The sequence below is a fragment of the Halovulum marinum genome, assembly GCF_009697225.1.
Lineage (GTDB): Bacteria > Pseudomonadota > Alphaproteobacteria > Rhodobacterales > Rhodobacteraceae > Halovulum > Halovulum marinum.
Map to the genome: position 1 here is coordinate 1 of NZ_WIND01000020.1, position 56430 is coordinate 56430.

The following is a 56430-nucleotide window of genomic DNA, read 5'->3' on the forward strand; positions in this document are numbered from 1 at the left end:
ATGCGCCGGATCCTGCGCAAGGTCGCCGAGAACGACCTCGGCGCCCTCGGCGACACCTCGACCCTCGCCGACCCCTCGGTCGTCGACGAGCTGATCGCGAACCGCCCCGCCTGACCGGCAACGACCGAGGGACGCGCGATGACCGCGACACGGGACGAAAGCGGCGTGACAAGGGGGGCGGCGGGCACCGGGCCCGCCGCCCCCGGGACTCCGACCAAGAAACCCAAACCAAGATAGGGGAGTAAAATGTCCGAAGAGCAAAGCAACGACTACTGGAAGGCCAACCTGCGCCTGATCCAGTGGAGTCTGGTGATCTGGGCCCTCGTGTCCTTCGGGTTCGGCATCCTGCTGCGCCCGCTGCTGTCCGGCATCAAGGTCGGCGGCACCGACCTCGGCTTCTGGTTCGCGCAGCAGGGCTCGATCCTGGTCTTCCTGGCGCTGATCTTCTTCTACGCCTGGCGGATGAACAAGCTCGACCGCCAGCACGGCGTCGACGAGCAATAAGGGACGGGAATGATGGATCAGTTCACGATCAACCTGCTGTTCGTGGGCGCGAGCTTCGCGCTCTACATCGGCATCGCAATCTGGGCCCGCGCCGGGACCACCTCGGAGTTCTACGCCGCCGGGCGCGGCATACACCCGGTCACCAACGGCATGGCGACCGCGGCCGACTGGATGTCGGCGGCCTCGTTCATCTCGATGGCGGGGCTGATCGCCTTCGTCGGCTATGACAACTCCACCTACCTGATGGGCTGGACCGGCGGCTACGTGCTGCTGGCGCTGCTGCTGGCGCCCTACCTGCGCAAGTTCGGCAAGTACACCGTGTCCGAGTTCATCGGCGACCGGTTCTACAGCCCGACCGCCCGTCTGGTGGCGGTGATCTGCCTGATCGTTGCCTCGGTGACCTATGTGATCGGCCAGATGACCGGCGTCGGCGTGGCCTTCGGCCGCTTCCTCGAGGTCTCCAACACCACCGGCCTGCTGATCGGCGCCGCGGTGGTGTTCGCCTATGCGGTGTTCGGCGGCATGAAGGGCGTGACCTATACCCAGGTGGCGCAGTACGTGGTGCTGATCCTGGCCTACACGATCCCGGCGGTGTTCATCTCGCTGCAGCTGACCGGCAACCCGATCCCGGGCCTGGGCCTGTTCGGCGACCACACCGCCAGCGGCGAGCCGCTGCTGGCCAAGCTGGACCAGATCGTCCGCGACCTGGGCTTCGCCGAATACACCGTGCACCACGGCGACACCTTCAACATGGTGCTGTTCACGCTGTCGCTGATGATCGGCACCGCCGGTCTGCCGCACGTGATCATGCGGTTCTTCACCGTGCCCAAGGTGTCCGACGCGCGCTGGTCCGCGGGCTGGGCGCTGGTGTTCATCGCGCTGCTCTACCTGACGGCCCCGGCCGTGGGCGCGATGGCGCGGCTGAACATCACCGACCTGATGTGGCCGAACGGCACCGACGGCCAGGCGGTCTCGCTCGAGCAGATCGAGAACGAGCCGCAGTACGACTGGATGGCGACCTGGCAGAAGACCGGTCTGCTCGGCTGGGAGGACAAGAACGGCGACGGCCGCATCCAGTACTACAACGACGCCAGCCCCGCGATGGAGGAGAAGGCGGCGGCCAACGGCTGGGCCGGGAACGAGCTGACCAACTTCAACCGCGACATCCTGGTGCTGGCCAACCCCGAGATCGCCAACCTGCCGGGCTGGGTCGTCGGCCTGGTGGCGGCGGGCGGCCTGGCCGCGGCGCTGTCGACGGCGGCGGGCCTGCTGCTGGCGATCTCGTCGGCGGTGTCCCACGACCTGATCAAGGGGGCGATCAACCCCAGCATCAGCGAACGGGGCGAGCTGCTGTCGGCGCGCATCGCGATGGCGGTGGCGATCGCGGTGGCGACCTACCTGGGCCTGAACCCGCCGGGGTTCGCGGCGCAGACCGTGGCGCTGGCCTTCGGCCTGGCCGCGGCCTCGATCTTCCCGGCGCTGATGATGGGGATCTTCTCGACCAAGATCAACAATCACGGCGCCGTGGCGGGCATGGTCGCGGGCCTGCTGGTGACGGTGGTCTACATCTTCCTGCACAAGGGGTGGTTCTTCATCCCCGGCACCGCCAGCTTCGACGACGCCGATCCGCTGCTGTTCACGGTCAAGTCGACCTCGTTCGGCGCGATCGGGGCGGCGATCAACTTCGCCGTGGCCTACCTGGTGGCGGGCATGACCAAGGAGACCCCGCAGGAGATCAAGGAACTGGTCCGCAGCGTCCGCATCCCGCGCGGCGCGGCGGCGGCCCAGAGCCACTGACGCGAACGCGGAGGGGGCCGTGCGGCCCCCTCCCACCCCCGGCCGGAGATTTTGCCGGCGACCGGGCCTGCCTTTTAGGATGATTGCGCCATGCACCCCGCCAGTGGAGCCGCCGACGTGCCCAGGGCTACAAGCGACGCCGAAGGACTGATGCGCCACGCGCCGTTCGACCTGCTGCCCGCCGAGGCCCGGGCCGAGGTCGCCGCCACCGCGCGGGTCGTCCGCCACGCCGCCGGCGACGTGCTGTTCGAGCGCGGCGATAAGCTGCCGGGGCTCTATGTGATCGAGACCGGCGCGGTGCAGTCCGAGGCGCCGGGCGGGGTCGTGGTCTCGCGCCGCAACGCCGGCGACCTGCTGGGCGAGCGCGGGCTGATGCGCGACGGGCGCGCGCAGCTGACCTCGCGCGTGGTCGAGGCGGCGCGCCTGTACCTGGTTCCCGCCGCCACCTTCGCGCGCCTCGCCGACAGCGTGCCGGCGTTCCGCGACTGGTTCGCCCGCACCGTCCCGGCCGAGCCCGACGACGGCGGCCCCTACGCCACCGGCCTGACCGCGCTGCGGGTCGAGGACCTGATGGCCGACCAGCCGGTGACCTGCGCCCCCGACGCCAGCATCACCGAGGTGGCGCGGCTGATGCGCGACCGCAACATCAACTCGGTGATCGTGATGGACGGCGCGCGGCTGGTCGGCATCGTCACCGCGCGCGACCTGACCGGCAAGGTGCTGGCCGAGGGGCTGGGCGGCGACGTGCGCGTCGACCGGATCATGACCCCCGGCCCGATCACCATCGCGCCGGACGCGCTGGGCATCGACGCGCTGGTGACGCTGGCCGACCACGGCATCAGCCACCTGCCGGTGCAGCGCGACGGGCGCATCGTCGGGATGATCGGCAAGACCGACCTGTTCCGCCGCCAGGCCGCCACCGCCAGCCACATGATCGCCGAGATCGTCGAGGCCGACAGCGTCGAGACCATGGCCGCGGTGGTCGCGCGCACCCCTTCGCTGCTGGCGCAGCTGGTCGCCGCCGGGGTCGGCCACCAGGCGATCAGCCGCCGGATCACCGACATCACCGATGCCGTCACCCGCCGCCTGCTGACGCTGGCGCAGGCAAGGCTGGGCCCGCCGCCGGTGCCGTACCTGTGGCTGGCCTGCGGCAGCCAGGGCCGGCGCGAGCAGACCGGCGTCTCGGACCAGGACAACTGCCTGATCCTGGACGACGCGGCGACGCCCGCCGACGACGCCTATTTCGCGGCGCTGGCGGGGTTCGTCTCGGACGGGCTGAACACCTGCGGCTTCGTCTACTGCCCGGGCGAGATGATGGCCAGCAACCCGCGCTGGCGGCAGCCGCGCCGGGTCTGGCGCGAGTATTTCGCCGGCTGGATCGCGCAGCCCGACACGCAGGCGCAGATGCTGGCCTCGGTGATGTTCGACCTGCGCCCGATCGCCGGCACGGCGGCGCTGTACGGCGCGCTGCACGCCGAGACGCTGCAGATGGCGCGGCGCAACTCGATCTTCGTGGCGCACATGATCTCGAACGCGCTCAAGCACACGCCGCCGCTCAGCCTGTTCCGCGGCTTCGCGCTGATCCGCTCGGGCGAGCACAAGAACACCGTCGATCTGAAGCACTCCGGCGTGGTTCCGGTGGTCGACCTGGGCCGGGTCTACGCGCTGCAGGGCTCCATCACCGAGGTCGGCACGCGCGAGCGGATCGCCGCCGCCGGGGCGGCGGGGCTGATCTCGTCCGCCGGCGCGGCCGACCTGCTCGACGCGTACGACCTGATCGCCGAGACCCGGCTGCGGCACCAGGCGGCGCAGGTCCGGCGGCACCGGGCACCGGACAATTTCATGTCGCCCGCCGATCTGTCAGACTTGGAACGCAACCATCTGCGCGACGCCTTCATGGTGATCAGGACGATGCAGTCCGCCCTGGGTCAGGGCCGGCACATGTTGGGATAGGGCGATGTTTCTGGAGCTGATAGCCACCTTCGTCGCCGGCATCGCCGCCGCCGGGCTGGTGATGGCGCTGCGTCGGCTGACCGGCAACCGGCTGGCGCGCTGGCTGCCGCCGGTCGCCGCCGGCGCGGCGATGATCGCGTTCTCGATCTGGTCGGAATACAGCTGGGCCGGGCGCACCGCCGGCGGCCTGCCCGACGGCGTCGCGGTGGTCGACCGGGTGTCCGAGACGATCGCCTGGAAGCCGTGGACCTTTCTGGCGCCGCAGACCACGCGCCTGGTCGCGCTGGACCGCGCCGGCGCGCAGCGCAACCCGGACGCGCCCGGCGTCGCGCTGTTCGACGTCTACCTGTTCGAGCGCTGGCGGCCGACCGCGCGCCGGCCGCAGCTGATCGACTGCGCCGGCGCCGCGCGCGCCGACGTGACCGAGGCGGCGCTGGCCGACCCGGTGGCCGCCGACTGGCGGGTGCTGGGCGCCGGCGATCCGCTGATCCGCGCGGCCTGCGACTCCTGATGGGCGAGGACGAGGGGCGATGACACTGGCGATGACGGGGGCGAGGCGATGACCGCGAAGAACATCCTGCTGGTCGAGGACGAGGACAACATCGCCTTCGCGCTGGAATTCCTGATCGGCCGCATGGGGCACAACCTGCGGCGGGTCGAGGACGGCGAGGCGGCGCTGCGGGCGCTCGACGAGCAGCCGGTGGACATGGTCCTGCTGGACGTGATGCTGCCCAAGCGTTCCGGGTTCGAGGTGTGCCAGTACATCCGGGGCAATGCCGCGCTGAAGAACGTCAAGGTGCTGATGATGACCGCGGGCGGCGGCGCGATGGAGCGCCGCAAGGGTCTGGCGCTGGGCGCCAACGCGTTCCTGACCAAGCCGTTCGCGAACTCCGAGCTGACCGAGAAGATCACCGAGCTGCTGGGCGAAGGGGAAGATGCATGACCGTCTCGGCCTGAGGCAGCGCGTCGCGCTGTTCTTCGTCGCGCTGGCGCTGGGCGGCTGCGCCGCGCTGGCGCTCGGCCTGTGGCTGGGCGCGCGGCAGGCCGGCGGGCCGGCGCAGGGCTATGTGATCGCCGGCGTGGTCGGCGGCCTCGGCATCGCCGGGCTGGCGGCCTGGATCGGCCTGCTGTTCGACGAGCACGTCGCCCGCCCGATCCTGGCGCTGAGCGGCGATCTGGCGACGCGGGCGCGGCTCGACGTGCGCGAGGCCGGCATCGACCAGCGCCCGGCGCGCCATCTCGGCGCGCTGGCCGCCGCCGCCGGCGCGATCAGCGCCGCGCTGGTCGAGGCGCGCGTCGCCCGCGAACAGGCGGTGGCCGACCAGACCCGCCGGCTGCAGCGCGAGAAGGTGATGTTCGAGGCGCTGGTCCGCGACCTGGCCGAAGGCGTGATCGTGGCCACGACCGAGCACCGGGTGATGCTCTACAACCGCGCCGCGCAGGACCTGCTGGGCGGGCTCGGCCTCGACCGCCCGCTCGACCGGGTGCTGCGCCCCGAGCCGATCCGCCACGCGCTCGAGCGGCTGGCGGCGCGGCACGCGCGCGGCGGCGCCGGGGCCGAGCCGTTCCTCGCCACCAGCTGCGCCGGCGAGCGCATGCTGCTGGGCCAGGTCAGCCGCATCGACATGGCCCCCGCCGGCTATGTCCTGATCCTGCGCGACACCACCGAGGAGCTCGCCGTCCGCCGCGAGCGCGACCACCTGTTCCACGCGCTGATGGAGGGCGTGCGCCGCCCGGTCTCGGCGGTCGGCGCGATCCTCGATGCGCACGCCGCCGCGCCGGACATGGACCCGGCGACGCGGGCCCGGTTCACCGCCGCCCAGCAGCAGGAGCTGGGCAAGCTCTTTGCCTGCCTGCGCGATCTCGAGACGCGCTATGCCGCGCTGGCCCGGCGCCGCTGGCCGATGTCGAAGGTGGCGGTGCGCGACATCCTCGACGGGCTCGGCGGGCGCGGCCTCGCCGCCGCTGTCGTTACCGCCGCGGACCCGGACGAGGCGTTCGTGCGCTGCGACGCCTTCGCCGTCATCGAGATGCTGTCGAACGTGCTGCACGGGATGGCCGGCGCGCCGGGCCGCAGCGGCGTCACCGCCGGCACCGAGGCGCGCGGCGCCGAGATCTGGCTGACCCTGGGTTGGCAGGGCCCGGGGGTCGCCGACGGCGAGCTGCAGAACTGGCTGGCGCGGCCGCTGTCGCCCGGCTACGGCGCCTACACCGGGCGCGACACCCTGGCCGCCCACGGCACCGAGATCTGGGCCGAGCCGGACGGGCAGGGCGGCCACCGCCTGGTGCTGCCGCTCGAGGCCGCCGCCGCGCCCGAGGCGCACCCGTCCGAGGCGCGCCCCGAGTTCTACGACTTCGACCTGCCCACCGCCGCGGACGCCGGCGCGATGGCCGACCGGCCGCTGGCCGAACTGCCGTTCGTGGTGTTCGACACCGAGACCACCGGGCTGGAGCCGGCCAGCGGCGACCGCATCGTGCAGATCGCCGGCGTGCGCATCGTCAACGGCCGGCTGCTGCGCGGCGAGCGTTTCGACGCGCTGGTCGATCCGGGCCGGCCGATCCCGCCGGCCTCGACGCTGGTGCACCGGATCACCGACGACATGGTCGCCGGCGCGCCCGACATCGCCGCCGCCGGGCGCGCGTTCCACGAGTTCTGCGCCGGCGCGGTGCTGGTGGCGCACAACGCGCCGTTCGACATGGCGTTCCTGAAGGCCGAGCAGCGCCGCATCGGCCGCGCCTTCGACAACCCGGTGCTGTGCACCGTGCTGCTGTCCTCGGTGCTGTTCGGCGAGGCCGCCGCGCACAGCCTCGATGCGCTGGCGGCGCGCTTCGGGATCGAGATCCCGCCCGAGCGGCGGCACACCGCGCTCGGCGACGCCCTCGCCACCGGGCAGGTGTTCTGCCATCTCGTCGCGCTGCTGCGCGCCGAGGGCATCGAGACGCTGCAACAGGCGATCGACGCCAGCCAGCGCCAGACCCGGATCCGCCGGCGGCAGGCCTATTGAGAAACCGGGCGGGGCCGGGCCGGAAACCCGGCCCCGCCCGCCCGGCCCCGCCCAATCAGCCCCAGTCGCGGCAGAGGTACTTCACCTCGGTGAACGCCTCCAGCCCAAGCCGCGAGCCCTCGCGGCCCAGCCCCGACTGCTTCATGCCGCCGAACGGGACCGGCGCGCCGGTGACCTTGGTGCGGTTGACCGCGACCATGCCGAAGCGCAGCGCCCGGCTGACGCGGAAGATCCGGCGCGGGTCGCGGCTGTGCAGATAGGCCATCAGCCCGTACTCGGTGTCGTTGGCGCGGCGCACCGCCTCGGCCTCGTCGTCGAAGGCGGCAATGGCGGCGACCGGGCCGAAGGTCTCCTCGTGCATGATCCGCGCGTCCGGCGGCACGTCGGCCAGCACCGTCGGCTGGAAGAACAGCGGCCCCGCCGGGTGCCGCGCGCCGCCGCACAGCAGCCGCGCGCCGCGCGCCAGCGCGTCGCGCACATGGTCCTGCTGCTTGGCGATCGCCTTCGCGTTCATCAGCGGGCCGATGTCCGGATCGTCGATGCCGGGCCCGACGCTCAGCGCCCGCGTCGCCGCGGCGAACCGCGCGCAGAACGCGTCGTAGACGCCGCGCGCCACCAGGAACCGGTTCGCGCCCAGGCAGTCCTGCCCCGAGGTGGCGAACTTCGCCTTGACGCCCTCGGCCACCGCGCGGTCCAGATCGGCGTCGTCGAACACCAGGAACGGCGCGTGGCCGCCCAGCTCCAGCACCAGCCGCTTGACCGTGTCCGCGGCCTGCGCATACAGCTGCCGGCCGATCCCGGTCGAGCCGGTGAACGACACCGCACGCACGCGCGGATCGCGCATCCAGACGCCGACGATCTCGGCCGCCGATCCGGGGATCACGTTGAACACCCCGGCGGGCAACCCGGCCTGCTCGCCCAGCTCGGCCAGCGCCAGCGCCGAGAACGGCGTCTCGCCCGACGGGTGCGCCACCGCGGTGCAGCCCGCCGCCAGCGCCGCGCCGGCCTTGCGGGTCAGCATCGCCGAGGGGAAGTTCCACGGCGTTACCAGCGCCGCGACGCCCACCGGCTCGCGCCAGACCTCGACCTCGGCGCCGGGCAGGTGCGAGGTGACGCCCTCGATGTTCGGCCGCCGCGCCTCCTCGGCGTAGAACTCCAGGAACGAGGCGGCGTAGTCGATCTCGCCGCGCGCCTCCGAGATCGGCTTGCCCTGCTCGGCGGTCATGATCCGGGCCAGGTCCTCGCGGTTCTCCTGCATCAGCTCGGACCAGCGCCGCAACACCGCCGCCCGCTGCTGCGGCAGCAGCGCCGCCCACGCCGGCCAGGCGGCGTGCGCCGCATCGACAGCGCGGCGGGCGGCGTCGGTGCCCAGCCGGGCCACCTCGCCGACGACGGCGCCGGTGGCGGGATCGGTCACCGCCAGGCTGTCGGCGCCGGGGTCGGCGACCCACTCGCCGCCCAGATAGCCGAAGTGCCGCGCCAGCCGCGGCCGGGAAAGAACGGGGAAGCCGCCGCTCGGCGGTCTCTGCATCTCGGTCATCGCGCTTGCCCTTTCCGCTGTGGTTGCCGTCGCGGATCAGCATACCGCCGGGGGCGCCGGAAATTTCGCGGCAGGGGCCGGACCGGGCCGCGGATCCGCCGGTCGCGGCCGGCCCGCGCCGGGCATCCGCCGGCGGCGGCCGCGCTCAGCCGGAAGCGTCGGGAATCAGCAGATCCAGCGGCGGCGGCGCGGACTTCACCGGCTTGGTGACGATGTAGCTGAAATAGCGCGCCAGCCCGGCGTTCTGCTCCAGCAGCGCGTCCATCAGCCGCTGATAGGCGTCGATGTCCGCCGTCACCACCTGCAGCAGGTAGTCATAGCCGCCGCCCAGCGCCCAGCAGCCGGTGATCTCGTCATGGCGCGCGACCACCGCCTCGAAGCGCTGGAACGACTCGGCCCGGTGCGCGCCCAGCTCGGCCAGCACGAACACGGTGACGTGCGGCGCCAGCCGGCGCAGCGCCACCTCGGCGCGATAGCCGTCGATCGCGCCGGCCTTCTCCAGCCGGCCCAGCCGCTCGGCGCAGGCCGAGGCGCCCAGGTTCACCCGCTCGGCCAGCGCGGTCTTGGCGATGCGGCCCTCGCGGGCGAGCACTTGCAGGATCGCCAGGTCCCGGCTATCGAGTTTGATAAACGCCATGGCAAAGTCATGCGCAGGGGGTCCGGGCTTGTCAAATGTCATGACAGGCGCAATGTTCCTTTCATGACAATCTGGCCTCCCCGACCCGGCAGCCTGCAGCGGCCGGCCTATCGCTCGCTGGTGCAGCTGATCGAGGCCGCGATCGATTCCGGCGAGCTGAAGCCGGGGCAGAAGCTGCCGACGCACCGGCAGCTGGCGTTCGATCTCGGGCTCAGCGTGCAGACCGTCAGCCGCGCCTACGACAAGCTGGTCGAGGCCGGCAAGGTGCAGGGCGAGGTCGGCCGCGGCACCTTCGTGCGCGCGCTGTCCGACGATCTGCGGGTGCCGTTCGTCAGCCACCGCACCGCCGGCCGGCTGATCGACATGTCGATCCTGAAGCCGGTGGTCGACCACACCCACAAGGAGGCGTTCCAGAAGGCGCTGCGCGACATCGCCCGCTCGGTGCCCGACGCGGTGCTGGGGGCGTTCCGCGCCGGCACGCTGCTGGACCGCGACCACGGCGCGGTGGCGCGCTGGCTGGCGCTGTGCGGCCTGACGGCGCCGCCGTCCGCGGTGGTGCCGACCAACGGCGGCACCGCGGCGATGACCGTGGCGCTGATGACCGCGGCGCATTCCGGCGATCTGGTGGTGGCCGAGGAGATCGGCCACCACACGCTGCGGCCGCTGACCCGCTATCTCGGGCTGCGGCTGCGCGGGCTGGAGACCGACAAGGGCGGAATCCGCCCCGAGGCGTTCGCGGCCGCGTGCCGCGCAGAGCCGGTCAAGGTGCTGCACCTGATGCCCACCGGGCTGAACCCGCTGGGCTTCACCATGAGCAGCCGGCGCCGCGAGGCGCTGGTCGAGATCGCCCGGCGCCACGACGTGCTGATCGTCGAGAACCACTCCAGCGGGCCGCTGCACGAGGCCGCGCCGCCGCCGCTGGCGGTGCTGGCGCCGGAACGGGTGCTGTTCTTCACCAGCCTGACCAAATGCGTGCTGCCGGGGCTGCGGATCGGCTTTCTGGTGGTGCCGAACCATCTCGGCGCGGCGGCGGCGAACCGGCACCTGGTGACCAGCTGGATGGCGACCTCGCTGGCGATGGAGATCGCCCTGCGCTGGATCGAGACCGGCACCGCCGAGCGGCTGCTGCAGCGTCAGCGCGTGGCGCTGGGCGACCGCGCGGATTTCGCCGCGTCGGTGCTGAGCCCGGTGGCGCACCGGATCAGCCCCAGCGGCCTGCACGCCTGGCTGCCGTGCGCCGACGTCGCGCAGGAGGACGCGCTGGCCGCGGCGGCGCGCGACGCCGGCGTGGCGGTGGCGCGCGCCGGCAGTTTCGCCATCGGCGCGCACGACCGCCACCCCGGCCTGCGGCTGGCGCTGGGCGGGCAGAGCTTCCCGGATTTCGCCCGCGGGCTGCGCATCGTCGCGCGGCTGGCCTCGGAGCACCCCGAGGCGGTGGTGCCGCAGATCTAGCCGCGCGCCACTTGTACTGATCCAATATCGACATTGACATGATCGGTCCGGGTCCTACTGTCCCGACAATCAGGACAATCGATCCGCCGCGGGCGGATCGTGCGGCAGCGCATGGACGCAAAGCAGCGCATGGACGCAAAGCAGCGCATGGACGCAAAGCAGCGCATGGACGCAAAGCAGCGCATGGACGCAAAGCAGCGCATGGACGCAAAGCAGCGCATGGACGCAAAGCAGCGCATGGACGCAAAGCAGCGCATGGACGCAAAGCAGCGCATGGACGCGAAGCAGCGCATGGACAGGAAATCGACAGGAAAGGAAGTTTCATGACCAAGACCCACAGGACGCTGATGTCCGGTCTGGCGGTCGGGGCCGTCGCCGCCGTCGCCGCCACCGTCGCCGCGCCCGCCGACGCCGAGACCTGGCGCTACGCCTTCGAGGAGGCGCTGGACGAGGTCCAGGGCAAGTACGCGCAGAAGTTCAAGGAAGAGGTCGAGGCCAACTCCGAGCACGAGATCCAGCTGTTCCCCTACGGCACGCTCGGCGAGTCCGCCGACATCATGGAGCAGGCCCAGGCCGGCATCCTGCAGTTCGTCGACCAGTCGCCCGGCTTCACCGGCGCGCTGATCCCCGAGGCGCAGGTGTTCTTCGTGCCCTACCTGCTGCCGCAGGAGGACGAGGAGCTGTTCGAGTTCTTCCGCACCTCGAAGGCGATCAACGAGATGTTCCCCGAGCTCTACGCCCAGCAGGGGCTGGAACTGCTCAGCATGTTCCCCGAGGGCGACGTCTGCCTGACCACGCAGGAGCCGGTGCGCAGCCCTGAGGACCTGAACGAGGTCAAGTTCCGGGTGATGACCAACCCGCTGCTGGTGGAAAGCTACCGCGCGTTCGGCGCCACCCCGACGCCGCTGCCCTGGGGCGAGGTCTACGGCGCGCTGCAGACCGGCATCATCCAGGGCCAGGAGAACCCCGGCTTCTTCCTCGAGTCGACGAAGATGTACGAGGTCACCGACGTCATCACCTGTATCGGCCACAACAACTTCACCACCGCGGTGATGGCCAACAAGGATTTCTTCGACGGGCTGTCCGAAGAGGACCAGCAGGTGATCCGGAACGCCACCGACGTCGCGTTCGAGTACATCCTCGAATACCAGTCCGGGCTGCAGGAGGAATCGCTCGAGAAGATCAAGCAGGCCAAGCCCGAGATGGAGATCAACATCCTCTCCGAGGAAGAGCGCCAGCCGTTCATGGACACCGCCGGCGAGGTCGAGGAGGCGTTCATCGAGATGACCGGCGACAGCGGCAGGAAGATCCTCGAGCAGATGAAACAGGATCTGGCCGCGGTCGGGGGCTGACCGCCTTGCCGGACCGCGCCTGCGCGCCCTACGCCCCCCGCGGATCTGCCGCGGGGGGCGCGTCATGCCAGCAGCGAACGGGGTAGCCCGGTGTCAGAAGACAAGTCCAACTCGCAGCTCAGGTCGCAGACCGACACCACCGGCACCGACGATCCGCCGCTCGAATCCTACCGCTCCAGCCTGCCCGGCCCGCTGGGCGCGATCGACAACGCGATCAGCCGCGTCGAATCGGTGATGCTGGCGACCGGGGTGCTGCTGATGGCGGCGAACACCATCGCCAATGTCGTCGGCCGCTTCGTGTTCCAGAACTCGATCTTCTTCTCCGAGGAACTGAACCGGATCCTGATCATCCTGATCACCTTCGCCGGCATCTCCTACGCCGCGCGGCAGGGGCGGCACATCCGCATGTCGGCGATCTTCGACGCGCTGCCGTTCCGGCTGCGCAAGCCGCTGATGATCCTGATCGCGCTGGTCACGGCGGTATTCATGCTGGGGCTGGCCTGGTACTCGTTCCAGTACATCCTGACGCAGGCCGGCCGCGGCCGGGTGCTGCCGTCGCTGCAGATCCCGGTGTGGGTCATCCTGGTCTGGGTGCCGATCGGCTTCTTCATGACCGGGCTGCAGTACATCCTGACCGCGATCAAGAACATGATCGAGCGCGACATCTACCTGTCGACCAACGTGATCGAGGGCTACGACGACGAAGAGCTGGAGGTCTGAGCCATGGCGGTCACCATCTTCTCGATCATGATCGTGCTGCTGCTGCTGGGCTTTCCGATGATGATCCCGCTGATCGTCGGCGCCTTCGTCGGCTTCTATTCCATGTTCGGCGGCCTGGCGCAGATGGAGACCATGGTCCAGCAGATGATGGCCGGGATCCGGCCGGCATCGCTGATCGCGGTGCCGATGTTCATCTTCGCCGCCGACATCATGACCCGCGGCCAGTCGGCGGGCCGGCTGATCGACCTGGTGATGAGCTTCGTCGGCCATCTCAAGGGCGGGCTGGCGGTGTCGACCGCGGCGGCCTGCACCATGTTCGGCGCGGTCTCGGGCTCGACCCAGGCGACGGTGGTGGCGATCGGCTCGCCGCTGCGGCCGCGGATGCTGAAGGCGGGCTACAACGACAGCTTCGTGCTGGCGCTGATCGTCAACGCCTCGGACATCGCCTTCCTGATCCCGCCGTCGATCGGCATGATCATCTACGGCGTGGTCTCGAACACCTCGATCGCCGAGCTGTTCATCGCCGGCATCGGGCCGGGCCTGCTGATCCTGGTGCTGTTCTCGATCTACTCGTACATCTACGCGGTCCGCAACAACGTGCCGACCGAGGACAAGACCAGCTGGGGCGATCGGCTGCGCGCCACCCGCGCGGCGCTGTGGCCGCTGGGCTTCCCGGCGATCATCATCGGCGGCATCTACGGCGGCATCTTCTCGCCGACCGAGGCGGCGGCGGCCTGCGTGCTGTACGCGCTGGTGCTCGAGACCATCGTGTTCCGCGAGCTGGACCTGAAGGGCGTCTACGCCACCGCCAAGTCCACCGGGCTGATCACCGCGGTGGTGTTCATCCTGGTCGCGGCGGGGGCGGCGTTCTCGTGGGTGATCTCGTTCGCGCAGATCCCGCAGGCGGTGCTGGGCTCGATCGGCATCGACCAGATGGGGCCGATCGGGGTGCTGTTCGTGATCTCGATCGCGTTCTTCATCGGCTGCATGTTCGTCGACCCGATCGTGGTGATCCTGGTGTTCGTGCCGATCTTCGCGCCGGTGGTCGAGTCGGTCGGGCTGGACCCGGTGCTGGTCGGCACGGTGATCACCCTGCAGGTCGCCATCGGCTCGGCCACGCCGCCGTTCGGCTGCGACATCTTCACCGCCATCGCGGTGTTCAAGCGGCCCTACTTCGAGGTGATCCGCGGCACGCCGCCGTTCATCCTGATGCTGCTGTCGGTGTCGGTCGCGCTGATCTTCTTTCCGCAGATCGCCCTGTTCCTGCGCGATCTCGCCTTCGCCAGGTGACCCGCCGCCCCCCACCCGAGAGAGCGCCATGTTCAAGCACATCCTGACGCCCTACGACGGCTCGAAGAACGCCGACCGCGCGCTGGCCAAGGCCGGCGAGCTGGCCGCGCTGGTGGCCGCGCCGGTGACGATCCTGACCATCTACCGGCACCACTCGATGCTCGAGGCGTCGCTGTCGATGGTGCGTCCGCAGGAGCCGGGCAACATCGACGAGGCGATGCGCGCGCACGCCACCCAGACCGCGCAGCACGGCAAGGAGGTGCTGAAGCGGGCCGGGGCGCAGAACGTGCGCGCCTTCGTGCGCTCGGGGCGGCCGGCGCGGACCATCGTCGACTTCGCCCTGAAGCACGAGATCGACCTGATCGTGCTGGGCAGCCGCGGCCTCGGCGCGTCGGGCGACAGCTACATGCTGGGCAGCGTCTCGCACAAGGTCACCGGGCTGGCGAACATCCCCGTGCTGGTGGTGTGACCGCGCGCCGCGCCGCCGCCCGCCAGGCGAAGCCGGGGCCGTTGACGAGGTTTTCATGAACAGTCTCCCTTCAGGATCAAGGGCTTGAGGGGGTTTCACGCCGGTCAGGTGAGCTCCGCGGCGACGCTCAGGCCGCCTCGCCGCGCCGCGCCCGCTGCGCCCCGCGCCGGCCGGCGAAGCGCGCCGACAGCCGCTGCGGACCGGCGATGGTGGCGATCCAGTCCCAGGCGCCGGGGCGCTCGTTGGCGTGCATGTAGATGAAGTGGGTGTCGAAGATGCGCAGCCGCAGCCGGCGCAGCGTCGCCCGGGTGAAGATCCGGTCCAGCCGCGCCGACACCACCAGCGGGTTGCGCCGGTCCGCGGGCGCCGGCACGTCGGGCATCGCCGTCATGTCGAGCAGCGACAGGCACAGCGCGTCGCGCGGGCTGGAGACGTCGACCCAGTCGACCCGCTCCGAGGCCGCCAGCGCCGACAGCATCCGGCGGATCTCGCCGGCCTCGGGCAGGAAGCTTTTCAGCCCGATCGACTGGCCCAGCGTCAACAGCGACACCGGCGGGCCCTCGGGGTGGTCGGCGATCATCCGGCCCAGCACCTCGACCGCCTGGTAGGCGCCCGAGGAATGGCCGATCACCAGCACCTCGTCATAGGCGCCGGAGCGGGCCGCGGTCTCGACGATCTCGGCGAACCGGTCGAGCCGCTCGGTCATCTGCGGCGCACGGCCGACCGCCTCGTCGATGGCGAAGCCGAAGTCGTGGCTCAGGTACTGGATGTACATCGGCCCCTCCATCCAGCGCGCCAGCCGCAGCACCGGCCAGACGGCAAGCGCCGCGACCGGCAGGCCCAGCAGCGCCGGCAGCCCCTGGCCCGCGGCGAGCCACGCGGCGGCGAGCCCGGCCAGAACCGGCAGCGCGGCCAGCACCAGCATCCAGAAATAGGGATAGAGCGTCATCGCCCCCGCGGCCGGGTCCAGCCGCAGCCCGCGCAGGAACCAGCCGCAGCGCAGCAGCCGGGCAGCGTCGCGCATCGCCGCGGTGAAGGTCTGCAGCCGGGTGCGGTGCATGCGCCGGATCACGATGTCGTCCCAGCGCAGGTAGGTGTAGTCGGTCTCGACCGGGCCGCCCGGACCGCCCCAGCGCAGCGTCCAGGCCGCCTCCAGCTTGCTGACGCGGCGCCGCGGGGTGACCTCGAGCGGGACGTCGAACCGCCCGGCATATGCCGCCGCCTGCTCGGCGATCATGCGGTGGTACACGCCGGCGCCGCGCGGATCGAAGCCGTGGACGTAGAACGCCTTGCGCCGCCGGACCGGGGGCGCTGCGGGGCGTGCGTCTGCGGAAGCGGAAGCGGAAGCGGGCGTCATCCGGCGACTATGGGCAAGCCGCCGGGACTTTCCAAGCGGCCATGCGCGCGCGCCCGATCACGGCACCACCGCGACGTCGACGCTTTGCGCCGTGGACCGGCCGCCGGCGCCGCGGACGATGCCGCGCACGATGCCGCGCACCGGGGCGACGTCGTCATAGTCGCGCCCGTGGCCGATGGTGACGTAGTCGGCGCCGGCGGGCTGGTCGTTGGTCGGGTCGTACTCGATCCAGCCCATCTCGGCCCCGGCCCAGGCGCGCACCCAGGCGTGCATCGCGTCGGCCCCCGCCAGCCGGGGCCGGCCGGGCGGCGGGTAGGTGCGCAGGAACCCCGAGACATAGCCCGCCGGGATGCCGACGCCGCGCAGGCACCCGATCATGATGTGCGAGAAATCCTGGCACACCCCGTGCCGGGCGGCGAAGGCGTCCTGCGCCGGGGTGTCCACGTCGGTCGCCCCGGCGGCGAACTGCATCTCGGCGTGCAGCGCGCCGCCGATCGCCTGCACCGCCTCGAGCACGGTCATCCCCGGGCGCAGCCGGGCGCGGGCGAAGTCGGTGAACTCGGGCAGCACCGGGCCGCGCCGCGACGCCGCGGTGAAATGGTGCGGCGCGGCGGGCGACAGATCGCGCGCCGCCGCGATCTCGGACGGCAGTGCGCGCAGCGGCGGCGACAGGTCGAACTGCCCCGGCGGCGGCTGCCGCTCGGCCCGCAGCGCCAGCGACAGCGAGAACGACTGGATCGGCTGGTGCCAGGCGACGCAGCTCGTCGTGTTGTCGAAGAAGTCGGGAAAGTCGCGGCGCTCGGAGGGCAGCGGATCGACGGTCAGCTGGCGCGACAGGACGGTCTGCTCGCCGGCGATGTCGTTCGGCAGCAGCCGCAGCAGGTTGCGCGCGTGCATCACCGGCGCGGCGTAGCTGTAGTCGATGCGCAGCGAGATGTCGTAGAGCATCAGCTCACCCCAGGTAGGCGGCGCTCAGCCGGTCCGAGATGGTGCCGAGCGCGCCGCGGATCCCGGCCAGCGCATCGACGGTGACGTCCTGCGGCCCGGCGATCTCGAGCCGGGTGCGCAGCGGCAGGATGGCGCGCAGCAGCTCGGCGGGGCGACCGCCGCGGCGCGCGTGCGGCAGCGCCTCGACCAGCCGCGCCAGGTGGGCGATCTGGAAATGCACCGAGCGCGGGTTGTCGGCGTCCAGCGCCAGCAGGTCGACCACGGTGTCGAACCCTGTTTCGAGCGCGAAACGTGCCCGGTGCGTGGTGACCGCGTCGGCCACCTCGAGCGCGATCTCGAACGAGCCCTCCGGCGCGTCGGGCACCGCGAAGGCCGACAGCAGCGCGCACAGCCCGTCCGCCCGCTCCAGCGCGCGGCCGATCGACAGGAAGCGCCAGCCGTGGGTGCGGTACATGTTCTCGTGCACAATGCCGGAAAAGCCCGCGGTCTTGCGCAGCAGCACCCCCATCGCCGCGGCGGCGTCGTCGCCGGGCTGCACCGTCTCGCGCATGCCGCGCACGGTGCGCATCAGATCGCCCAGCGCCAGCCAGCCGTCGGTCGAGAACCGGTCGCGGACCTTCGCGGCGCTGTCGCGCGCGCCGGTCAGCCGCTCGGCCAGCGCCTCGGGGACCGGCTGGCCGAGGTCGAATTCCAGCGCGCCCAGGTATTGCGTCAGCAGCCACAGGCGCGGATCGTCGGGATTGCCGGTGGCGGCCAGCCGCAGGTGGTGCGCGCGGATCAGGCGCACCGCGCCCTCGAACCGCTCGACGTAGCGGCCCAGCCAGAACAGGTTGTCGGCGGCGCGCGCGGGCAGCGCGCTTTGCCCGGCGGGGGAGCGCGGCCCCAGCACCGGCGGCGACGGCGGCGTCGCGTGCGCCGCCGCGTCCGACATGATCCACACGTCCGCGACCTTGCCGCCGCGCTGCATCGCCAGCGCCGTGGCGTCGCCCTCGGGGCCGATCCGGGCATAGCCGCCCTGCATGAAGGTCCAGCCCTGCGGCGTGCGCGCGGCGAACACCCGCACCACCATCGGGCAGGGCCGCAGCCGGCCGCCGTCCGGCCCGTCGACCCAGCTGGGCGTGGTCGACAGGGTCACCGCCTCCTGCCCGACCAGGCGCGGGCCCTGGTCCTCGACCCAGTCCGCGACCGAAGCCGGCCCGCCGCCGCGGAAGCTGCCGCCGAGCACGGTCCCGGCGTCCAGCTCGAACGGCAGTTCGGTGGCCAGTGCCGGGCCGATCATCATCCGGCCGGCGTTCTCGCGCACGTGCGCGCGCTCGGCGGCGCCGCCGCACCACCAGGTGGCGATGTTGGGCAGCGACAGCTCCTGCCCGGTCAGCTGCTCGCAGATCCGCGGCAGGAAGGCCATCAGCGCGCGGGTTTCCAGGATCCCCGAGCCCAGCGCGTTGACCATCGCCACGCCGCCGGTGCGCACCGCGTCGACCAGCCCCGGCGTGCCGATGATCGAGCCCGGGTCCAGCTCCAGCGGGTCGGCGAAGCCGGCGTCGATCCGCCGCCACAGCACCCCCAGCGGCAGCGGCCCGTCGATGGTGCGCACCAGCACCTCGCCGTTCTCGACCAGCATGTCCTCGCCCTCGAGCAGCAGCATGCCGAGGAAGCGGGCGATGTAGGTGTGCTCGTAATAGGCGTCGTTGGCCGGCCCCGGCGTCAGGATGCCGAACCGGCGCGCCGTGCCCTCGGCGCGTCCGGCCAGCCCCTGCAGCGCGCCGCGGAACGCCTCGAAGAAGCCGGTCAGCCGGTGCGTGAAGTCGCGCGGGTAGGGCTCGGGAAAGATCCGCCGGCTGGCGATCCGGTTCTCCAGCGCGAAACCCGCCCCCGAGGGCGCCTGCGCGCGGTCGCCCAGCACCAGCCAGCTGCCGTCCGGAGAGCGGCCGATCTCGAACGCGAGGAAGTGCAGGAAATGCCCGCCACGCGGCTGCACGCCCACCAGCGGGCGCAGCCACTGCGGGTTGCCGGCGATCAGCCCGGCCGGAAGATGCCCGTCGGCGACCAGCCGGTTGCGGCCGTAGATGTCGGCCATCACCCGCTCCAGCAGGTCGGCGCGCTGCGACAGGCCGCGGCAGATGGTCTGCCATTCGTCCTCGTGCAGCACCACCGGGATGTGGCTGAGCGGCCAGTCGCGTTCCTGCAGCGGATCGCTGGTGTAGTGCCGGAAGTAGACGCCGGCGTCGCGCAGGTAGCGGTCGCCGCGGTCGAACCGGCCGCGGAGCTGTTCGGGCGGCATCGATCCGAGCCAGTCGAGGAACGGCCGCCAGACCGGCCGCATCCGGCCGCCGGGACCGAGCATCTCGTCCGCCACCCCCGGCGCCGGCCGGTAGTCGGTCAGCATCGGATGATCGCCGGCCGGGCGCGCCTGCTGTCCCATCGCGGTCCCCGGCCCGGCTCAGCCCGGCCCGGCGGGCCGGCGCAGGTCCAGAGTCGTCGGGAACTCGGGGTGCGGGGTTTCGGGGACCGGACGGTACGGGCCGGGGGTGTGGCCGTGCGGCTCGAACCGGGTCAGGCGGCGGGCCTCGGCCTCGTAGCCGTTGACCGGGAAGGTGTCGTAGCTGCGCCCGCCGGGGTGCGCCACGTGATAGGTGCAGCCGCCGATCGCCAGCCCGCTCCAGTCGTCGTGGATGTCGAACACCAGCGGCGCGTTCACCGGCAGCGCCGGGTGCAGCGCCTCGTGCGGCTGCCAGGCCTTGAACCGGACCCCGCCCACCGCCACGCCCGAGGTCTGCGTGCGCGCCAGCGGCACCGGCCGGCGGTTGCACATCACCCGGTAGCGGTCCTGGTGCAGCGTGCTCAGCCGCACCTGCAGCCGCTCGACCGAGCTGTCGGTGTAGCGCACCGTGCCGCCGATGGCGCCGGTCTCGCCCAGCACATGCCACGGCTCCAGCGCCTGGCGGATCTCCAGGTGGACGTCACCGGCCTCGACCTGGCCGCAGAACGGAAACCGGAACTCGGCCTGCGCCTCGAACCACGCCGGGTCGAAGTCGTAGCCGTGCCGGCGCAGGTCGGCCAGCAGGTCCAGCAGGTCCTGCCACAGGAAGTGCGGCAGCATGAACCGGTCGTGCAGCACCGTGCCCCAGCGCACCGGCCGGCCCTCGACCGGGGTTTTCCAGCAGCGGGCGATGATCGCGCGCAGCAGCAGTTGCTGGGCCAGCGACATGCGCGGGTGCGGCGGCATCTCGAAGCCGCGGAACTCGACCAGGCCCAGCCGGCCGGTCGGCCCGTCGGGCGAGAACAGCTTGTCGATGCAGATCTCGGCGCGGTGGGTGTTGCCGGTCACGTCGGTCAGCATGTTGCGCAGCAGCCGGTCCACCAGCCACGGCGGCGGCGGCGCCCCGTCGCCGGGCGGGGTGATCTGCGCCAGCGCGATCTCCAGCTCGTACAGCGTGTCGTGCCGCGCCTCGTCGATGCGCGGGGCCTGGCTGGTCGGGCCGATGAACAGCCCGGCGAACAGGTAGCTGAGCGCCGGGTGCCGCTGCCAGATCAGGATCAGCGACTTCAGCAGGTCGGGCCGCCGCAGGAACGGCGAGTCCGCCGGCGTCGCGCCGCCGACGACGACGTGGTTGCCGCCGCCGGTGCCGGTGTGGCGGCCGTCGATCATGAACTTGTCGGCGCCCAGCCGCGACTGCCGCGCCTCGTCGTACACCGCCTCGGTGGTGGCGACGCAGTCGTCCCAGTCGTGGGCCGGGTGGATGTTGACCTCGATCACGCCGGGGTCGGGGGCGACGCGGATCACGTTCAGCCGCGGGTCCTCGGGCGGGGCATAGCCCTCGACATGGATCGGCAGCCCCAGTTCCGCGGCGGTATCCTCGGCCGCGGCGATGATCTCGAGATAGTCCTCGAGCGCGTCGCAGGGCGGCATGAACAGGCACAGCCGGCCGTCGCGCGGCTCGATCGCCAGCGCGGTGCGGACCACGGTTTCGTCGCGGTCCTCGCCGCTGCCGGCAGGCTCCTGCGGGACATAGGCCTGCCGCCGGGTCGCCTGCTGGCCAAGCTGCACCGGCTGGGTATGGCCCGGCGTGGTCTCGGGGACGTGCGCGGTCTCGCGCGCGCGGCGCTCGGCGATCGCGGCGTGGAATTCGGGCAGCGGGCCGCGCTCGACGCCCGGATCGGCGGGGAAGGAGTAGGGATATTTCGCGGGCGGCACATGGGGCAGCGCCTCCAGCGGCAGACGGAAGCCGACCGGGCTGTCGCCGGGGACCAGGTACAGCCGGCCGCGGCGCGGACGCCACATCTCGGACCGCCACTTCGGGGTGTCGGCCTTCGCCTGCCAGCGCTGGATCGGCAGGGCATAGCCCGCCGGCTCGGTCAGGCCGCGGTCGAACACGCGGGCATAGCGCGCGCGGTCCTCGGGGTTCTTCAGCTTCGGGTTGTCGGGCGTCACGTTCGGCGGCAGGTTCGCCTCCTTCAGGATCCACTCGGCCGGATCCTCGTAGGTGGGCTGGGCGAAGTCCGGGTCCAGCCCCAGCGCCTGCGCCATGCCGCGCATGAACGCCCCGGCCTCGTCCGCGCCGGCGGGGGCGGGCTGGTCCTCCTGCGCGATCAGGTCGGGGTTCTTCCACACCGGCTGGCCGTCGCGCCGCCAGTACAGCGAGAAGGTCCAGCGCGGCAGGCTTTCGCCCGGATACCACTTGCCCTGGCCGTAGTGCAGGAAGCCGCCGGGCGCGAAGCGCGTCTGCAGCCGCCGGATCAGCGTGTCGGCCAGCGCCCGCTTCTGCGGCCCGACCGCCGAGCTGTTCCATTCGTCGCTCTCGAAATCGTCGACCGAGACGAACGTCGGCTCGCCGCCCATGGTCAGCCGCACGTCGCCGGTCTCCAGGTCGTCGTCGACCGTGCGACCGAGCGCGTTCAGCCGGTCCCACGCCTCGTCCGAGAACGGCCGGGTGATCCGCGGATGTTCGGCCACGCGGGTCACGCGCATGTCGAAGTCGAACGAGATCCCGGTGTCGGCCGCGCCCGAGAAGCCGCCGGCGATCGGCGCGGCATTGCGGTAGTGCGGGGTGGCGGCCAGCGGGATGTGGCTTTCGCCGGTCAGCAGCCCCGAGGTCGGGTCCAGCCCGACCCAGCCGGCGCCGGGCAGGAACACCTCGCACCAGGCGTGCAGGTCGGTGAAGTCCGTGTCGGTGCCCGAGGGTCCGTCGAGCGCGGCGATGTCCGGCTTCAGCTGGATCAGGTAGCCCGAGACGAAGCGCGCGGCGAAGCCCAGGTGCCGCAGCGTCTGCACCAGCAGCCAGCTGGAATCGCGGCACGAGCCCGAGCCGGCGCGCAGCGTCTCGTCCGGGGTCTGCACGCCCGGCTCCATCCGGATCAGATAGTCGACCCGGTCCGCGACATGGCGGTTCAGCGCCACCAGGAAATCGACGGTGCCGGTTTCGGCGAAGTCGATCCCGCCGACGAACTTCGCCAGCAGCGGCCCTTCCGGCTCGGGGGTGCGGTAGATCGACAGATCGTCGCGCAGGTCTTCGGGGTAGTCGAACGGCCAGTGCTCGGCGCTTTCCTCGACGAAGAAGTCGAACGGGTTGTAGACGGTCATGTCGGCGACCAGGTCGACCTCGATCTTCAGTTCCTTCACCGGTTCGGCAAAGACGAAGCGCGCCAGCCAGTTGCCGTAGGGATCCTGCTGGTGGTTCACGAAGTGCCCGCCCGGCGAGACCTTGAGCGAATGCGAGATCACCCGGGTCCGCGAATGCGGCGCCGGCCGCAGCCGGATCACGTGCGGGCCCAGCGCAACCGGCCGGTCGTAGGTGTATCTGGTCAGGTGATAGATGCTGGAATGGATCGCCATCGACGCCGTCCTTCACGCCCGCCCATGATCGCCGGAGCGCCAGGCCGATTGCACCGCAGGTGGTTCATCGAGCGTTGCACGGCGGTCGACCGCTTCGCAAGCGCGGCATGGCGCCGGCGCGGGGCGGTCCGGCGCGTTCCGGGGCTGGGCGGGGGCCGGCTGCGGGCCGTGCGGGCCGCAGCAGATCGCGTTTGACGTCTGTGATATATAATATACAGTCCGCCCCTCAGGGAGAAATGGGACCATGTCGACCGCATGACGAGCGAACCGGACACGCGCCGCGGCATGCCGCAGAAACTTTCAGATCGGGCGCGCGAGCAGATCCGCGCGCGGATCATCGCCGGCGATCTGCCGCTGGGCTCGGTGCTGCGCGAGACCGAGCTGGCGGACGCGCTGGGGATGAGCAAGATCCCGGTCCGCGAGGCGCTGGTGCAGCTGGAGCGTGAGGGAATGATCTCGATGTCGCCGAACCGCAGCGCGCGGGTCTTCGACATGAGCCCCGACGACATCCGCAGCCTGGGCGAGATGCGCGAGTTGCTGGAGGCCGAGGCGCTGCGGCTGGTGCTCGACCGCGACGGCCGCACCCTGGCCGCGGACCTGACCGCGATTGTCGAGCGGATGCGCACGGCGCTGAAATCGGGCGATGCGCGGGTCTACAAGGAACTGGACAACGCCTTTCACCACGCGATCTTCGCGCACTGCGGCAACGCCTATCTGGAGAAGACGTTCCAGATGCTGGCGTTCCGGGTGCAGGCGTTGCGCAACCGGCTGTCGCTGGACATGAAGCTGAACGACCGGTCCTTCGCCGAGCACGAGGCGCTGGTCCGCCATGTGGCGACGCAGGACGCCGAGGCGGCGCTGAAACTGTTGCGCGACCACATCCGCGACACCACGCAGAACTACCTGGCGCAGGCCGGGGCGCGGCCCGCCGCGCGGCCGCCGAGCCGGGTCCGGATCGAGCAGATGGAGCGCTTCGCGCTGGCGGCACTGGCGGCGGCCGGCGCCGATGCCGACACCGCGGCGGCGGTGGTCAAGGCGCTGAGCCACGCCTCGGTGCACGGCGTCGACACCCACGGCTACCGCCTGCTGCCGCACTACCTCGAGGGGCTGCGGCGCGGGCGGCTGAACCCGCGGCCCGAGATCCGGCTGCTGCGCGAAAGCAGCGGCGCCGCGCTGCTGGACGGCGACGACGGCCACGGCGCCCGCGCCACCTATGCCGCGGCGGCGCACGCGATCCGCCTGGCGCAGGCCGGCGGCGCCGGCGCGGTGGCAATCCGCGGCTCGTCGCATTTCGGTGCCGCCGGCGCCTATGCGGTCGAGATCGCGCGGGCCGGCATGGTCGGGTTCTGCTTCTGCAACTCGGACGCCTTCGTGCGCCTGCACGGCGGCGCGCAGCCGTTCCACGGCACCAACCCGATCGCGATGGCGGGCCCGGCCGGCGCCGACGAGGAGCCCTGGCTGTTCGACATGGCGACCAGCGCGATCCCGTTCAACAAGGTGCAGCTCAGCCGCGCGCTGGGGATCGTGCTGCCGCTGGACACGGCGTCGAACGCCTCGGGCGTGAACGTCACCGACCCGGATGAGGCGCGGATGCTGGCGCCGCTGGGCGGCGGGTTCGGCTACAAGGGCGCCGGGCTGGCCGGCATCTCCGAGATCCTGTCGGCGGCGCTGCCCGGCGCGCCGCTCAGCCACGAGCTGCCGCCGATGATCTCGGACGACATGGAAACGCCGCGCCGCCTGGGCGCCTTCGTGCTGGCGCTGGACCCGGCGGCGTTCGCCGGGCTCGACATCTTTACCGAGACGTTGCGGCGCTATCGCGATACCATCCGCGCCTCGGCCACCGCGCCCGGGGCGACGGTGATGGCCGCCGGCGACCGCGAATGGGAAGAGGCGCGGCGCCGCCGCGCGTCCGGCATCCTGCTGGACATGACCGCAGTCGAGGCGCTGGCGCGCTTCGGCGAGGAAACCGGGATCCCGCCGCTCGAGCTGGCGGAAACCTGAACGCAATCACGGAGGGAGGAAAACATGATCCGGATGACCAGAAACATTGCCCGCGTCACCACCGCGCTCGCGGCGCTGAGCGTTGCCGCACCGGCAATGGCGCAGGACGCCGAGCGGGTGCTGAAATGGGCGCATGTCTACGAGGCCAGCGAGCCCTACCACACCTGCGCCGTCGCCGCGAACGACGCGCTGATGGCCGCCACCGAAAACCGGCTGGGCATCGAGGTGTTCCCGGCCTCGACCCTGGGCAAGGAGACCGACATCAACGAGGGCCTCGGGCTGGGAACGGTCGACATCATCTACACCGGGCAGCTGTTCGCCGGCCGCGCCTACGGGCCGATCGCCATCGGCGGCGCGCCGTTCATGTTCCGCGACTACGAGCACTGGGACCAGTTCCGCAACTCGGACCTGTTCGCCGAACTGGCGCAGGGCTACAAGGACGCCACCGGCAACCACATCGAATCGATGACCTACTACGGCGAGCGGCACGTGACGTCGAACAAGCCGATCACGCAGCCCGCGGACATGGACGGGCTGAAGATCCGCGTGCCGAACGCGCCGCTCTACATGATGTTCCCGCGCGCGGTCGGCGCCAACCCGACCCCGATCGCCTTCGCCGAGGTCTACCTGGCGCTGCAGCAGGGCACCGTCGACGCGCAGGAAAACCCGCTGCCGACGATCCAGGCGAAGAAGTTCTACGAGGTGCAGTCGGACATCAACCTGACCGGCCACATCACCGACGCACTGCTGACCATCGTCGGCGGTCCGGCCTGGGGCAGCCTCGACGAGGCCGACCAGCAGGCGCTGTCGCAGGTCCTGGACGATGCCGCGGTCTGCGCCACCGACCAGATCATCGCCGCCGAGAACGAGCTGAAGGAATGGTTCCGGGGCGAGGGCGTCAACGTCAACGAGGTCGACCGCGGCCCCTTCATCGAGGCGGTGAAGGAGATGCACAACGGCGAAATGGCCAGCTGGGACCAGGAGACCTACGACCGTCTCCAGGCCATCGGCCAGTAAGGGTGCGACCGTCCGGGGCGGGGGCGCAGGCCCTTGCCCCGGCGCTGACAGGATGCGCGCATGAGTGACGACCCGCAGGATCGCAAGGATCTGTCCATCCACATCGAGGAGCAGGACGAGGAGCATATCGACCTGTCCGACCTGCGTTGGCCCGACGCGATCGTGCTGGTGCTGTTCTGGGTCCTGGCGGCGGTGGTGTTCCTGCAGTTCTTCACCCGCTACGTGCTGAACGACTCGCTCGGCTGGACCGAGGAGATCGCCCGCTACCTGCTGATCGGCGTGACATTCGCCGGCTCGGCGATGGCGGTGCGCAAGAACAACCACATCGCCGTCGAGGTGATCTATCGCTGGGTGCCGCGCCCGGTGCGGCGGCTGATGCAGACCGCCATCGACCTGCTGTCGGTCGCCTTCTTCGCCGGGCTGTCGTATCTGTCGGCGCAGCTGGCGGGCCGGACGATGCAGATGATGGTCTCGATCGACGTGCCCAAGTCCTGGGTCTACTGGTTCGTCGCCGCCTGCTTTGCCGGCATGACCCTTTATGCGCTGCGCAACACCTGGATCCATCTGCGGACCGGAACCAGCCGGCTGATCGACCCCGCCGCCCACGAGGGCGAGACGCGGGCGATCGACTAGGAGACCCTCGCCGATGACGATCCTGACCCTGTTCCTGCTGCTGTTCGCGCTGATCGTGCTGGGCGTGCCGGTGGCGATCGCGCTGGCCGGCGCCTCGGCGGCGTTCATCCTGTCGGGCACGGTGCCGCCGATGGTGGTGGCGCACCGCATGGTGAACGGCGTCGACAGCTTTCCGCTGCTGGCGGTGCCGTTCTTCATCCTTGCCGGCAATCTGATGAACACCGCCGGCATCACCGAGCGGATCTTCAACTTCGCGCTGGCGCTGGTCGGCTGGATGCGCGGCGGGCTGGGGCATGTGAACGTCGGCGCCTCGGTGATCTTCGCCGGCATGTCCGGCGCGGCGGTGGCCGATGCCGGCGGTCTGGGCGCGATCGAGATCAAGGCGATGCGCGATGCGAAATACGACACCGGCTTCGCCGTCGGCATCACCGCCGCCTCGTCGACCATCGGCCCGATCATCCCGCCGTCGCTGCCGATGGTGATCTACGGCGTCGTCGCCGGCGCCTCGATCGGGCAGCTGTTCGCCGCCGGGTTCATTCCGGGTCTGGTGATGGCGCTGTCGCTGATGCTGATGGTCGCCTGGTTCGCCCGCCGCCGCGGCTTTCCGCGCGACCAGGAGTTCTTCTGGGGCGTGCTGTTCCACAGCTTTCTGCGCGCCTTCCTGTCGCTGCTGACCCCGGTGATCATCGTCGGCGGCATCCTCAGCGGCGCGTTCACCCCGACCGAGGCCGCGGTGGCGGCCTGCGCCTATGCGATGTTCCTGGGCGCGGTGGTGTACCGCACGCTGACGCTGCGGCGGTTCGTGCGGGTCAGCTTCGACACCATCGAGACCACCGCCGTGGTGCTGCTGGTGGTCGGCGCGGCGTCGATCTTCGCCTGGATCCTGACCTCGAACCGGGTGCCCGAGATGGCGGCGAGCCTGCTGCTGGGCGCGTCGGATCGGCCGTGGGTGATCCTGCTGCTGATCAACATCATCCTGCTGCTGGTCGGCTGCTTCATGGAGACGGTCGCCGCGATCACCATCCTGGTGCCGGTGCTGCTGCCGGTCGCGGTGCAGCTGGGCATCGACCCGGTGCATTTCGGCGTGATCGTGGTGCTGAACCTGATGCTGGGCCTGCTGACGCCGCCGGTGGGGATGGTGCTGTACGTGCTGTCGCGGGTGGCGAACATCCCGTTCGAGCGGGCGATGACCGGCACCGCGCCGTTCCTGATCCCGCTGGTTCTGGTGCTGATCCTGATCACCTACGTCCCGGCGATCACCATGTGGCTGCCGACGCTGATCTACCGCTGAGCCGGCGTGCGGCGTTGGCGCGCGCCGCGCCGACGCCGCCCCGGGGTCATTCCCACAACTCGCGCAGCGGCTTGCGCATCGAATGCGCGACCTGGTCGATCTCGCCGGCCGACACCTTGCGGCGCAGCAGGTCGAACACCGCGACGACCGCCTCCTCGACGTTGTCGAGCGGCACCTTGCTGAAGTTCGCGGCGACCCGGTCGAGGAAGTCCTGCTTGCTGCGCGGGTGGACCGGCGTCCTGGCCGGGGTCCAGCCCTCGAAGTAGAACCCCCGCACCAGCACCGGCAGCTGGCTGGACAGGTTCACCGCCTCTTCGACGGTTAGAAAGTCGCGCACCGCGTGCAGCGTCGAGCGCAGCAGCAGATAGGCGCGCCCCTTGTCCGCCGCCCAGTCCATGTCCCGGCACAACTCGTTCAGCCACTCGGCCACCACCTGCGGCGCGTGGTCCAGCGTGCTCACACCGGTCGTATGCATGTCGTCCCCCATCGTTTCCAAGGTCCCGGGGCGTCCGCGCCGGCGGCTGCCAAAGGGTCCGCGCCCGGCACTTCCGGCGTGACGCTCCCGCGGGCAGTGTACGTTGTCGCCGGCGTGCGGGCCACATGGCCGTGATCCGCAGCGCCGCCGAACGGCGACCGCCCGCGGCGCCCGGCCTTGATGCAGGTCATGTCGGCGCCCGCGCGCCTGCGGCAGGATCGGCGCAGCAGCCACCAGACGAGAGCGCCATGCCCCGACCGGTATCCTTCGACAGGACCGCCGCGCGCGGACTCGGCCCCGACCAGCTGCGGCGGGTGTGCGATCCGGCGGCGCTGGGCTTCCGGACCACCGAGGATCTGCCGCCGCCCGAGGAGCCGGTCGGCCAGCAACGGGCGATGGACGCGGTGCGGCTGGCGACCGCGATGCGGCGGTCCGGGTTCAACCTGTTCGTTCTGGGGCCGCCCGGCACCGGGCGTCACCGGGCGGTGGACCGGCTGCTCGGTTCGGCGGCGGCACGTCGCCCGGTGCCGGACGACTGGGCCTATGTCCACAATTTCGAGGCCCCCGACCGGCCGCAGGCGCTGCGCCTGCCGCCGGGCCGGGCGGCGGATCTGGGCGCCGCCATGCGCGCTCTGGTGGACGATCTGGCGATCGACATTCCGGCGATGTTCGATTCCGAGGAATACCAGGCCGAGAAACGCAGCATCGAACAGGCGTTCGCGCAGGGCAACGAGGAGGCTTTCGCCGAGTTCGTCGACCGCGCCCGGAAGGACGGGGTCGAGGTGTTCCGCACCCCGACCGGCTTCACCCTGGCCGCGGTCGTCGACGGCGAGGTGTTGAAGCCGGACACCTACGAGCGGCTGGACGCGGAACAGCGCGCGGCGGTCGACGCCCGCGTCGAGGCGATGCAGCAGGAACTGGCGCAGGTGCTGAAAGCAGTGCCGGGACGGGAGCGCGAGCATCGCAAGCGGCCGGAGCGACTGCACGCGATGATGGCGCAGTCCGCCGTCGCCGACCGCATCGCCGAGGTGACGCGCGCCTTCGCCGACCAGCCGGACGTGAGCGCCTATCTGGAGCAGGTGCACGCGGACATGGTCGCCAGCGCGGAACTGTTCCTGAAGGCGCGGGCCGGCGAGGGCGCGGGGCCGTTCCCCGAGGCGGTCCGCAAGTTCCACCACCTGCCGATGTTCCGGCGCTACGCGGTCAACGTCATCGTGTCGCGCGGCGGCGGCGGCGGTGCGCCGGTGGTAACCGAGGATCTGCCGACGCTGGCGAACCTGACGGGCCGGATCGACCATGCCTCGCACATGGGCGCGCTGGTCACCGACTTCACGCTGATAAAGCCCGGCGCGCTGCACCGCGCCAACGGCGGTTTCCTGGTGCTCGAGGCGCGGCGCCTGCTGGGCGAGCCCTATGCCTGGGATGCGCTGAAGCGCAGCCTCGACGCCGGGCGCGTGCAGATCACCACGCTGGCCGAGCGGATGAGCCTGTTCACCACCACATCGCTGGAGCCCGACCCGATCCCGCTGGACCTGCGGGTGGTGCTGATCGCCGACCGGCAGCTGTACCGGCTGCTGGTGTACATGGATCCCGACGTCACCAGGCTGTTCAAGCTGCAGGCAGATTTCGAGGAGACCGCCCCGCGTACCGCGGCCACGGTGGCGCTGTTCGCGCGACAGCTGGCCGAGGCCGCCCGACGCGACGGGCTGATGCCGCTGACCGCCGCCGCGGTCGCCGGGCTGGTGGACCACGCCTCGCGTCTGGCCTCGGATACCGAGCGCATGTCGCTGCAGGTAGGACGGCTGAGCGACGTGATGCGCGAGGCCGACCACCTGGCGGCCACCGACGGGCACGCGGCGACCGACAGCGCGGACGTCGCGCACGCGCTGGAACAGGCCGAGCATCGGGCGGCGCGGGTGCGCGATCTTTCGCAGCAGATGATCGCGCGCCGCACCGTGTTGATCGACACCGCCGGCGGCACCGTCGGCCAGATCAACGGCCTGTCGGTGGTCGACACCGGCACCCACCGCTTCGGCCGACCGTCGCGGATCACCGCACGGGTGCGCCAGGGTAGCGGCCGCGTCGTCGACATCGAGCGCGAGGTCGAACTGGGCGGGCCGCTGCATTCCAAGGGCGTTCTGGTGCTGTCGGGCTACCTGACCGCGCATTATGCGCTGGACGTACCGATGTCGTTGCAGGCCAGCCTGGTGTTCGAGCAGAGCTATGGCGGCGTCGACGGCGACAGCGCCTCGACGGCCGAGCTTTGTGCGCTGCTGTCGGCGCTGTCGGATCTGCCGATCCGCCAGGGCCTCGCCGTCACCGGCTCGGTCAACCAACTGGGCGAGGTGCAGGCGATCGGCGGCGTCACCGAGAAGATCGAGGGATTTTTCAGGGTCTGCAAGGCGCGCCGGCTGACCGGTCAGCAGGGGGTGCTGATTCCGCAGGCGAACGTCAAGCACCTGATGCTGCGCGACGAGGTGGTCGAGGCGGTGCGCCGGGGCGCGTTCCACGTCTTTCCCGTCGCCACCATCGACGCGGCGATCGAGCTGCTGACCGGTCACCCCGCCGGCCGGCGGCAGCGCGGCGGCGGCTTTCCGGGCGGCAGCGTGAACGCGCGCGTCGAGGCCCGTCTCCGGCGGTTCGCCGAGCTGCGCCGGGGCTTTGCCCCGGCGGTCCGGACGGAGCGCTGAGCGGATGCGCGCTCGCCGGATCCTGATTGGCGCCAGCCGGTTCGACGACGCCGACGGGGCGTTGCGGCTGGCGATGCTGCTGGCGGCCCGCACCGAAAGCGAGGTGCGCGGCATCTTCGTCGAGGAACAGGAATACCTGGACCTCGCAGCGGCGCCCGCGACCCGCGCCGTCACCCCGGGCGGGCGGCCGCTGGCGCCGCCGACGGTGCCCGAGGTGCGGGCCCGGCTGGCGGCCGATGCGCGGGCGTTCGAGGCCGCCCTGGCGCAGGCCGCCGGCCAGGCGCTGCGGCGCTGGAGCTTCGAGCGGGCGCAGGGACGGCTGCTGTCGATCCTGCGCCGCGCCGCCTTGCCCGGGGACCTGCTGCTGATCGGGCATGCCCGGCGGCCGGCGCCGGGCGCGGTGGTGCTGGTCGCCGGCGCGGCCGGGCCGGGGCGTTTCGCGCGCGATACGGCACGGGCCGTCGCCGCGGCGCTGGACGCGCCGGTGCTGGTGGCCCTGGTGGGCGCCGGAAGCGCCGCCGGTCACCTGCCGGGCAACATCGAGACCTTTTCCGGGCCGGAGGCGCTGTTGCGGCGTCTCGACCGGCTCAGCGTCGCCGCGGTGGTGCTGGACCGGTCCGGCGCGCCGTTCGCTGCCGACCGGGAACTACGGCGGCTGATCGGCGCGGCGCGCTGCCCGGCGGTCCTGGTCGGCGGCGACGACACATCGGAACCGGACGCGGGCCATGCCGGCGCGCGGGATGCGGAGGCGGAATGAGCGTGCAGGGATCGGACGTGACCATCAAGCATCCGGCGCCGACGCTCCGGCGGGCGATATCGCTGCCGCTGCTGGTGCTCTACGGACTCGGGGTGACGATCGGCGCCGGGATCTATGTGCTGATCGGCGTCGCGGTGGAGCAGGCGGGGATGTTCGCGCCGTCGGCCTTCCTGCTGGCGGCGGTGGTGATGGCCTTCAGCGCCTGCAGCTTCGCCGAGCTGTCGGGCCGGTTGCCGCAGGCGGCCGGCGAGGCGGTCTATGTCGAGGCTGCGTTCGGGTTGCGCTGGCTGACGCTGGCGACGGGGTTCTGCATCGTCCTGTCGGCGATCGTCGCCGCGGCGGCGATCACCCTGGGCGGTACCGGCTACATCCTGACGCTGATCGCACTGCCGCAGCCGGTGGTGGTCGCCGCGGTGATCGTGTTGATGGGCACCGTCGCCGCCTGGGGGGTACTGGAGTCGGTCACCTTCGCCGGCATCTTCACCGTGCTCGAGATCCTGGGCCTGCTGGTGATCGTGGCGGCGGGGGTCCGGGCACAGCCCGAGATCCTGCTGCGCCTGCCCGAGGTGGTTCCGGCGCCGGGCGACGGCGCCGCGCTGGCGGCGGTGTTCGGCGCCAGCCTGATCGCCTTCTTCGCCTTCATCGGCTTCGACGACGTGGTGAACCTGGTCGAGGAGACCCGCGATCCGGCGCGGGTCATGCCGCTGGGCATCGGACTGACGCTGGTGCTGGCGACGCTGCTCTACGTCATGGTCGCGACGGTCGCGGTGATGTCGGTGCCGCACGCCGAGCTTGCCGGCACCGGCGCACCGATCGCGCTGCTGTTCCAGCGCCTGACCGGGCTGTCGCCGGTGGCGATCTCGCTGATCGCCATCGTCGCCACGCTCAACGGCATCGTCATCCAGATCATCATGGCGGCGCGGGTGCTGTACGGGCTGGGCGCGGCCGGGCGGCTGCCGCGGCGGTTCGCGGCGGTCAATCCGCGCACGCGCACGCCGCTGTTCTCGACCGCGCTGGTGTCGGCGGCGGTGTTGTGCCTGGCGCTGTTCCTGCCGATCGGGCGGCTGGCCGAGGTGACGACTCAGGTGATCCTGGTGGTCTTCGCGCTGGTCAACCTGTCGCTGTTCGTGCTGAAACGCCGCCGGGTGCCGGCGCCGGCGGGCGTGTTCACCGTGCCCGCCTGGGTGCCGGCGGTCGGCGTCGTCACCTGTCTGGGTCTGCTGCTGGGGCCACTGCTGATCTGAGCCGCGCCCCCCAGCCGCTGCCGGCCCGCCCCGCCTCCGGCGCGACCGTGGCCGCGGGCCGGGGCGCAGCGGCGGGAGGTCGCCGGGGGTGGATCGTCTGGCGTTCCGGCAGCATGTGGGTGCCCCGTTCGAGATCGCCGCGGCGGGCCGAGAGCAGCGATGTCACGCGCTCGTGGGCGGTGTCGAGCAGGTTGCGAACGGCGTGGATCAGGCGGACGGTCAGCCAGAAGGCAACTCCGGGCACGACGCTGCCGGGGATGCTGCCGGGGATGAAGAACACCGCCTCGATACCGAAGCCGTGCACCCCGCCGATGACGATGAACGGCACCAGGAGTCCGGTGATCGCTGCCGTGCCCCGGCCGAGCATGTCGTACCGGCGTGCGAGAATCGCGAACGGGACCGAGACCGGAATGCCCTGCCAGCACACCATGAAGGATCTGGCCAGCGTCCCGATCCGGGTTTCGGCAAGTTGCAGCGCCGGGCCGGCTGCAGTTTTCGTGATGCCGGTGTCGTTGACGAGAGCGAGGGCGAGGCTGTGCATGGCCTCCGCTGGCGCGGGCACGCCGACAAGGATCCCCAGACAACCCAGACAACCCCGACAACCCGCGAGGCAGGACCGTCACCTGACCGCGCGCGCTGCCCCCGCGGGTGTTGGGAACGGGGGCAGGCCGCGCATGTTCAGCCGGCCTGGCTGCCGCCCACGGTCAGCCCGCCGATCATCAGCGTCGGCAGGCCGACGCCGACCGGCACCCACTGGCCGTTCTTGCCGCAGTTGCCGATGCCCGGATCCAGCGCCAGGTCGTTGCCGATGGCGCGGATCTTCTGCATCGAGGTGGCGCCGTCGCCGATCAGCGTCGCGCCCTTGATCGGCGCGCCGAGCTTGCCGTTCTTCACCCGGTAGGCCTCGGTGCAACTGAACACGTACTTGCCGTTGGTGATGTCGACCTGCCCGCCGCCGAAGCCGACGGCGTAGATGCCGTCCTTCAGGTCGGCCAGGATCGCCGCCGGATCGGCGTCGCCGCCCAGCATGTAGGTGTTGGTCATCCGCGGCATCGGGATGTGGGCATGGCTTTGCCGCCGGCCGTTGCCGGTGGGCTTCACCCCCATCAGCCGGGCGTTCTGCCGGTCCTGCATGTAGCCGGTCAGGATCCCGTCCTCGATCAGCACGTTCCTGCCCGAGGGCGTGCCCTCGTCGTCGAAGGTCAGCGAGCCGCGGCGGTCGGGGATGGTGCCGTCGTCCAGCACGGTCACGCCCGGGGCCGCGACGCGCTGGCCCAGCAGCCCGGCGAAGGCCGAGGATTTCTTGCGGTTGAAGTCGCCCTCCAGCCCGTGGCCGACGGCCTCGTGCAGCAGGATGCCGGGCCAGCCGGGGCCGAGCACGACGTCCATGACCCCGGCAGGGGCGGGTTCGGCGGCAAGGTTGACGGCGGCGATGCGCAGCGCCTCGCGGACCTGGGCCTGCCAGTGGTCCTGCACCATCAGCCGCTCGATGCCGTGGCGGCCGCCGCCGCCCGAGGTGCCCGATTCGCGGCGGCCGTCCTGTTCGACGGTGACCGAGACGTTCAGCCGCGCCATCGGCCGCAGGTCGGCCAGCCGCTGGCCGTCGGGGCGCAGGATCTCGACCTCCTGCACGGACGCGGCCAGCGCGGCCGAGACCTGCACCACGCGCGGATCCAGCGCGCGGGCATAGGCGTCGAGATCCTTCAGCAGGTCGACCTTGCCCAGGAAGGGCACCGAGGTGACCGGGTCGACCGCGTCGTAGAGGTGCCGGTTGGTGCCCGGCGGCGCGTCGGCCAGGGTGCCGCCGCCGGCGCCGACGGCCAGGCGCGCGGTCTCGGCGGCGCGTTTCAGCGCCGCTTCGGACAGGTCGGTGGAGTGGCCGTAGCCGGCGGTCTCGCCGCGCACGGCGCGCAGGCCGAACCCCTCGGAGGCGTCGTAGCTGGCGTTCTTGAGCCGGCCGTCGTCGAACACCAGGCTTTCCGAGCGGCGGCGCTCGAGGAACAGCTCGCCGTCGTCGGCGCCGTCGGTGGCGCCGCGCAGGATGCGCAGCGCGGCGGTTTCGTCGAGGTCGGTGTCGAAGGGGCGGAATGAATCGGTCATGGTCATCCTTGCGTCGCGGCCCGCGGGGCCCTGTGCGTCTGTCCTGAACATGGGCACTTGCCGGCCGCATGACCAGTGCCATCCGGCCGCCGCGGCGCGCTGCCTGCGGCGACAGGGCGCGCGTCCGCACCCTCGGGGATGCTTGTTCTTCGCGGCCGGCTGTGCAAGTTTCACGCCCAAGTCAGCCCGGAGCGGTGCGTGGCGCGGAAGCGTGCAGCGCGGCCGATGCCGGCGCTTTCCAAACCGGCAGGAATAGCGGGAAGACAAGCGCATGAAGATTCATTCGGTTTTCGCGGCGGTCGGCGCCCTGGCCTCGGGCCTGGCCCCGGCTGCCTGGGCCCAGGAAGCTCCGGACCTTTCGGACCTGCCGGTGATCGGCAAGCCGGTCCCGGGAGGCGTGGGGTTCCAGCCCGCCGCAACCTCGCTGGCACGGGACGTCCAGTGGCTGGACGGCTTCCTGCTGGTGATCATCACCCTGATCGTGCTGTTCGTGACCGCGCTGCTGGCCTGGGTCGCGATCCGCTACAACCGCAAGCGGCAGCAGGATCCGGCGAGCTTCACCCACAACTCGACGATCGAGGTGGCCTGGACGCTTGTCCCGATCCTGATCCTGATCGTGATCGGCAGCTTCAGCCTGCCGGTGCTGTTCAACCAGCTCGAGATCCCCGAGGCCGACGTGACCGTGAAGGCCACCGGCAACCAGTGGTTCTGGAGCTATGAGTACCCGGACAACGACATCTCGTTCGACAGCTACATGCTGGGTGCGGGCAAGGCGAACATGGACGAAGAGGTCCGCGCCGAGCTGGCCGAGTACGGTTACTCGGAAGACGAATGGCTGCTGGCCACCGACACCGCCGTGGTGGTGCCGGTGAACAAGGTCGTGCGCATGCAGATCACCGGCGGCGACGTGATCCACGCGTGGGCCATGCCGGCCTTCGGCGTGAAGATCGACGCCGTCCCCGGCCGCCTGAACGAGACCTGGTTCCGCGCCGAGCAGGAGGGCGTCTACTTCGGCCAGTGCTCGGAGCTGTGCGGGATGTACCACGCCTACATGCCGATCACCGTCAAGGTCGTCAGCGAGGCGCAGTACGCGCAGTGGGTCGAAAGCCAGGGCGGCGCCGTCGCCGGGCGGCGAGCGGACCACCTGAAGCTCGCCGAGGCCGAATGAGCCGATGACGGATGCCGCAGTGACCCAGACCAGCCCAGGCGAGGCGCAGTTCGGCGACTATGTCGCGCTGCTCAAGCCCCGCGTGATGCGGCTGGTGACGTTCACCGCCGCTGTCGGTCTGATCGCGGCGCCGGGCTTCGTGCATCCGGTGATCGCGGTGGCGGCGATCCTGTGCATCGCCGTGGGCGCGGGCGCGTCCGGGGCGCTGAACATGTGGTGGGACGCGGACATCGACCGGCTGATGGCGCGCACCGCCGGCCGGCCGATCCCCTCGGGGCGGGTGACGGGCGAGGACGCGCTGGCGGTCGGGCTGACGCTGTCGGCGCTGTCGGTGATGTTCCTGTTCCTGTTCGGCAACGCCGCCGCCGCCGGGCTGCTGGCGTTCACCATCTTCTTCTATGCGGTGGTCTACACCATGTGGCTGAAGCGGGCGACGCCGCAGAACATCGTCATCGGCGGCGCCGCCGGCGCGTTCCCGCCGATGATCGGCTGGGCCGTCGCCACCGGCGGCGTCAGCCTGGAATCGCTGCTGATGTTCGCGCTGATCTTCCTGTGGACGCCGCCGCACTTCTGGGCGCTGGCGCTGTTCCGCAACGACGACTACGCCGCCGCCGGCGTGCCGATGCTGCCGGTGGTCGCGGGCACGCGGGCGACGCGCCGGCAGATCCTGGTCTATGCGCTGATCCTGGCGCCGGCGGCGATCCTGCCGGCGTTCACCGGCATCGGCGGTCCGCTGTACCTGGCCGTCGCGCTGATGCTGAACGCGAAGTTCGTCGCCGGGGCCTGGGCGATCCGCAACCGCGACGACGCCGCCGCCGAGGCCGACGGCTATCGCGTCGAGAAGCGGTTCTTCGGCTTCTCGATCGCCTATCTATTCCTGCATTTCGCCGTGATCCTGCTGGAGGCGACGCTGCGCGCGCTGGGTCTCGGGCTTGGCGCGTGGCCGATGATTTGATACGCCGGAGGATCCGATGCGCGGGGGGATGATCAGCATGAGCAAGGGCATCGACAACGGGCTGCTGCCCGACAGCCACGAGATCTACGGCCGCCGCCGGGGCCGCAACCTGGCGCTGGGCGCCTGCCTGGCCGGCGTGGTGCTGATGATCTTCGCGGTGACCGTCGTCAAGCTGGCCGAGGGGGTCGACATGCGCGGTTACGACCACACCTTCGAGACGGTGCCGTCGGCGCCCGCCGCCGGCGCGGAGACGTCCCGGTGACCCGCAACACGCGGACGCTGGCGGCGCTGGCGGGCGTGGTCGTGGTGATGGTCGGCGCCTCGTTCGCGGCGGTGCCGTTCTACAACTGGTTCTGCCGCGTCACCGGCTACGGCGGCGAGACCGGGGTGGCGTCGCAAGGCTCGGACCGCGTGCTCGAGGACACGATCAAGGTCCGCTTCGACGCATCGCGCGAACGCGGCATGCCGTGGGAGTTCAAGCCCGAGGCGACCGAGGTCGAACTGAAGATCGGCGAGACCGGGCTGGCGTTCTACGAGGCGTACAACCCGACCGACCGCGTGGTCGCGGGCACGGCCAGCTACAACGTCACGCCCTATTCCGCGGGCGCCTATTTCATCAAGATCGACTGCTTCTGCTTCGAGCTGCAGGTGTTGCAGCCGGGCGAGCGGGTGCGGATGCCGGTGACCTATTACGTCGATCCCGGGATCGTCGACGACCGCGAGGCGAAATACGCCCACACGATCACGCTGAGCTACACGTTCTATGAAACCGAGCTTCCCGAAGCGGACGTCTCGGCCTATGAGACCAACCAGGAGACCCAGGTCAACTGAACCTGGACGAAGACGAGGGACCCTGCGTCATGGCGCACGAGAAGAACCACGACTACCACATCCTGGCCCCGAGCATCTGGCCCATGCTGGGCGGCGTCGGCGCCTTCGTCATGCTGCTGGGGGCGGTGCTACTGTTCCACGGCTACGGCCCCTGGGTGGCGCTGATCGGCCTGGCACTGGTGCTGTACACCATGTACGCGTGGTGGGCCGAGGTGATCGCCGAGAGCCGCGCCGGCGACCACACGCCGGTGGTGCAGATCGGCCTGCGCATGGGCGTGATCATGTTCATCATCTCGGAGGTGATGTTCTTCTCGGCCTGGTTCTGGTCGTTCTTCAAGCACGCGCTGTACCCGATGGACGCGATCGACAATACCTGGCCGCCGCCGGGCATCGAGACCTTCGACCCCTGGCACCTGCCGCTGATCAACACGCTGATCCTGCTGTGCTCGGGCTGCGCGGCGACCTGGGCGCACCATTCCATCGCCCATGACAACGACCGCAAGGGCCTGGTCTGGGGTCTTGCGCTGGCGATCGCGCTGGGCGTGATCTTTACCGTGTTCCAGGCCTTCGAGTACAGCGAGGCCGCCTTCGGCTTCGCCGGCAACATCTACGGCGCCAACTTCTTCATGGCCACCGGCTTCCACGGCGTGCACGTGATCATCGGCACGATCTTCCTGGGCGTGTGCCTGCTGCGCGCGCTGCGCGGCCACTTCACCCCGGAGAAGCACATCGGCTTCGAGGCGGCGGTCTGGTACTGGCACTTCGTCGATGTGGTCTGGCTGTTCCTGTTCTTCGCGGTCTACATCTGGGGCGGCTGACGGCCGGCGATCCGGCGGCGGCGCGTTCCGCGCCACGCCCTTTCTCCCCGCTCCGCCTGCGGCGGACCGGGGCCCCGCCGCGGGGCCTGCCGCGGCACCCCGGTTCGGGCCACGGGGCGCGCCGCATCGCCGGGGCGCCCCATCGCCAAGAAGGACCGTGCTCATGCGGCGTCTGATCTTTCCCCTGTTCCTCGGCCTCGGCGGCGCCGCCGTGCTGGTCGCGCTGTGCGTCTGGCAGGTGCAGCGGCTGCAATGGAAGCAGGCGATGCTGGCCGAGATCGCGGCGCGGCTGGAGCAGCCGGCGGGCGCGCTGCCGGCGGCGCCCTCGGCCGAGGCCGACCGTCATGCGCCGGTCGCCGTCGCCGGCCGGTTCGGCACCGGCGCGGCGCATGTGCTGACCAGCCAGCGCCGTGGCGGGCCCGGGTATCTGGTGGTGCAGGCGTTCGAGACCGAAGCCGGCCGGCGCATCCTGGTGGACCGCGGCTACGTGCCCGAGGCCGACAAGGCCGCCGGTTTCGACCAGGGGCCGGTCACCGTCACCGGGCACCTGGCCTGGCCGCGCGAGACCGACATGTTCACGCCCGAGCCGAACCTGGCGCGGAACATCTGGTTCGCCCGCGACGTCGACGCGATGGCGGCGGCGCTGGACACCGAGCCGGTGCTGGTCGTCGCCGCCGTCCCGACCGGCGACCCCGCGCCGCGGCCGGTGCCGGTGGGCATCGACGTGCCCAACAACCATCTTACCTACGCGATCACCTGGGGCACGCTGGCGGTGTTCTGGCTGGCGATGACCGGCGTGCTGGTGTACCGCATCACCCGCACCGAAGTTGCGAGGGGCTGAACCGAATGCGCTACATCTCGACCCGCGGCCAGGCGCCGGCGCTGAGCTTCGAAGAGGCGATGCTGAGCGGGCTGGCCCGCGACGGCGGCCTGTATGTGCCGGAGAGCTGGCCGCAGATGTGCGCGGACGAGATCGCCGCGCTGGCCGGGCTGTCCTACGAGGACGCCGCGTTCCGGGTGATGCGGCCGTTCATCGGCGACGCCTTCACCGACGCCGGGTTCCGGGACATCATCGCCCGCGCCTATGCCGGTTTCGGCCACGCCGCGCGTTGCCCGGTCAAGCAGCTGGACTCGAACCATTTCCTGCTGGAGCTGTTCCACGGCCCGACGCTGGCGTTCAAGGACGTCGCCATGCAGCTGATCGGGCAGATGTTCGAGCTTTCGCTGAAGCGCTCGGGCAAGCGGGTGACGATCGTCGGCGCCACCAGCGGCGACACCGGCTCGGCCGCGATCGAGGCGTTCGCGGGGCTGGACGCGGTCGACGTGTTCATCCTGTACCCGCACGGCCGCGTGTCCGAGGTGCAGCGCCGGCAGATGACCACGCCGCCGCAGGAAAACGTGCACGCCATCGCCGTGGACGGGGATTTCGACGACTGCCAGGCGCGGCTGAAGGACATGTTCAACGACCACGCGTTCCGCGACGAGGTCGCGCTGGCGGGCGTGAACTCGATCAACTGGGCGCGGGTGCTGGCGCAGGTGGTGTATTTCTTCACCTCGGCGGTGGCGTTGGGGGCGCCGCACCGCAAGGTCAGCTTCACCGTGCCGACGGGCAATTTCGGCGACATCTTCGCCGGCTACGTCGCCAAGCGCATGGGGCTGCCGGTCGAGCGGCTGGTGATCGCCACCAACCAGAACGACATCCTGCACCGCACGCTGGCGACCGGCGCGCACCGCAAGCAGGGGGTGACGCCGTCGATCTCGCCGTCGATGGACATCCAGGTCAGCTCCAACTTCGAGCGGCTGCTGTTCGACATCTACGACCGCGAGGGCGCGGCGGTGGAACAGCTGATGACCGCGCTGAGGGACGATGGCGGCTTCGCGCTGGACCAGGGCGCGCGGGACCGGCTGGGCCGCGAGTTCGACAGCGGCCGCGCCTCGGAGGCGGAGACCTCGGCGGCGATCCGGCGCACGCTGGCGCGCTCGGCCGAGCTGATCTGCCCGCACACCGCCTGCGGCGTCAAGGTGGCCGAGGAGCAGCCCGCAAGCGCGGTGCCGATGATCACCCTGGCGACCGCGCATCCGGCGAAGTTCCCCGACGCGGTCGAGGCCGCGACCGGTATCCGCCCCGGCCTGCCCGAGCGCATGGCGGATCTTTTCCAGCGGCCCGAGCGGATCGAGCGGCTGCCGAATGACCTTGCGGCACTCAAGAGTTTCGTGGCAAATCAGCGCGCATGACCGTCAGGATGCACCGGCTCGGCAACGGGCTGAGGATCGTTACCGAGGAAATGCCGGGGTTGTCCAGCGCCGCCGTGGGCGTCTGGGTGACCGCCGGGTGCCGGCATGAGACCGAGGCCGAGAACGGCATCGCGCATTTCCTCGAGCACATGGCGTTCAAGGGCACGGCCGGACGCTCGGCGCTGCAGATCGCCGAGACGATCGAGGACGTCGGCGGCTACATCAACGCCTACACCAGCCGCGAGATGACCGCCTATTACGCCCGCGTGCTGGGCGAGGACGTGCCGCTGGCGCTGGACGTGCTGGCCGACATCCTGCTGAACCCGGCGTTCGCGCCCGACGAGATCGAGACCGAGCGCGGGGTGATCCTGCAGGAGATCGGCCAGGCGCACGACACCCCGGACGACATCATCTTCGACTGGCTGCAGGAGGTGTCGTTCCCGGCGCAGAGCATGGGCCGGCCGATCCTGGGCCCGCCGGAGCGGGTCTCGGCGTTCCAGCGCGCGGACCTGACGCGTTTCGTCGAGGGGCACTACGGGCCCGAGCGGCTGATCGTCTCGGCCGCCGGGCAGGTGGACCACGAGCGCATCGTCGCCGAGGCCGAGCGCCTGTTCGGGCACCTGGAGCGGCGCAGCACCGGCCGGCTCGAGGCGGCGCGCTTCGCCGGCGGCGAGCGCCGGGTGGTGCGCGGGCTGGAGCAGGCGCATTTCGCGCTGTCGCTGGAAAGCCCCGGTTACCTGGACGACCGGATCTACGCCGCGCAGCTGCACGCCGGAATTCTCGGCGGCAGCATGTCCTCGCGGCTGTTCCAGGAGGCGCGCGAGAAGCGCGGCCTGTGTTATTCGATCTTCGCGCAGACGGCGAGCTATGCCGACAGCGGCGCGCTCATGATCTATGCCGGCACCGCCGAGGACAGCGTGGCGGAACTGGTGCAGGTGGTGATCGACGAGATGCGCCGCCTGCCCGGCGACGTCAGCGATGCCGAGCTGGAGCGGGCGCGGGCACAGATGAAGGCGGGGATGCTGATGGGGCTGGAAAGCGCCTCGGGGCGGTGCGAGCGGCTGGCGCGGATGACCGCGATCTGGGACCGGGTGCCGAGCGTCGAGGAAACCGTCGCCAAGATCAACGGCGTCAGCCGCAGCGCGCTGGCGGCCTTTGCCGAAGACGTCTGCACCGCGGCGAACCCGGCGCTGGCGCTTTACGGACCCGTGGCGGCGGCGCCGGATCACGAGGGGATCCGGGCGCGTCTGGCGGCCTGACGGCGCTGCCGATGTTCCTGCGGCGCGCGCGACTGTCGATCGCAACCGAGCGCATGGAGCTGCGGCTGCCGCGGCCGGAGGACCACGCCGACTGGGTGGCGCTGCGCGCCGAATCCGAAGCCTTCCTGAAGCCGTGGGAGCCGGCGCGCGGCGGCGACCAGACCTCGCGCCGGGCGTTCCGCGACCGTGTCGTCTGGGCCGCCAGGGCGCTGGAGCAGGAGCGGGCGCTGCCGCTGTTCCTGATCCGCCGCAGCGACGGCGCGCTGCTGGGCGGCATCACCCTGGACAACATCCGCAAGGGTCCGGCGCAGTCCGCCACCGTGGGCTACTGGATCGGCATGCCGCACGCCCGCCAGGGCTACATGCGCGAGGCGCTGCTGGCGGTGGTGCACTACGCCTTCCGCGACCTCGGGCTGAGCCGGATCGAGGCCGCGACGCTGCCCGAGAACACCCCGTCGCGCGCGCTGCTGGAGGGCACGGGCTTCAAGTACGAGGGCGTGGCGCAAAGCTATCTGCAGATCGCCGGGCGCTGGCGGACGCACGTGCTCTATGCCAACCTGCGCACCGACCGGCGCGGCCGGGTCGCGGGCGTCGCCGGCGTGGTCGCGCCGCCGCGCGCGTCCTAGCGTCGGCCGCCCGGCCGGCGGGTTTCCCCGCGCTTCGGGCGTGACTGCTGCAGCAGCGGTCCGGCGCATGTATGATGCCGGTGCGGGCCCGGGAACGCGCGCGGCCGGGCGCAGGCTTCGGCGGCGGCCGGGCCGGATGCGCCGGAAAACAGGGCGCGGCAGCGGCGGATCCGCATCGGCGCGGCAGGGGCAGGCATGCAGGCGGCTGGCAACAGGAGGGTTTGCCCATGCCCGCATTCATCCGATTCGTCCTGGCGATTCTATTGACCACCGCCGGCACCGGCTCGGCGCAGACGCTGCAAAGCCACTGCATCGCGCTGGCGCAGGACGGGTTCGCCGACATCCGCTTCGCCGCCTTCGGCGACGGGCTGAGCGCCGAGGCGGTGCGGATCCGCTATGTCGACCATTCCATGTTCCTGATCGAGACCCCCGGCGGGCGCGGCATCGTCACCGACTTCAACGGCTATGTCGGCGTCGACGTGGTGCCCGACGTGGTGACGATGAACCGCGCCCACTCGTCGCACTGGACGCCGCAGCCCGATCCGCGGATCCCGCACGTGCTGCGCGGATGGGGCGACGGCACCGGCCCGGCCGAGCACCGGCTGGTGCTGGACGACGAGATCCTGATCCGCAACGTGACGACCGACATCCGCTCGGGGTTCGGCGGCGCCGAGAAGGACGGCAACTCGATCTTCATCTTCGAGATCGCCGGGCTGTGCATCGGCCATCTCGGCCACCTGCACCACGAGCCGACCGAGCAGCAGTACGCGGCGATCGGGCGGCTGGACATCGTCATGGCGCCGGTCGACGGCGGCATGACGCTGGACCTGCCGACGATGATCCGGGTGCTGAAGCGGCTGAAGTCGCGGCTGGTGCTGCCGATGCACTGGTTCGGCCGCGGCACGCTGAACGCCTTCGCCGCCGGCATGGCCGACGAGTTCACGCTGGACGCGACCGAGGCCAACAGCCTGACGGTCAGCTTGCGCACCCTGCCGCGCACGCCTACGGTGCGCGTCCTGCTGCCCCAATTCTACGACCTGGACGACTGACGCATGCCGCTGACCGCCGCCACCCCCGAGATCGTCGAGGCGCTGAGTGCCGTGCTGCCCGAGGGCCGCGTCGGCGCCGTGCCCCCCGCCTATGCCGAGGATCCGCGCGGCCGGGCGCTGGGCACCGCGATCGCGCTGGTGCGGCCGGTCAGCACCCGGGAGGTCGCCGAGGTGGTGCGCTTCGCCGCCCGAAACCGCGTCGGGCTGGTGCCGATCGGCGGCGGCACCGGGCTGGTGCGCGGCCAGATCCCGGACGGGCCGGCGCCGCTGCTGCTGTCGCTGGAGCGGATGAATTCGGTGCCCGCCGCCGACCCGGTGGACAACGTGCTGGTCGCCGAGGCCGGCGCGATCCTGGCCGAGGTGCAGGCCGCCGCCGAGGCGGTCGGGCGGCTGTTCCCGCTGTCGCTGGCCTCGGAGGGCTCGGCCCGGATCGGCGGGCTGCTGTCGACCAACGCGGGCGGCGTCAACGTGCTGCGCTACGGCAACGCGCGCGAGCTGGTGCTGGGGATCGAGGCGGTGCTGCCGGACGGTTCGATCCTCGACGGGCCGAAGCGGCTGCGCAAGGACAACACCGGCTACGATCTGCGCAACCTGCTGATCGGCGCGGAGGGCACGCTGGGGGTGATCACCGCCGCCAGCCTGCGGCTGTTCCCGCGCCCCGCCGAGGAGGCGACCGCGCTGCTGGCGGTGCGCGACCCGGCCGCCGCGCTGGAGCTGCTGGGCCGGCTGCGCGACACGATGGGCGAGGCGGTCAACGCGTTCGAGCTGATCGCGCGCACCAGCTTCGATTTCCTGGCCGAGGTCCTGCCCGAGGTGCCGCAGCCGTTCGCCGCGCGCCCGGACTGGGCGGTGCTGGTCGAGGCCGGCGGCGCGCGCGGCACCCAGGTCGCCGAGCGGCTGGAGGCGGCGCTGGCCGACGCCTTCGAGCGGGAGCTGATCCACGATGCGCTGATCGCGCAGAACCGGCAGCAGGCGGCGGACTTCTGGGGCGTGCGCGAGCATATCCCCGAGGCCAACAAGCGCATCGGCGCGGTCGCCTCGCACGACATCGCGCTGCCGGTGGCGCAGGTGCCGGCGTTCATCGCCGAAGCCGGCGCGGCGCTGCACGGCATCGATGCGAGGTTCCGGATCAACTGCTTCGGCCACCTGGGCGACGGCAACCTGCACTACAACGTGTTCCCGGCGCAGGCCGGCGGGCGCGACGCGCACGAGCACCAGCGCGCGGCGGTCACCGACTGCGTGCACGAGCTGGTGCACCGCTATCACGGCTCGTTCAGCGCCGAGCATGGCGTCGGGCGGCTGAAGGTCGCCGAGCTGGAGCGCTATGGCGGCGCGGCGAAGCTGGCGGCGATGCGGGCGATCAAGACGGCGCTGGACCCGCACGGGATCATGAACCCGGGCGCGGTGCTGCGCGCGGAATAGGCGCGGCTCAGCCGCCGCCGGACAGCACCAGCACGCCCCAGCCGATCAGGACCAGCCCGCCGACGCGGCCGGCGCGCGCGCCCAGCGGCGTCAGCTTCTCCAGCGCGACGAAGGCGGCGAGGCCGACGATCCAGTACAGGTTCATGACGCCGCCGACGAACAGCAGCGCCATCAGCACCCAGCAGCAGCCCAGGCAGAAGACGCCGTGCGCCAGCCCCATGCGCAGGCTGCCCGCCGCGCCGGGGCGCCAGTGCCGCGCCAGGAACGCGGCCGGTGCCCGGCACTGCGTCAGGCAGGCGCCCTTCAGCGGCGTGAACTGGTAGACGCCGGCGGCGATCAGCAGCAGCGCGCCGGGCACGCCGGCGGTCAGCGCCATGCCGCCGGCGGTGACCGCGCCGCCCGCCTCCAGCGCCCGGTGCGCCGCCGTCGCCGCCGCCGAAAACCCGGCCCAGGCCGCCAGGTAGCCGCCGAGAAAGGCGGCGGTCAGCGCCGGCGCGCGGTCCGCCTGCGCGCCGCGGCTCAGCAGTGCGGCGTGAAGCAGCACGGTGGGCGCGACCGCGGGCAGCATCATCGCGATCATCATCACCCACCACATCAGGAACACCAGCAGCGCCTGCGCCGCGCTCCAGCCGCCCTGCGCCGCGGCCATCGCCGGGCCGCGCGTCATCTCGAGCGCCGACATCGGCATGCCGACGCCCAGCAGCGTGTACAGGCCGGCCAGCAGGAACAGCAGGCCGAGCATGGCGAGCGCGAACGCCCGGCCGTGCCCCAGCAGCCGAGCGGTCAGTCCGGCAGCCGTCATCGCCCGGCGCCCGCCTCAGGCGCTGCCGACGATGCCGGCATTCGACAGGTGGATCTCGACCAGGTGCGTGTGGCTGTCGCGGTTGTTGGCCAGTTCGATCTCGCCGCTGGTGGTGGTGGTCGCGCGGGCCACCTCGCCGATGCGGAACTCGAAGCCGTTCGGCAGGTCGATCCGCGCGCGGTGTTCGGCGCCGGTGACCGGGTTGGTGATCGGCTGGGCCTCGGTGCGGAACACGCCGGGCACGTCGGCGCGGGCGCGGCGCGCGTCGAGGTCCATCTCGATCTCGATCGGCTTGTAGAGCGTCCGCAGCTTGTTCGGCGACATCGCCGAGAACACCCACCACATCGTCGCCATGTCCTCGGTGTCCTGGCCGGTCATGATCCGCTCCAGCGCGGTGCGCTGTTCGGGCGAGGCGCGCTCGTCGATGATGATCTGCATGGTGCCGTTGCCCTCGTGGATCGGTCCGGGCCATTTCACCACCATCGCGGTGCGCAGCCCGCCCAGGTCGACGTCGCCGTGGTGACCGCGGTCGAAGTCGAACGCCGCCGCCGCCTCGCAGCTGCCGTGCGTGGGCAGCGACATGAACTGGCACGGGCAGCCCGGCGCGCAGTTGCAGTTGCCGATTTCCCGACCGTGAATTTCCCAAGGTGTCATCGTTCCGTCCCCCAATGTCCTGGTCCAGCAGGATTCCGCCATCATATCACGTTATCGAGATGTTTTCACCGCCGCCCGTCACGCGGCCGTGATCGTCCGCACGGTTCCGGTGTATGATGGCGCGGTTCGAGCGAGGCACGGCGATGAGAGCGACGACCGGATCCCGCAGACCACCGATCGGCGCGCTGCTGTTCGGCGGCGGCACGCTGCGCCGGGCGGTGCAGACGGCGGTCGTCGTCGGCTCGGTGCTGGTGGCGATCAACCATGGCGACACGATCGCGGCAGGACAGGCGCCGCCGTGGTGGAAGCTGCTGCTGACCTATTGCGTGCCGTTCTGCGTCACCGTCTGGGGCGCGCTGACGGTCAAGCTGTCGGCGGGCCAGAAGCGCCGCGACCGCGACGCCGGCCCGTCCTGAGCGGTCCCCGAACCAGACGCACCCCCCGGAGGTACAGCCGGGGGGCGCGGTTCTGGGCGTCCGGTCTGCCTTGGCCCTGGATCGGGGACATCGGACTGTTCGCAAGCAACGCCGGTCATGGGGGAACCGGCACGCCCGGTGTACGCCGCCGGAAGTTACCAACTGGTAAACGGCGTGTGGAAAGCGAGGAAAATTCTCGCTTAAATTGTATCAGGCGCCTTCGAAGGCGCACAGCGCGTGCACGTCCAGCCCCAGCTTCTCCAGCCGGGCGCGGCCGCCCAGTTCGGGAAGGTCGATGATGAACGCCAGCGAGACGACCACGCCGCCCAGTTTCTCGATCAGCCGGACGCCGGCCTCGGCGGTGCCGCCGGTAGCCAGCAGGTCGTCGACGATCAGCACCCGCTCGCCGGGCTGCACCGCGTCGTCGTGAATCTCGATCGTCGCGGTGCCGTACTCCAGCGTGTAGTCCTGCGCGATCGTGCGCCCCGGCAGCTTGCCCTGCTTGCGCACCGGGATGAAGCCGACCGACAGCTGGTGCGCCACCGCGCCGCCCAGGATGAAGCCGCGCGCCTCGAGCCCCGCGACCTTGTCGATGCGGATCCCGGCATAGGGGTGCAGCAGCTGGTCGACCGCGACGCGGAAGCCGCGCGGGTCCGAGAACAGCGTGGTCACGTCGCGGAACCGGATCCCGGCGTGCGGGAAGTCGGGGATCGTGCGGATGTAGCTTTTGACGTCCCGGGTGTCTGGCATCGGCTGGGTCCTCGGCTGGATCGCGCGGACCCTAGCCGCAGCCAGCGGGCCGGGCAAGCGCGGCGCCCGGTGGGCCGGGCCGTCTCAGCGATGCGTCAGGTGGCGATGCGCGGTGAAATAGCGGCGGTACAGCGCCCGCGGCAGCCAGGGAAGGTGCGGCCGGTTCTGATCGCGGTGGTCGCGCAGCAGCATGAAGCGCGCGTCGTTCAGGGTCATCGTTCCGTTCTCCTGCCCGGTGGCGGTGGTGCCGCCTGTTATCGTATATGCAATGTATATACATCTGCTGTGCAGAATGCAATATTTGCCGCAGGTGGATAATGGCAGGGAAGGTCATCGCGGCATGTCGAAGCCCGGAACGGACAGGAAGGCCGGCAGGAAGGCCAGTCAGCTGGTGATCCGGGTGGACCGCGACGAGCGCGACGCCTTCGTGGCGCTGTGCGACCGGCTGGACACCTCGGCCGCGCGCGAGATCCGCCATTTCATGCGCCGGTTCGTCGCGCAGCACGCGCCGCCGGGCCGGACGACTGAGGGGGCCGGCGACTGACGGTGGTGCGATGACGGGCGCGGGCGGCGGCTCAGCCCAGCACGCGGCCGGCGACGGCCTGCAGCCGGGCGACCAGCGCCGGATCGCGCGCCTCCGGCCGGGTCAGGATCGCATGCTCCAGCGCCCGGTCGCAGCCGTGCGGGCAGGGCGCGCGCGCGGCGCCCAGAAGCCGCGGCAGGCCCGCCGCCATGCCGCGCGCCTTGTCGGCGTTGCCCAGCAGGGTGCGGATGATGTCGCCGATGTCGACCTCGCCGTGGTCGGGGTGCCAGCTGTCGTAGTCGGTGATCATCGCCACCGAGGCGTAGCAGAGCTCGGCCTCGCGGGCGAGCTTGGCCTCGGGCATGCCGGTCATGCCGACCACGTCGCAGCCCCAGACCTCGCGGTAGAGGCGGCTTTCGGCCAGGGTCGAGAACTGCGGCCCCTCCATCGCCAGGTAGGTGCCGCCGTCGTGCACCGTCACTCCGTTCGCGCGCGCCGCCTGCGCGCAGGCGGCGGACAGGCGCGGGCAGGTCGGGTGCGCGACCGACACATGCGCCACGCAGCCGGGGCCGAAGAACGACTTCTCGCGCCCGAAGGTGCGGTCGATGTACTGGTCGACGATGACGAAATCGCCCGGCGCCATCTGCTCGCGGAACGAGCCGCAGGCCGAGACCGAGATCACGTCGCTCGCCCCCAGCCGCTTCAGCGCGTCGATGTTGGCGCGGTAGTTGACCGACGACGGGCTTTGCACATGGCCGCGGCCGTGGCGCGGCAGGAAACACATGCGCACGCCGTCCAGCCGGCCGGTAAGCACCTGGTCCGAAGGCGCGCCCCAGGGGGTGTCGACGGCGGTCCACCCGGCGTCCTCGAGCCCCTCGATCTGGTAGACGCCGCTGCCGCCGATGATGCCCAGAACCGTGTCCATGCCTGCCCCCTTCGTCGCGATCCGGCGCGCTTACCCTAGCGGTGCCGGGCGGTGGCGCAAGACGGCTCAGCGCTGGCCGGGGCGGTTCAGGGCGAAGATCTCGGTCACGGCGCTGTAGTCGCGGTAGCCCAGCCGCGCCAGCGGCCGCACCTTGGCCAGATCGAAGATGCCGTCGGTCAGGCAGGCTTCGTCGATGTGGATGCCGACCACCTCGCCGATGACCATGACGTTGGCGCGGCCGGGCAGTTCGATGATCTTCCACAGCTTGCACTCGAACGCGCCCGGCGCGCCCCTGACCCGCGGCGGCGCGATCAGCTCGCACGGGGCCTTCTCCAGCCCGGCGAGCGCGAACTCGTCGACGCCGGCCTCGTAGGCGCCCGAGCTGGCGTTCATCGCGTCGCGTTGCGCCAGGCCGACGACGTTGGTGGCGAACTCGCCGGTCTCGCGGATGTTGGCGACGCTGTCCTTGACGCCGTCCCGGTCCGGCTTGGCGCCGGTGTTCGAGAACATCACCATCGGCGGGTCGTCGGCCAGCGCGTTGAAGAAGCTGTAGGGCGCCAGGTTCACCCGGCCGTCCGCGCCGCGGGTCGAGATCCAGCCGATCGGGCGCGGCGCGACCATGGCCTTGAACGGGTTGTGCGGCAGGCCGTGCGGGTCCAGGCCCGGTCGGTAGAACATGCGGCTTCCTTCTTTTCCGGTTTGAGACCCATCTAGGGGCGTGCTACCGGGGTGTCTAGCCGAGGAGGACCGGGTGCGCCCGCACGAACAGGACACGATGCGATGAGCGCGCGACGACGGGAATGCCTGCCCGACGCCGCCCGTCCCCGTTCCGCCGCCACGCTGCCTGCCCATGTTCCGACTCTATCCAGAACGTCCCGCCGACACCGCTGAGGTCGAGCTGCTGTTCGACCTGGCCTTCGCGCCGGGCCGCACCGCGCTGAGCTCGTACCGGTTGCGCGACGGCGTGCCGATGCTGGGCGCGCTGTCGCTGGTGGCGCGCGACGACTATGACGTGGTCGCCGGGGCGATCCGCTACTGGCCGGTGGTGGTGGGCCAGGCGGCCGCCGCGCCGGCGCTGCTGCTGGGGCCGATCGCGGTGCACCCGACGCGGCAGGGCGAGGGGCTGGGCGCGCTGCTGATGTCGGAAAGCCTGTCGCGCGCCCGCGCGCTGGGCTGGCGCCGGGTGCTGCTGGTCGGCGACCGGCCGTACTACGCGCGCTTCGGGTTCGACCATGTGCCGGTGGAGTTTCCCGCCCCCACCAACCAGGACCGGGTGCTGGGCCTGGCGCTGACCGAGGGCGCGCTGGACGGGTTCGGCGGCGCGGTCGCGCCCTGGCCGGCCGCGCGGGCGGCAATGCCGGGCTGAGCCGGTCCGGATCGGGAGGGCGTCAGGCGGCTGGCCGGGGTCAGATCCCGGGCGCGCCGATCTCGCGCAGCCAGGCCATCAGCGCCGGGCGCACCGACTGGTCGCCCGAGGCGCGGGCGGCGTTGATCACGCGCCGCGTCTCGGACAGATCGACGCTGCGCAGCATGCGCTTGACCGGGCCGATCGAGGCCGGGCGCATCGACAGGTTGCGCATCCCCATGGTGACCAGCGCCAGCGCCTCGACCGGGCGGCCGGCATCCTCGCCGCAGAAGCTGACCGGGGTGCCCAGCCGGTCGCAGCGCGCGGCGATCTGCTCGATGAAGCTGAGGAAGCTGACGTTCAGCGTGTCGTAGCGGCGGCGCACCAGCTCGTTCTCGCGGTCGGCGGCGAAGAAGAACTGCTTCAGATCGTTGCCGCCGATCGAGATGAAGTCGGCCATGCGGAAGAACTGGTCCGGCGCGAACGCCAGGCTGGGCGTTTCCAGCATCGCGCCGATCGACAGCCGCGCCGGCACCTTGTGGCCCAGGCGCTGTTCGTGCTCGATCTCGCGGAACACCATGTCGCGGGCGGCGCGGAACTCGTCGAACTGGGCGACGAAGGGGAACATGATGTTCATTGGCCGCCCCTCGGCGGCGCGCAGCAGCGCCTGCAGCTGCATCCGCATCACCCCCGGGCGGTCCAGCCCGACGCGGATCGCCCGCCAGCCCAGCGCCGGGTTCGGCTCGTCCGGGCGCTTCATGTAGGGCAGCACCTTGTCCGAGCCGATGTCGAGGGTGCGGAAGGTCACCGGCTTGCCGCCGGCGGCGTCCAGGATCCGCTTGTAGAGCGCCATCAGCTCGCCGCGCTTGGGTACGGTGCGGCGCACCAGGAACGCCAGTTCGGTGCGGTACAGCCCGACGCCCTCGGCGCCCGAGGGGGTCAGGCTGGGCAGGTCGGCCATCAGCCCGGCGTTCATCTGCAGCCCGACGCGCACGCCGTCGCGCGTCACCGCCGGCTTGTCGCGCAGCTCGGAATAGGCTTCCTGCGCCTCGTGGACCATCTCGATCTTGGCGCGGAACGCCTCGCGCACGCTGTCCTCGGGGCGCAGGTGCACCGCGCCCTGGTCGCCGTCGACCAGCAGCGGATCGCCGTTGTGCGCCTCGCGGGTGATGCCGCTGGCCTGGATCACCAGCGGGATCGCCAGCGCCCGGGCGACGATCGCGGCATGGCTGCCGACCGAGCCTTCCTCGAGCACCACGCCCTTCAGCTTGCGGCCGTAGTCCAGCAGCTCGCCCGGGCCGATGTTGCGCGCGACCAGGATCGCGTCGGGCGGCACCTCGCCGTCGTTCACGCCGTCGCCGCCGGTCAGCAGCCGCAGCAGGCGGTTCGACAGATCGTCCAGATCGTGCAGCCGGTCGCGCAGGTACGGGTCCTTGACCCGGCTCATGCGGGCGCGGGTGGCGGACTGTTCGCGGTCGACCGCGACCTCGGCGGCAAGACCGGCGTCGATGCTTTCCATCATCCGCCGCACCCAGCCCTTGTCGTGAGCGAACATGCGCCAGGCGTTCAGCACGTCGCGGTGTTCGCCGTCCATGTCCAGATGCTCGGCCGCCAGCATCTCGTCGACCTCGGCGCGCAGCCGCTGCAGCGCGTCGGTCAGCCGCGCGCGTTCGGCCGCGGGATCGTCCGCGACCGGGTTCGAGATGGTGATCTTCGGATCGTGCATCAGCGCCGTGCCCTCGGCCACGCCTTCCTGGCCGATCAGGCCGCGGACGTGGAACGGGCCGCGGTGCGGCGCCGGCGGGTCGGTCGGCGCGGTGCCGGTGAAGGCGCCCAGCTCTGCCATCTCGGCGATCACCATGGCGACGATCTCGAGGCCGTGGATCTCGTCGTCGCTGTAGTCGCGGGCCTGCTGGTTCTGCACCACCAGAACGCCCAGCACCTCGCCCAGGCGCTGGATCGGCACGCCCATGAAGCTGGCGTAGATCTCCTCGCCGGTTTCGGGGAAGTACTGGAAGCCGCGGGTGTGCGGCGCGTCCGAGGTCGCCACCGGCTCGGCGGTGTCGGCGATGCGGCCGACCAGCCCCTCGCGCACCCGCATCCGGGTGCGGTGCACCGCGTCGGGGTTCAGGCCGGTGGTCGCGCACAGCTCCAGCGTCTCGTCCGGCAGCCGCAGGTAGATCGAGCACACTTCCGAGGCCAGCGACCGCGACACCAGGTCGGTGATCCGGTTCAGCCGTTCCTGGCCCTCGCCGGCCTCGGCCAGGGTGTCGCGCAGGCGCTTGAGAAGGACGCGGCTTTCGACCGCCTGCGAACCGGACGACATCGGCGTCAGCCGGCCTTGTCCAGCTCGAAGGCGTCGTGCAGCGCCTGCACCGCCAGTTCCAGATACTTGCGGTCGATCAGGACCGAGGTCTTGATCTCGGAGGTGGTGATCACCTTGATGTTGACCCCCTCGTCGGCCAGCGCCCGGAACATCTTCTGCGCGACGCCGGCGTGGCTGCGCATGCCGATGCCGACGATCGAGACCTTGGCGACGTCGGTGTCGGCGTCGAGTCCGTGATAGTTGATGTGCCCCTCGGCCATCGCCGTCTCGAGCGCGGCGCGGGCGCGCGGCACCTCGGCCACCGGGCACGAGAAGGTCATGTCGGTGCGGCCGTCCTCGGAGATGTTCTGGACGATCATGTCGACGTTCACCCCGGCGTCGGCCAGCGGGCCGAAGATCGCCGCGGCGATGCCGGGGCGGTCGGCCACCGAGATCAGCGTCATCTTTGCCTCGTCGCGCTGGAAGGCGACCCCCGAGACGACTTTGCTTTCCATGATCTCCTCCTCGTCGCACACGAGTGTACCCGGCTTGTCCTCGAAGGACGAGAGCACCTGCAGCCGGACCTTGTACCGCATCGCCAGTTCGACCGAGCGGGTCTGCAGCACCTTGGCGCCCAGCGAGGCCAGTTCCAGCATTTCCTCGTAGGCGATGCGGTCCAGCTTGCGGGCGCGGTCCTCGATCCGCGGGTCGGTGGTGTAGATGCCGTCGACATCGGTGTAGATGTCGCAGCGTTCGGCGTCGAACGCCGCGGCGAAGGCGACGGCGGTGGTGTCCGAGCCGCCGCGGCCCAGCGTGGTCACGCGGTTCTCGGCGCTGATCCCCTGGAAGCCGGCGACCACGGCCACCCGCACGCCCTGGGCGAAGCGGGCGGCGATCGCCTCGGTGCCGATCTCCTCGATCCGCGCCGCGCCGTGCGCCGAGGTGGTGCGCACCGGCACCTGCCAGCCCTGCCAGCTGCGGGCGTCGACGCCCATCTGCTGCAGCCGCAGCGCCATCAGCCCGGCGGTGACGACCTCGCCCGAGGCGACCACGGCGTCGTATTCGCGCGCGTCGTAGAGGACCGATGTGTCGCGGACCCAGCCGACCAGCTCGTTGGTCTTGCCGGCCATGGCCGAGACCACGACGATCACGTCATGGCCGGCCTCGACCTCGCGCCGGACGCGCGCGGCGGCGGCTTCGATCCGGGACAGGTCGGCGACGGAGGTTCCGCCGAATTTCATCACCAGGCGGGGCATGGGCGATCCGCTGCATACTACAAGACCCCCGGTTCCTAGCGGCGGCGGCGAAAAGCCGCAAGCGCACATTGCCCGTGAGGCACCCGTGCGGCGCCCGTGCGGCCGTCGAAACCGGCCGCGGGCGCCGGGTCAGCTGTCGGTGCGGGTCCGCCAGGGCAGGGGCGAGACCGGGATGCCGTCCTCGACCAGCGCGCGCGCCTCGTCGCCGCGCGCCTCGCCGTAGATCGCGCGCCGCGGCGACTCGCCCTCGTGGATGGCGCGGGCCTCGCGGGCGAAGTCGCGGCCGACGTTCTCGGCCTCGGTCTCGATCTTGCGGCGCAGCGCGCGCAGCGCCTGCTCGGCCGGCGAGGCCGGGCCGCGCAGCGGCGTGGCGGGCGGCTGCGGCGCGGGCGTCGGCGCCTCGGTCGGTGCGCTGTCCGGTGCGGCGACGCGCGGCGCCATCAGCGCCTTGCTGACCGCGGCCGAGCCGCACACGCCGCAGGCCAGCAGGCCCGCCGCCTCGAGCCGGTCGTAGTCCGCACTGGAGGAGAACCAGCTCTCGAACCGGTGGCCGTGATCACACTGAAGCTGATATCTGATCATCTGTCGTCCGCTTTCTACGCCTTCAGATAAAAGACATTTTCGTGAAAGCAATATTGCTTACGCGCGCATTGCAGGAATGTTACGGCTGTTGCGCCCCGCACCACAGCACGAGGTTCCCGTGTCCGACGGACGCCTGCTTCCCCTGTTCGCGCTGGGCGCGGCCTGTCTGCTGGCGATCGCCGGCACGGCCGCGCTGGGCCTTGGCGTCGCGGTCCAGACCGCGGCGGTCGCGGTGCTGTTCGCGGCTTATGCCGTGGCGGCGCGGCTGACCGGCCGCGGCGCCGGCCCCGCCGCGCGCCCCGACGCGGATGCGGTGCGGCCGCTGCCGATGGGGCCGGGCCGGACGCTGCTGCACCGGATGCCGGCACCGCTGCTGGTGATCTCGGAGCAGGAGCGGGTGACCTACGCCAACCCGGCCGCCGCCGCGATCCTGCCCGGCGCCCGGCCCGGCGTGCACTTCTCGGCGGCGATTCGCGCGCCCGCCTTCGTCGAGGCGATCGCGACCATCCTGCAGAACCACGCCGACGTCAGCTTCACCTTCAGCCAGGTCCGCGGCCGCGAGCGTTTCTTCGAGGCGCGCGCCAGCTACCTGCCGGCCAGCGCGGCGGGGGATTTCGGCGCCGGCGCGCAGGTCATCGTGCAGATCGAGGACCGCACCCGCGACAAGGCGCTGCTGCAGACCCGGTCGGATTTCGTCGCCAACGCCAGCCACGAGCTGCGCACGCCGCTGGCCTCGATCCTGGGTTACATCGAGACGCTACAGGGCCATGCCAGGGACGATCCCGAGGCGCGCGAGCTGTTCCTGGGGATCATGATGACCCAGGCCAGCCGGATGAAGCGGCTGGTGGACGACCTGATGTCGCTGAGCCGGATCGAGATGAACGCCCATGTCCGTCCCGAGGCGCGCATCGACCTCTATGCCACCGCATCCGATTCGGCGGCGGCGCTGTACCCGCTGGCCAGCCGGAACGACGTGCTGCTGCAGATCGAACTGCCGCAGGACGGCGCCGGCGCCGAGGTGTTCGGCGACCACGACCAGCTGGCGCAGGTCATGGTCAACCTGATCGACAACGCCATCAAGTACGGCGGGAGCGGCAAGAAGGTGCGGGTGGCGGCGGCCGAGCCGGACACGCGCTATCCCGGCTGCCTGGGCGTGTCGGTGATCGACGAGGGACCGGGGATCGCGCGCGAGCACATTCCGCGGCTGACCGAGCGGTTCTTCCGGGTCAACCCGTCGCAAAGCAAGGACATGGGCGGCACCGGGCTGGGGCTGGCGATCACCAAGCACATCCTGGCGCGGCACCAGGGCGCCGTCGACATCCGTTCCCGGGTCGGCGAGGGCAGCCGCTTCACGCTGTGGATCCCGCGCGCGCCGGAAGCTGCGGATGATGCTGCGGACGGCGAAGAACCGCATGATGTTCAATGACTTGTCCTGTCATCCAGC

General features: G+C 71.3%; 52 protein-coding genes. 34 read left to right on the top strand and 18 right to left on the bottom strand.

Features of this window, described 5'->3' with window-relative positions; translation table 11 throughout:
* The first annotated feature begins 246 nt into the window (after positions 1 to 246).
* The 6 genes from GE300_RS17975 (at position 247) to GE300_RS18000 (ending at position 7259) form a co-directional block, all read left to right on the top strand.
* The gene (locus tag GE300_RS17975; protein WP_154448641.1) at positions 247 to 504 is read left to right on the top strand and encodes a DUF4212 domain-containing protein; all 258 of its coding nucleotides are present in this window, start codon (positions 247 to 249) and stop codon (positions 502 to 504) included.
* Between the two features lie 12 nt (positions 505 to 516).
* Positions 517 to 2301: a sodium:solute symporter family protein gene (locus tag GE300_RS17980; protein WP_154448775.1), complete on the top strand. Its 1785-nt coding sequence runs from the start codon at positions 517 to 519 to the stop codon at positions 2299 to 2301.
* A 90-nt stretch (positions 2302 to 2391) separates the two neighbouring features.
* Positions 2392 to 4254, top strand: a complete 1863-nt coding sequence (locus tag GE300_RS17985) for a DUF294 nucleotidyltransferase-like domain-containing protein (protein WP_154448643.1) — start codon at positions 2392 to 2394, stop codon at positions 4252 to 4254.
* 4 nt (positions 4255 to 4258) lie between these two features.
* A complete protein-coding gene (locus GE300_RS17990; protein WP_154448645.1) occupies positions 4259 to 4765 on the top strand; it encodes a hypothetical protein in 507 nt (168 codons plus the stop codon).
* 48 nt (positions 4766 to 4813) lie between these two features.
* Entirely contained in the window at positions 4814 to 5197 is a 384-nt protein-coding gene (locus GE300_RS17995) for a response regulator transcription factor (RefSeq protein WP_154448647.1), read from the top strand.
* A complete protein-coding gene (locus tag GE300_RS18000) occupies positions 5190 to 7259 on the top strand; it encodes a 3'-5' exonuclease (RefSeq protein WP_154448649.1) in 2070 nt (689 codons plus the stop codon). Before GE300_RS17995 ends, GE300_RS18000 begins: the two co-directional genes overlap by 8 nt.
* A gap of 55 nt (positions 7260 to 7314) precedes the next feature.
* Here the strand turns inward: GE300_RS18000 and GE300_RS18005 are convergent, their stop codons facing one another.
* A complete protein-coding gene (locus GE300_RS18005; protein WP_154448651.1) occupies positions 7315 to 8799 on the bottom strand; it encodes an NAD-dependent succinate-semialdehyde dehydrogenase in 1485 nt (494 codons plus the stop codon).
* 145 nt (positions 8800 to 8944) lie between these two features.
* Positions 8945 to 9436: an Lrp/AsnC family transcriptional regulator gene (locus GE300_RS18010; protein WP_154448653.1), complete on the bottom strand. Its 492-nt coding sequence runs from the start codon at positions 9434 to 9436 to the stop codon at positions 8945 to 8947.
* A 63-nt stretch (positions 9437 to 9499) separates the two neighbouring features.
* Between GE300_RS18010 and ehuR the strand changes: the two genes are divergently transcribed.
* The 6 genes from ehuR to GE300_RS18040 all read left to right on the top strand — a co-directional run bounded on the left by ehuR (position 9500) and on the right by GE300_RS18040 (position 14719).
* The gene (gene ehuR, locus GE300_RS18015) at positions 9500 to 10888 is read left to right on the top strand and encodes a MocR-like ectoine utilization transcription factor EhuR (protein WP_233417164.1); all 1389 of its coding nucleotides are present in this window, start codon (positions 9500 to 9502) and stop codon (positions 10886 to 10888) included.
* A 111-nt stretch (positions 10889 to 10999) separates the two neighbouring features.
* Positions 11000 to 11215 carry a hypothetical protein gene (locus GE300_RS18020; RefSeq protein ID WP_154448657.1) on the top strand — a complete coding sequence of 72 codons (216 nt, stop codon included), beginning with the start codon at positions 11000 to 11002 and terminating at the stop codon, positions 11213 to 11215.
* Positions 11212 to 12240 (top strand): TRAP transporter substrate-binding protein, encoded by a 1029-nt coding sequence (locus GE300_RS18025; protein WP_407647735.1) that lies wholly within the window; start codon positions 11212 to 11214, stop codon positions 12238 to 12240. The genes GE300_RS18020 and GE300_RS18025 overlap by 4 nt, the downstream gene beginning before the upstream one ends.
* A gap of 90 nt (positions 12241 to 12330) precedes the next feature.
* On the top strand, positions 12331 to 12960 hold the full coding sequence (locus GE300_RS18030) for a TRAP transporter small permease (RefSeq protein WP_325063308.1): 630 nt from the start codon (positions 12331 to 12333) through the stop codon (positions 12958 to 12960).
* A 3-nt stretch (positions 12961 to 12963) separates the two neighbouring features.
* Positions 12964 to 14250, top strand: coding sequence for a TRAP transporter large permease (locus tag GE300_RS18035; protein ID WP_154448661.1), 1287 nt, complete (start codon positions 12964 to 12966; stop codon positions 14248 to 14250).
* A 28-nt stretch (positions 14251 to 14278) separates the two neighbouring features.
* The gene (locus GE300_RS18040) at positions 14279 to 14719 is read left to right on the top strand and encodes a universal stress protein (protein WP_154448663.1); all 441 of its coding nucleotides are present in this window, start codon (positions 14279 to 14281) and stop codon (positions 14717 to 14719) included.
* Positions 14720 to 14846: 127 nt separating this feature from the next.
* Here the strand turns inward: GE300_RS18040 and GE300_RS18045 are convergent, their stop codons facing one another.
* The 4 genes from GE300_RS18045 to GE300_RS18060 form a co-directional block, all read right to left on the bottom strand.
* Positions 14847 to 15968, bottom strand: coding sequence for a hypothetical protein (locus GE300_RS18045; protein WP_154448665.1), 1122 nt, complete (start codon positions 15966 to 15968; stop codon positions 14847 to 14849).
* Positions 15969 to 16133: 165 nt separating this feature from the next.
* The gene (locus GE300_RS18050; RefSeq protein WP_154448667.1) at positions 16134 to 17024 is read right to left on the bottom strand and encodes a transglutaminase family protein; all 891 of its coding nucleotides are present in this window, start codon (positions 17022 to 17024) and stop codon (positions 16134 to 16136) included.
* Positions 17025 to 17028: 4 nt separating this feature from the next.
* A complete protein-coding gene (locus GE300_RS18055; RefSeq protein ID WP_154448669.1) occupies positions 17029 to 19446 on the bottom strand; it encodes a circularly permuted type 2 ATP-grasp protein in 2418 nt (805 codons plus the stop codon).
* A gap of 18 nt (positions 19447 to 19464) precedes the next feature.
* Complete coding sequence (locus GE300_RS18060; RefSeq protein ID WP_154448671.1) at positions 19465 to 22857, bottom strand: transglutaminase family protein; 3393 nt, start codon at positions 22855 to 22857, stop codon at positions 19465 to 19467.
* 255 nt (positions 22858 to 23112) lie between these two features.
* Between GE300_RS18060 and GE300_RS18065 the strand changes: the two genes are divergently transcribed.
* The 4 genes from GE300_RS18065 to GE300_RS18080 are packed head-to-tail and all read left to right on the top strand — an operon-like array spanning position 23113 to position 27799.
* A complete protein-coding gene (locus GE300_RS18065) occupies positions 23113 to 24858 on the top strand; it encodes an Ldh family oxidoreductase (protein ID WP_154448673.1) in 1746 nt (581 codons plus the stop codon).
* 24 nt (positions 24859 to 24882) lie between these two features.
* Complete coding sequence (locus tag GE300_RS18070) at positions 24883 to 25875, top strand: sialic acid TRAP transporter substrate-binding protein SiaP (protein ID WP_154448675.1); 993 nt, start codon at positions 24883 to 24885, stop codon at positions 25873 to 25875.
* A gap of 60 nt (positions 25876 to 25935) precedes the next feature.
* Positions 25936 to 26508, top strand: coding sequence for a TRAP transporter small permease (locus GE300_RS18075; RefSeq protein WP_154448677.1), 573 nt, complete (start codon positions 25936 to 25938; stop codon positions 26506 to 26508).
* Positions 26509 to 26521: 13 nt separating this feature from the next.
* Positions 26522 to 27799 (top strand): TRAP transporter large permease, encoded by a 1278-nt coding sequence (locus tag GE300_RS18080; protein ID WP_154448679.1) that lies wholly within the window; start codon positions 26522 to 26524, stop codon positions 27797 to 27799.
* Between the two features lie 46 nt (positions 27800 to 27845).
* Here the strand turns inward: GE300_RS18080 and GE300_RS18085 are convergent, their stop codons facing one another.
* Positions 27846 to 28274, bottom strand: coding sequence for a DUF2267 domain-containing protein (locus GE300_RS18085; RefSeq protein ID WP_154448681.1), 429 nt, complete (start codon positions 28272 to 28274; stop codon positions 27846 to 27848).
* A 248-nt stretch (positions 28275 to 28522) separates the two neighbouring features.
* Between GE300_RS18085 and GE300_RS18090 the strand changes: the two genes are divergently transcribed.
* Genes GE300_RS18090 through GE300_RS18100 form a run of 3 tightly spaced genes read left to right on the top strand, consistent with a single transcriptional unit; the run spans position 28523 to position 32965 of the window.
* Positions 28523 to 30964, top strand: coding sequence for a Lon protease family protein (locus GE300_RS18090; protein WP_233417165.1), 2442 nt, complete (start codon positions 28523 to 28525; stop codon positions 30962 to 30964).
* 4 nt (positions 30965 to 30968) lie between these two features.
* On the top strand, positions 30969 to 31721 hold the full coding sequence (locus GE300_RS18095; protein WP_154448685.1) for a hypothetical protein: 753 nt from the start codon (positions 30969 to 30971) through the stop codon (positions 31719 to 31721).
* On the top strand, positions 31718 to 32965 hold the full coding sequence (locus tag GE300_RS18100) for an APC family permease (RefSeq protein WP_154448687.1): 1248 nt from the start codon (positions 31718 to 31720) through the stop codon (positions 32963 to 32965). Before GE300_RS18095 ends, GE300_RS18100 begins: the two co-directional genes overlap by 4 nt.
* On the opposite strand, the gene GE300_RS18105 is transcribed toward GE300_RS18100, so the two are convergent.
* Both GE300_RS18105 and tldD read right to left on the bottom strand, forming a co-directional pair.
* Positions 32925 to 33506, bottom strand: a complete 582-nt coding sequence (locus tag GE300_RS18105) for a hypothetical protein (RefSeq protein WP_154448689.1) — start codon at positions 33504 to 33506, stop codon at positions 32925 to 32927. The two genes, GE300_RS18100 and GE300_RS18105, sit on opposite strands and share 41 nt — an antisense overlap.
* Before the next feature lie 137 nt (positions 33507 to 33643).
* Positions 33644 to 35065, bottom strand: a complete 1422-nt coding sequence (gene tldD / locus GE300_RS18110) for a metalloprotease TldD (protein WP_154448691.1) — start codon at positions 35063 to 35065, stop codon at positions 33644 to 33646.
* Positions 35066 to 35336: 271 nt separating this feature from the next.
* On the opposite strand from tldD, the gene coxB reads away from it, so the two are divergent.
* From coxB to GE300_RS18160, 11 genes are all read left to right on the top strand, one after another.
* Positions 35337 to 36233, top strand: a complete 897-nt coding sequence (gene coxB / locus GE300_RS18115; RefSeq protein ID WP_154448693.1) for a cytochrome c oxidase subunit II — start codon at positions 35337 to 35339, stop codon at positions 36231 to 36233.
* 4 nt (positions 36234 to 36237) lie between these two features.
* The gene (gene cyoE / locus GE300_RS18120; RefSeq protein WP_154448695.1) at positions 36238 to 37188 is read left to right on the top strand and encodes a heme o synthase; all 951 of its coding nucleotides are present in this window, start codon (positions 36238 to 36240) and stop codon (positions 37186 to 37188) included.
* A 37-nt stretch (positions 37189 to 37225) separates the two neighbouring features.
* Positions 37226 to 37450 carry a hypothetical protein gene (locus GE300_RS23250; RefSeq protein WP_233417166.1) on the top strand — a complete coding sequence of 75 codons (225 nt, stop codon included), beginning with the start codon at positions 37226 to 37228 and terminating at the stop codon, positions 37448 to 37450.
* Positions 37447 to 38019 (top strand): cytochrome c oxidase assembly protein, encoded by a 573-nt coding sequence (locus tag GE300_RS18125; RefSeq protein ID WP_325063309.1) that lies wholly within the window; start codon positions 37447 to 37449, stop codon positions 38017 to 38019. Before GE300_RS23250 ends, GE300_RS18125 begins: the two co-directional genes overlap by 4 nt.
* A 29-nt stretch (positions 38020 to 38048) precedes the next feature.
* Positions 38049 to 38837 carry a cytochrome c oxidase subunit 3 gene (locus GE300_RS18130; RefSeq protein WP_154448699.1) on the top strand — a complete coding sequence of 263 codons (789 nt, stop codon included), beginning with the start codon at positions 38049 to 38051 and terminating at the stop codon, positions 38835 to 38837.
* A 163-nt stretch (positions 38838 to 39000) separates the two neighbouring features.
* The gene (locus GE300_RS18135; RefSeq protein WP_154448701.1) at positions 39001 to 39678 is read left to right on the top strand and encodes an SURF1 family protein; all 678 of its coding nucleotides are present in this window, start codon (positions 39001 to 39003) and stop codon (positions 39676 to 39678) included.
* 5 nt (positions 39679 to 39683) lie between these two features.
* On the top strand, positions 39684 to 41072 hold the full coding sequence (thrC, locus tag GE300_RS18140) for a threonine synthase (protein ID WP_154448703.1): 1389 nt from the start codon (positions 39684 to 39686) through the stop codon (positions 41070 to 41072).
* Positions 41069 to 42331 carry a M16 family metallopeptidase gene (locus GE300_RS18145; protein WP_154448705.1) on the top strand — a complete coding sequence of 421 codons (1263 nt, stop codon included), beginning with the start codon at positions 41069 to 41071 and terminating at the stop codon, positions 42329 to 42331. The genes thrC and GE300_RS18145 overlap by 4 nt, the downstream gene beginning before the upstream one ends.
* Positions 42332 to 42342: 11 nt before the next feature.
* Positions 42343 to 42957, top strand: a complete 615-nt coding sequence (locus GE300_RS18150) for a GNAT family N-acetyltransferase (protein WP_154448711.1) — start codon at positions 42343 to 42345, stop codon at positions 42955 to 42957.
* 227 nt (positions 42958 to 43184) lie between these two features.
* On the top strand, positions 43185 to 44006 hold the full coding sequence (locus GE300_RS18155) for an MBL fold metallo-hydrolase (RefSeq protein WP_154448712.1): 822 nt from the start codon (positions 43185 to 43187) through the stop codon (positions 44004 to 44006).
* Between the two features lie 3 nt (positions 44007 to 44009).
* Complete coding sequence (locus tag GE300_RS18160; RefSeq protein ID WP_154448713.1) at positions 44010 to 45428, top strand: FAD-binding oxidoreductase; 1419 nt, start codon at positions 44010 to 44012, stop codon at positions 45426 to 45428.
* Between the two features lie 7 nt (positions 45429 to 45435).
* Here GE300_RS18160 and GE300_RS18165 read toward each other — a convergent pair whose 3' ends face one another.
* Both GE300_RS18165 and GE300_RS18170 read right to left on the bottom strand, forming a co-directional pair.
* Complete coding sequence (locus GE300_RS18165) at positions 45436 to 46230, bottom strand: DUF2182 domain-containing protein (protein ID WP_154448714.1); 795 nt, start codon at positions 46228 to 46230, stop codon at positions 45436 to 45438.
* 15 nt (positions 46231 to 46245) lie between these two features.
* Positions 46246 to 46884 carry a DUF1326 domain-containing protein gene (locus tag GE300_RS18170; RefSeq protein ID WP_154448715.1) on the bottom strand — a complete coding sequence of 213 codons (639 nt, stop codon included), beginning with the start codon at positions 46882 to 46884 and terminating at the stop codon, positions 46246 to 46248.
* Between the two features lie 143 nt (positions 46885 to 47027).
* Between GE300_RS18170 and nrtS the strand changes: the two genes are divergently transcribed.
* Positions 47028 to 47300: a nitrate/nitrite transporter NrtS gene (gene nrtS, locus GE300_RS18175; RefSeq protein WP_154448717.1), complete on the top strand. Its 273-nt coding sequence runs from the start codon at positions 47028 to 47030 to the stop codon at positions 47298 to 47300.
* 210 nt (positions 47301 to 47510) lie between these two features.
* Here the strand turns inward: nrtS and GE300_RS18180 are convergent, their stop codons facing one another.
* Both GE300_RS18180 and GE300_RS23620 read right to left on the bottom strand, forming a co-directional pair.
* Positions 47511 to 48050 carry an adenine phosphoribosyltransferase gene (locus GE300_RS18180; RefSeq protein WP_154448719.1) on the bottom strand — a complete coding sequence of 180 codons (540 nt, stop codon included), beginning with the start codon at positions 48048 to 48050 and terminating at the stop codon, positions 47511 to 47513.
* An 84-nt stretch (positions 48051 to 48134) separates the two neighbouring features.
* Positions 48135 to 48266: a hypothetical protein gene (locus GE300_RS23620; protein WP_267905474.1), complete on the bottom strand. Its 132-nt coding sequence runs from the start codon at positions 48264 to 48266 to the stop codon at positions 48135 to 48137.
* Between the two features lie 124 nt (positions 48267 to 48390).
* Here GE300_RS23620 and GE300_RS18185 point away from each other — a divergent pair, with 124 nt between their 5' ends.
* Positions 48391 to 48594 (top strand): hypothetical protein, encoded by a 204-nt coding sequence (locus GE300_RS18185; RefSeq protein WP_154448721.1) that lies wholly within the window; start codon positions 48391 to 48393, stop codon positions 48592 to 48594.
* Positions 48595 to 48625: 31 nt separating this feature from the next.
* Here the strand turns inward: GE300_RS18185 and GE300_RS18190 are convergent, their stop codons facing one another.
* Both GE300_RS18190 and GE300_RS18195 read right to left on the bottom strand, forming a co-directional pair.
* Positions 48626 to 49498, bottom strand: a complete 873-nt coding sequence (locus GE300_RS18190; protein ID WP_154448723.1) for an S-methyl-5'-thioadenosine phosphorylase — start codon at positions 49496 to 49498, stop codon at positions 48626 to 48628.
* 66 nt (positions 49499 to 49564) lie between these two features.
* The gene (locus GE300_RS18195; RefSeq protein WP_154448725.1) at positions 49565 to 50176 is read right to left on the bottom strand and encodes a flavin reductase family protein; all 612 of its coding nucleotides are present in this window, start codon (positions 50174 to 50176) and stop codon (positions 49565 to 49567) included.
* Positions 50177 to 50348: 172 nt separating this feature from the next.
* Here GE300_RS18195 and GE300_RS18200 point away from each other — a divergent pair, with 172 nt between their 5' ends.
* Positions 50349 to 50864 (top strand): GNAT family N-acetyltransferase, encoded by a 516-nt coding sequence (locus tag GE300_RS18200; RefSeq protein ID WP_154448727.1) that lies wholly within the window; start codon positions 50349 to 50351, stop codon positions 50862 to 50864.
* 40 nt (positions 50865 to 50904) lie between these two features.
* Here the strand turns inward: GE300_RS18200 and ptsP are convergent, their stop codons facing one another.
* The 3 genes from ptsP to GE300_RS18215 all read right to left on the bottom strand — a co-directional run bounded on the left by ptsP (position 50905) and on the right by GE300_RS18215 (position 54986).
* Positions 50905 to 53169: a phosphoenolpyruvate--protein phosphotransferase gene (ptsP, locus tag GE300_RS18205; RefSeq protein ID WP_154448729.1), complete on the bottom strand. Its 2265-nt coding sequence runs from the start codon at positions 53167 to 53169 to the stop codon at positions 50905 to 50907.
* A gap of 5 nt (positions 53170 to 53174) precedes the next feature.
* Positions 53175 to 54404, bottom strand: a complete 1230-nt coding sequence (locus GE300_RS18210) for an aspartate kinase (RefSeq protein WP_154448731.1) — start codon at positions 54402 to 54404, stop codon at positions 53175 to 53177.
* A gap of 129 nt (positions 54405 to 54533) precedes the next feature.
* A complete protein-coding gene (locus tag GE300_RS18215) occupies positions 54534 to 54986 on the bottom strand; it encodes a DUF1178 family protein (RefSeq protein WP_154448733.1) in 453 nt (150 codons plus the stop codon).
* 118 nt (positions 54987 to 55104) lie between these two features.
* Here GE300_RS18215 and GE300_RS18220 point away from each other — a divergent pair, with 118 nt between their 5' ends.
* A complete protein-coding gene (locus tag GE300_RS18220) occupies positions 55105 to 56412 on the top strand; it encodes a sensor histidine kinase (protein ID WP_325063310.1) in 1308 nt (435 codons plus the stop codon).
* Positions 56413 to 56430: the final 18 nt, after the last annotated feature.

Coding starts and splice junctions, on each gene's coding strand:
- GE300_RS17975 (WP_154448641.1), top strand. CDS start 247: ATGTCCGAAGAGCAAAGCAACGACTACTGGAAGGCCAACCTGCGCCTG.
- GE300_RS17980 (WP_154448775.1), top strand. CDS start 517: ATGGATCAGTTCACGATCAACCTGCTGTTCGTGGGCGCGAGCTTCGCG.
- GE300_RS17985 (WP_154448643.1), top strand. CDS start 2,392: ATGCACCCCGCCAGTGGAGCCGCCGACGTGCCCAGGGCTACAAGCGAC.
- GE300_RS17990 (WP_154448645.1), top strand. CDS start 4,259: ATGTTTCTGGAGCTGATAGCCACCTTCGTCGCCGGCATCGCCGCCGCC.
- GE300_RS17995 (WP_154448647.1), top strand. CDS start 4,814: ATGACCGCGAAGAACATCCTGCTGGTCGAGGACGAGGACAACATCGCC.
- GE300_RS18000 (WP_154448649.1), top strand. CDS start 5,190: ATGCATGACCGTCTCGGCCTGAGGCAGCGCGTCGCGCTGTTCTTCGTC.
- GE300_RS18005 (WP_154448651.1), bottom strand. CDS start 8,799: ATGACCGAGATGCAGAGACCGCCGAGCGGCGGCTTCCCCGTTCTTTCC.
- GE300_RS18010 (WP_154448653.1), bottom strand. CDS start 9,436: ATGGCGTTTATCAAACTCGATAGCCGGGACCTGGCGATCCTGCAAGTG.
- ehuR (WP_233417164.1), top strand. CDS start 9,500: ATGACAATCTGGCCTCCCCGACCCGGCAGCCTGCAGCGGCCGGCCTAT.
- GE300_RS18020 (WP_154448657.1), top strand. CDS start 11,000: ATGGACGCAAAGCAGCGCATGGACGCAAAGCAGCGCATGGACGCAAAG.
- GE300_RS18025 (WP_407647735.1), top strand. CDS start 11,212: ATGACCAAGACCCACAGGACGCTGATGTCCGGTCTGGCGGTCGGGGCC.
- GE300_RS18035 (WP_154448661.1), top strand. CDS start 12,964: ATGGCGGTCACCATCTTCTCGATCATGATCGTGCTGCTGCTGCTGGGC.
- GE300_RS18040 (WP_154448663.1), top strand. CDS start 14,279: ATGTTCAAGCACATCCTGACGCCCTACGACGGCTCGAAGAACGCCGAC.
- GE300_RS18050 (WP_154448667.1), bottom strand. CDS start 17,024: ATGCTCTACGACATCTCGCTGCGCATCGACTACAGCTACGCCGCGCCG.
- GE300_RS18055 (WP_154448669.1), bottom strand. CDS start 19,446: ATGGGACAGCAGGCGCGCCCGGCCGGCGATCATCCGATGCTGACCGAC.
- GE300_RS18060 (WP_154448671.1), bottom strand. CDS start 22,857: ATGGCGATCCATTCCAGCATCTATCACCTGACCAGATACACCTACGAC.
- GE300_RS18065 (WP_154448673.1), top strand. CDS start 23,113: ATGACGAGCGAACCGGACACGCGCCGCGGCATGCCGCAGAAACTTTCA.
- GE300_RS18070 (WP_154448675.1), top strand. CDS start 24,883: ATGATCCGGATGACCAGAAACATTGCCCGCGTCACCACCGCGCTCGCG.
- GE300_RS18075 (WP_154448677.1), top strand. CDS start 25,936: ATGAGTGACGACCCGCAGGATCGCAAGGATCTGTCCATCCACATCGAG.
- GE300_RS18080 (WP_154448679.1), top strand. CDS start 26,522: ATGACGATCCTGACCCTGTTCCTGCTGCTGTTCGCGCTGATCGTGCTG.
- GE300_RS18085 (WP_154448681.1), bottom strand. CDS start 28,274: ATGCATACGACCGGTGTGAGCACGCTGGACCACGCGCCGCAGGTGGTG.
- GE300_RS18090 (WP_233417165.1), top strand. CDS start 28,523: ATGCCCCGACCGGTATCCTTCGACAGGACCGCCGCGCGCGGACTCGGC.
- GE300_RS18095 (WP_154448685.1), top strand. CDS start 30,969: ATGCGCGCTCGCCGGATCCTGATTGGCGCCAGCCGGTTCGACGACGCC.
- GE300_RS18100 (WP_154448687.1), top strand. CDS start 31,718: ATGAGCGTGCAGGGATCGGACGTGACCATCAAGCATCCGGCGCCGACG.
- GE300_RS18105 (WP_154448689.1), bottom strand. CDS start 33,506: ATGCACAGCCTCGCCCTCGCTCTCGTCAACGACACCGGCATCACGAAA.
- tldD (WP_154448691.1), bottom strand. CDS start 35,065: ATGACCGATTCATTCCGCCCCTTCGACACCGACCTCGACGAAACCGCC.
- coxB (WP_154448693.1), top strand. CDS start 35,337: ATGAAGATTCATTCGGTTTTCGCGGCGGTCGGCGCCCTGGCCTCGGGC.
- cyoE (WP_154448695.1), top strand. CDS start 36,238: ATGACGGATGCCGCAGTGACCCAGACCAGCCCAGGCGAGGCGCAGTTC.
- GE300_RS23250 (WP_233417166.1), top strand. CDS start 37,226: ATGAGCAAGGGCATCGACAACGGGCTGCTGCCCGACAGCCACGAGATC.
- GE300_RS18130 (WP_154448699.1), top strand. CDS start 38,049: ATGGCGCACGAGAAGAACCACGACTACCACATCCTGGCCCCGAGCATC.
- GE300_RS18135 (WP_154448701.1), top strand. CDS start 39,001: ATGCGGCGTCTGATCTTTCCCCTGTTCCTCGGCCTCGGCGGCGCCGCC.
- thrC (WP_154448703.1), top strand. CDS start 39,684: ATGCGCTACATCTCGACCCGCGGCCAGGCGCCGGCGCTGAGCTTCGAA.
- GE300_RS18145 (WP_154448705.1), top strand. CDS start 41,069: ATGACCGTCAGGATGCACCGGCTCGGCAACGGGCTGAGGATCGTTACC.
- GE300_RS18150 (WP_154448711.1), top strand. CDS start 42,343: ATGTTCCTGCGGCGCGCGCGACTGTCGATCGCAACCGAGCGCATGGAG.
- GE300_RS18155 (WP_154448712.1), top strand. CDS start 43,185: ATGCCCGCATTCATCCGATTCGTCCTGGCGATTCTATTGACCACCGCC.
- GE300_RS18160 (WP_154448713.1), top strand. CDS start 44,010: ATGCCGCTGACCGCCGCCACCCCCGAGATCGTCGAGGCGCTGAGTGCC.
- GE300_RS18165 (WP_154448714.1), bottom strand. CDS start 46,230: ATGACGGCTGCCGGACTGACCGCTCGGCTGCTGGGGCACGGCCGGGCG.
- GE300_RS18170 (WP_154448715.1), bottom strand. CDS start 46,884: ATGACACCTTGGGAAATTCACGGTCGGGAAATCGGCAACTGCAACTGC.
- nrtS (WP_154448717.1), top strand. CDS start 47,028: ATGAGAGCGACGACCGGATCCCGCAGACCACCGATCGGCGCGCTGCTG.
- GE300_RS18180 (WP_154448719.1), bottom strand. CDS start 48,050: ATGCCAGACACCCGGGACGTCAAAAGCTACATCCGCACGATCCCCGAC.
- GE300_RS23620 (WP_267905474.1), bottom strand. CDS start 48,266: ATGACCCTGAACGACGCGCGCTTCATGCTGCTGCGCGACCACCGCGAT.
- GE300_RS18185 (WP_154448721.1), top strand. CDS start 48,391: ATGTCGAAGCCCGGAACGGACAGGAAGGCCGGCAGGAAGGCCAGTCAG.
- GE300_RS18190 (WP_154448723.1), bottom strand. CDS start 49,498: ATGGACACGGTTCTGGGCATCATCGGCGGCAGCGGCGTCTACCAGATC.
- GE300_RS18195 (WP_154448725.1), bottom strand. CDS start 50,176: ATGTTCTACCGACCGGGCCTGGACCCGCACGGCCTGCCGCACAACCCG.
- GE300_RS18200 (WP_154448727.1), top strand. CDS start 50,349: ATGTTCCGACTCTATCCAGAACGTCCCGCCGACACCGCTGAGGTCGAG.
- ptsP (WP_154448729.1), bottom strand. CDS start 53,169: ATGTCGTCCGGTTCGCAGGCGGTCGAAAGCCGCGTCCTTCTCAAGCGC.
- GE300_RS18210 (WP_154448731.1), bottom strand. CDS start 54,404: ATGCCCCGCCTGGTGATGAAATTCGGCGGAACCTCCGTCGCCGACCTG.
- GE300_RS18215 (WP_154448733.1), bottom strand. CDS start 54,986: ATGATCAGATATCAGCTTCAGTGTGATCACGGCCACCGGTTCGAGAGC.